Genomic DNA, 57,671 nt, shown 5'->3' with positions numbered 1-57,671 from the left:
ATCAATCCCTTCAATAATAACAGTTTGTCAAGAATAAATATTGATACTGTATTACCTTTACCGATAATGCCAGCCATAAAAGAGTATAATGAAACTGATTCTTGTATTTATGGAATAGACGCTGACATGCAGCATGGTTTGTTTTTCATATATAATAAAAATACTCAAGACATATCCTCTGTGGATTATTATTATGATGATAAGGAAATATCTAATAAATATTCTTCTAAAATAATGCCTTATCTATTTGAAAATCACCTGGTTGTTAATGAGCGTGCAGATGCGGTTTGCGTAGGTATGATTAATGTAAATGCTTTGTATTTATTTGATTTAACAGGAAATTTAAAAAAAGAACTGATTGTTGGAGATAAAATAACTTATCCAGAACCTGATCCGCAATATTTAGATTTTCCCAATGCAAAAAAATATTTTGTATCAATGACTGGTACTAACGATTTCTTGTATTGTTTATATAATGCAGATGCATCTGTATTCTCTAGTGTCTTTAAATTTGATTGGGAAGGAAATCTCTTATCAGTCATGCAAACTGATATGAAACTTGAGAAAATATCAGTTAATCCTACAAATAAATACATATATGGCATTAAAATGTCTGAGGAAGGGGGAAGTGATATTTTTAAATTTGATATGAGGAAATGATGATTAGATAAGAGATTATTAATTGTCAAGAAAAGAAAGGGGCAGGCTAATGATTTGTTAAATCTTGTCGGATTGATATACATTATCTTGCTCCTTAACTTCATAAAAATGAATTGTGGAAAAGATTTTCTGATTGAAGGGAAATTGGATATAAATAATTTATAAAAAATAGAGAAAAATGAAAAAGAAATTAATGGGTATCATTTCTATAGTTGCTGTTGCAGCAGTTGCAGGATATAATATGTATTCTTCGCGATCTGAAATAAGATTATCTGATTTGGCTTTAGCAAATGTAGAAGCTTTTGCACAAAATGAATCGAACCCCAATAAGCAAAAGTGCTATAGAAAGTGGAGAAAGGCATCTTCTCAAGATGCTTTGGCTATATGGGATTGGGTATGTCAAGATTGCGAATCATATTGGCTATTAGAGGCAGGGCAAAGAAATGAATGCTCAAAATAATGATTAATATATGAAGCCACACATTGTTGCATTGTTCCTTATGAGTATTCTTATATGTAGCTGTACTTCTCATAAGAAAGAACTTTTGTCTTTACCAGAACCTGCTGAAATTCATTCGGATAGTATTTTAGTACCTCCAGTAATATTATCTGCTACACGAATGTTTATAGCTCATGATATGTTGGTAATTTATGAACAACAGAAAGATACTTTGTTTTCTTTTTGGAAGTTGCCTCAGTGCCAATATTTATTTAGTGCGGGTTCTAAAGGAGAGGGACCTGATGAATTATTACTGTTAGATCGAGTTTTCGTTGAAACAGCTAATGGTTTTAAAACTTTCGAATTACCTTCAAATAAGATAAAGGATTTGAAAATTGATATCGTAGGTGATGGTAGACTAAAACTATATGCTGATAAACGTTTGGCGATAGACCAAATACCACTCAATCGTTTTACTTTTCTATCTGACAGTTCTTATTGTTTTTTATCTAATAATGAAGAATATGAATATACATTATTAGATAAAGAAAATAACATTCATTCGTTTAGTCCTTACCCTGATCTATTATATGGGAGAAATGAAGAAGCTAAAGCTTACTTATATAATAAGTTGCTTGTAGGTAAACCAGATGGTGAAAAGTTCGCATCTTTTTATGCTTATATTAAAATGATGAAGATTTATGATAAGAATGGAAATATGTTGAAAGAACTACTAATGGAACAACCTACTGACGTAACTAATGATGAAAGTAGATTTGCTTATTATTCAACTTTTCCATATGCTACTGATCAATATATATATGTATTAGCTAATGAATTGGATGGATGGAAATATTTACAAATATGGTCGTGGGAAGGTGTTCCAATTGCGCATTATATTTTAGACCAAAGTGTAGATACTTTTGTTGTTTCAGAGAAATATAAAAAAATATATGCTATCAGTAATGATAGAGATAATGTCATATATACTTATGAATTATATGACATATTTTGATCTATTGCTGATTATTAGAACCTAGAAAAACTAGAGTTACTAAAATTTTAACGATAGTAAATATATTATTCTTAATTGATACTACGGTTCAAACCTATGTAAAATACAATATAATAGTCTTGCAATAGTCAAATTTGAGTTGAAAAAATGATACGTTTAATGTCTTTGTTGTTTATAGCTATATTATTTGTATCTTGTAAAGAATCAGAACAAGATAGAATAGCTCGTTTGGTCAATGTATGGATTGGAAAGACCATTCAATTTCCTAGTCAGATGTGCCTTACTTCTTTTGTCAATGATACGGTTATAACGCAGTGCACAAGAAAACAATCTTCATATACAATTTTGAGCTATGTAGATACAATAGGGTGTACCAGTTGTAGATTACAATTGCCAAAATGGAAAGAAATGGTTGGATATCTAGATTCTATTTATCCTAATAGAGTAAATTTTTTAATGGTCTTTTATCCGAAAGAGAGAACAAAATTGATTAAATACTTAAGAAATGAACGGTTTGATCGTTTTGTATATATTGATGAAATGGACTCTTTAAATCTGATGAATAAATTTTTGCATGAAGAACATTTTTGTACATTTCTTCTTAACAAGGACGATAAAATAGTAGTAATAGGAAATCCTGTTCTTAACTCTAAGGTAAAGGAAATTTATTTAAATGTAATTTCTGGTGAAGTAATGCCCTCGTCAAATATAAATCAACCTTTGACTATCGCATCTTTGTCAAAAGATTCTGTCGATATAGGAAATTTCTCCTGGCGTGAAGAGCAGACTGTTGAGATTGTCGTTTCTAATTGTGGAAAAGTACCGTTAGTGATTAATGATGTAATAACCTCTTGTGGTTGTACTACTGTCGAATACTCAAAACAACCTGTACTAAAAGGTAAAGATTTAACTTTGAGAATAAAATATAAAGCAGAGCATCCCGAGCATTTTGATAAAACTATCATAGTACATTGTAATGCTGAAAAAGCGCCTTTTCGGTTGAAGATCAGTGGTAATGCAAAATAAGTAGCGCATAATATATGGCAAAGTATTGGAGAAATGTTCAATATATTCTTGTGATAATATTGATAATAGGGTTGGGATGGTTAGTCGTAAATAAAGAAAATTTCAAGGAAGAGTCTATATCTTCTTTGGAATTTGCTTTGCGTGTGGCAAAAAATAATCGTAGGGAGCTTGAAAAAGTGCTTTGTTATTATCAAAAGAATTTGGCAGATAGCCTGAAATATAAGGCCGCATGCTTTTTGATAGAAAATATGCCATATTATTCTTATACATACGGAGAGGAATTAGAGGAATATAAAAAATATTATGCATGGCTGAAGGGCAGTCATGGAAAAACACCTGAAGAAGTGGTGGACTCCATAATAAAAACGTTTGGTTCAATTGGAAAGTTAGACATAAAATATGATCTGCAGGAAATTGATTCAGCTTATTTATGTAGTAATATAGAATGGGCTTTTAAAGTTTGGCGTGAACAACCTTGGGGAAAGAACATATCATTCGATATGTTTTGTGAAAATTTGTTGCCTTATCGTATTGGTGATGAGTCTTTAGGCTATTGGCGTGAGATGTATTATGAGAAATATAATCAACTATTGGATTCATTAAAGATGTCTGATTCGCTAGATATAGAAGATCCGGTAGTAGCTGCTAATTATTTAATAAATAAATTGCCTGATAAGTGGCATTATTATACTTCAACGACTCCTTATTCTTTTGGGCATATCGGACCTGAGTATGTACAATACTTATCAGGAACGTGTCGTGAAGTGACTGACTTTGCGGTATATCTATTTCGGGCTTTGGGAATTCCTTGTGCTATTGATTTTGTTCCTGTACGTAGCTATGTTAATGCCGGGCATTTTTGGTTGGTAACATGGAATAAATATGGCGAAACATATATGGCTAATTTCCCGGAGAATTTGGGAATGGTTCGCAAAAATTGGTGGTATCGTTGGGATGATAGTCCCAAAGTGTATAGATATGCTTTTGATATAAACAAAGAATTATATGAGCGAATGGCGCAATATAATGAAAAGGTATATCCATTTTGGAGTTTACCGAAATTTATGGATGTTACTTATGAATATGCTTACTCTTTTGAAAAGGAACTGGTTATTCCATTGGAAAAACTTTATAAGAATAAAAGTAATGGGAGAATAGCTTATTTATGTGTTACTAATAGAGATAACTGGATACCCATTGATTGGACTGAATATGACGCACAGCATCTGGCTTTTCGAAATGTTCGAAATGGTACGCTTATGAGGGTGGCTACTTATGAAAATGGTACTTTGAACTTTTTGACTGATCCTTTTTATGTGGATAAACAGAAGAATGAGCAGCATTATTTCTCTGTCGAAGGAGATACACAAGATGTGGTATTGTATGCTAAATGTAATATAGACGGAGAAAATATGTTCCGTGACCGAATGATAGGGGGTGTTTTTGAAGGCAGTAACCAACTGGATTTTGCAGTAAGCGATACCTTGTTTATCATACAGTGTAAACCTGATCGTTTGAATACGACAGTAAGAAGTTCTTCAAATAAAGAATATCGTTATATCAGATATGTAGGTCCTCCCGGAGGATTATGTAATGTGGCTGAAGTTGCATTTTATGAAAAAAATGATGCTCTTCCATTGTCTGGGAAAATTATAGGAACTCCCGGATGCTATCAACATGACGGGACGCATGAATATACAAATGTGTTTGATGGAAAAACGTGGACTTCTTTTGATTATTTTAAATTTTCCGGGGGATGGGCAGGACTTGATTTGGGTAGAAAGGTGCAGATAGACCGTATTGTATATACTCCGCGCAACAGGGATAATTATATTCGTCCTGGTGATATCTACGAGTTGTATTATTGTGACCGATATTGGAAATCCGCCGGAAGAGTTAAAGCTACAGTTGATTCATTAGTATACAGAGGGATTCCCCAGAATGCACTTTTGTTCTTACGTAACCATACGCGCGGCGTAGATGAGAGAGTCTTTGTTTATGAAAAAGGAGAGCAACTATGGAAATAAGACTTAAAATTAAACTAGTTGTGCTGTGGAGGACAATCATTCTATTGGGAATTATTTTCTTGTTATCTGCTTGTTTCCATTTGGAGAAGGAGGCTATACCTTCTATTGGTATTGTTCCTGATGAACATACGTTATTGGCGATTACACCTGAATTTTCTATAAAAATGGCAGGAGATACATTGAATAAACATTATCTACGATTGAAGTCCGGAAGGATATTTCCAGTGGCAGGGATTTTGCAGGTAGATGGTAGGACCTATCGTTTTATGGGAGGAGACTCTTTACGTATATCCCCTATAGCTTCTCTTGCAAATGACAGCGTCAGTTGGTCAGGAAAATATTCTTATTTGTTTCCTGGAAAAGGGTGGGAGCAAAAGGAATATGATGATTCTTTTTGGGAAGAAGGAAATGCTGCTTTTGGACCTGTAAAAGGAAATTCTAAGATTCGTACCGCTTGGGGGGCGGAAAATATATATGTCCGCAGGCATATTAAGATTGATAATAAAGATGCTTTGGAAGGGCATAAAATTTACGTCTGTTATATTTGCGATGATCAGATAAAACTTTTTTGGAATGGAGATTTTTTATTTGAAAAAGGAATAACATATCAAACGAAATGTGGACGTTTAACAGATGAAGCTATTGCTCATATTGGTAATGGAACAAATGTTTTGGCAGCTTATGGACGTAACACAGGAGGTCCTGCGTTGTTAGATTTTGGTCTGTATATTGAAAATAAAACTTATAGTGAAGCAGATATGGCCCTATTGAAGCAAATAGATGTACAAGCTACTCAAACTCATTATGTATTTCAATGTGGGGATGTAGAACTTCAGATTGATTTTGTTTCACCTTCTTTGTCAGAGAAGTGGAATATGACAGGATGGCCTGTCGGTTTCCTTTCCTATCAAGTTCATGCAGAAGATAAAAAGGAGCATACAGTGGAAATTTTGTTCGATGTGGATATGGAATGGATGTTTGGTAGGAGGAAGATTGATAGTTGGGTTGAACAAGAGTGGCGGTTTGTCAAGTCTGATAGTTTAAATTTAGGTATGACGGCGGATGGAACATCGTTTTCATGCGATGATAGTCATGTTGTTCTGTCTCAAAAGTTGTGTGCAGAAAATGGAAATAAAGGCATATTGTTAATAGGATACGGAGAAGGGCAGAGGATACATTATGTTGGTGAGCTTTTACAACCTCTTTGGAATGACAATGGAAAAGGAGAGGTTAAAGAATTAATGAAGGCTGTCGGAAACAGGTATCAGAAACTTAAGGAAGAATGTAATAATTTGGATAATCTGTGGAATAATAAAGCATTTCAAGTGGGTGATAAGACATTTGCAGAACAGATTCTTCCTTCATATCGTAATTTTATTTCTTCCCATAGGTTTGTGTTATCTTCGGATAATAAGTCATTCTGCTTCGGAGATACTTTGGGTAATGTTAGAGATGCTTATAGGAATTTTCCTGCTTTGTTATTTTTTAATCGTGTTGATTGGATGAAAAGTTTATTAAATCCAATATTTGAATATTGTGAAGATAAACATTGGAAAAGAAAATATCCGCCTTACGATATTGGATTATATCCGGTTGCAAGCAAACAAATAAAAGTGGATAATTGTGCTGAAGAGGCTGCTGCAAATATGTTGATGATGATGGTTGCTATTGTGGAGGCAGAACAAGATTTCAGTTATGCTGAATTGCATTGGAGTCATTTGTGTTTGTGGGCAAATTATCTGGAAGAAAAGATGAAAGGTGAAGTTCTTCCTTCTATTGAGTTATTAGATGCAAATGACAAACGTGTGAAATGTGTGCTGGGATTGATGGCTTATCATAAATTGATTCAACTAAAAGATGCATATGAATAAAGTGAAGAAATTTCTAGCAATAATAGAGAATTCAATATTCATGATATTCTGCATGATAGTAATTTTGTTCTTGGTACAGTTATTCTGTTTCACATCGTTTAAAATTCCATCAGATTCTATGGGACCTGCATTAAAAGATGGAGATAGAATATTGGTTAATAAAATGATAAAAGGAGCCAGATTGTTTAATGTGTTTGCTGCTTTGGATAACAAAGATGTTACTATTTACCGGATGCCGGGATTGGGGCATTTTAAAAGAAATGATGTACTGGTTTTTAATTTTCCTTATCAGATGAATCGGTGGGATAGCATCCGGATGAACGTAATGCAGTATTATGTGAAACGTTGTATAGCTTTGCCTGGGGATACATTGGAAATCAGAGGAGGATTTTATAAAGTGCGTGGATGTCGCGAACAGTTGGGAAATTATGAAGCTCAGCAATATCTTGCCGGACTACAGCAACCGGAAAAACAAGGAATCGTAGTAGGAACATTTCCTTATGATCAAAGGCTAGGATGGAATATTCGAGAGTTCGGGCCATTGCCTATCCCACAAAAGGATCAGATTGTAATAATGAACCATACTACTTATCTTTTATACAGACAACTGATCGCATGGGAGCAAAAGAAAAAAATAGAACTAAAACAAGGACAGGTGTTTATTGGTGATAGTCTTATTCATCAGTATTGCTTTAAAAAGAACTATTATTTTGTATCGGGGGATAATATGGCTAATTCGCAGGATTCCAGATATTGGGGCATGTTGCCAGAAGAATATATTGTAGGTAAAGCTACCTGGGTTTGGTATTCAAAAGAAAGGTATACAGAGAATGTGCGTTGGAAAAGGATAATGAAGAGAATTGGCTAAGATTTAGAAATAAATAATGGATGGAAATATAATAAATTATGGAAAATAGAATATGCTAATATTGTGTCACTCTGATGAAATGTCAGAGAGGCTTATAAGAATTTTCCTATTTTGTTGTTTTTTCAATCGTATTGATTGGATGAAAAGTTTATTGAATCCTGTTTTTTTATTGAAAAATATGTATTTATATTATAGTTATTATTTAAAAATTAGTGTTATGAAAAAAGTAAATGTATTGCTAGCTATTTGTGTTGCTGTTTTTAGTGTGTATTCATGGGCTTATTGTAGCAAAAGCTCGACTAATTCTCTTTTTAGTTTAATGGATATAGTTAATATTGAAGCTTTGGGAACTCCTGAGACCGGAACAGCTACATGCTCTATTAGTTATGACTGTATAAATTCGTCGGGCCAAAGAGACGGTGAAGTTAAGTGTACGGGGACTGAAAAATGTCATCGAGGGATTGATAAGAGTGGCACTATCATAATAAAAGAGAAGCGATGGGTTGAATGTGACGGATTGAAAACATATTGCTAAATAAATAGAAAAATGAGGCTGATTATATTGTGTATTTGTACTCTTTTATTTGTGTTTAATATCATGAGTTGCAAAGAGGAAAGAAACTTAATGGAACTTGAATGTTCTCTATTTTCCTCTTTTAGAACTTATCCTGATTCAACTTTTTTTAAGAGTATTTCATGCTTATATTTTGAGGATGGTAAACTTTATATGTTTGATCCGTCAAGGGCTGATGTCGCTATTCTGGATATTGATAAAGATACTTTCTATACTGTTGGCAAATTTGGAGAAGGCCCTAAAGAAGTGGTATCGCCAACAGGATTTTATGTACAGAAGGATACTATTGGCATCTTAGATGCTGGTTCAATGGCTTTGAAATTTTATGATGGGAAGGGATTCATAGAATCAGTATCGGTTCCAACATGTAATGAATTTCGTTTCTTTATAGAAAATGACACTATTTATGCAACAACAATGACTGATAGTTCATGTTATGTTAAGACTGAAAGAAATTGGGACCGTATAAATAGTGGCGACATACAATTTTGTGGGGAGGTATTTTCTATAACTGAACATACAGATATGAATATATTACGTAATCAACGCCATCTAGTAAAAGGTGAAGATTGTTTGTATGCTATATGTCCAAGTTATCCTGTAATAGAAAAATATGATTTGCATGAAAATAGACTACTTGCTTCATGTGATCTCTCAGATATTAATATTATTAAAAATAATCTATCTTATATAAAGCAGAAAAATATATCTTCTAGAAGCTTTTTTACATATTTATGCGATGCTTATTGGAATAAAGATAAATTATATTTGTTGTGTGCTACTTGGGAAAAAGGATATGAAGTAAATACTATTCTTGTTCTAGACTCGGCTTTAACCCCATCTTATGTTTGTCGTTTGCCTGGTAAAATATATAATACGATTTGTGCTAATGAAAATTATATTTATGCAATGAATTATGAGCAGTGTGCTATGGAAATATATAAGATTAATATGCCTTTTTAGTTTTTTTCTTTGTTTGTTTCCTAATTGTAATAGCAATAAAAAAAATAAAATGGTAGAGCAAAATATTTCATCTTTGTTGAATCAGGATGTTGATAGGCTGAAAGGAAGGCAAATTCTTTCTTTGGATTCTGTAGTGGGGGAGACTGAAAAGTGTGTAATTGTATATATTTTTAATTATTATGACTGTGAGACATGCATAGATAAAGGCTTTGAAATAGTAAACCTCATTGATAATAGTAAAAAAAGAGAATATGTAAAAGTAATTGTAAGTATGTTTCATGAAGTTACGTCTACTCAAAAAAGGAATTCATATAGAGGGTTTATTTATAAAGACAAGAATGATTTAATAAGAAAAGAATTGAGGTATATACCGACTCCTGTTATGATAATTGTTGATAATAATTGTCGAATAAGAGATGCGTGTATATTCGAAATATCACAAGATAAAAAACAATTAGATGACTTTATTAAGAAATGTCTTTCTATTGATGATTAGTTTACATTCTTTTCGAAATGATGGAGGTGATTTTACGATTTATTAACATTGAATTGTACTGACATAGACTCAAAAATGGCACGTTTCTTCAAAACAACGTCCCTTTGATTTTAAAGAAATGTGCCATTCTTGAGTAAACGTCAAAATATTGTATAGGAAGAGAGTTGATTTGTACAGTCGTTCTGCTTTAATAAAAAATTGAGAAATGGCATAGGGATACAAGTTACAGACCCGTCCTCTGTTCTAGTGGAAGGGACTTTAGGTATCATAAAAACCTGATAACGAGCTTCGAACCTGCCGTTTCGATATATGGCTTTGAGGACAAATTATACAAGAGAATGATTTACCTACTCTATATTGAATTATGCCGATGTAATGTGGTACATATTTGTGGATTACAATTATTAGCTAGAAGGAGATAATAGAGGGATTAGATTCAATTAATCTTATATTTTTTATATAGACAACTGATCGCATGGGAACAAAAGAAAAAATAGAACTAAAAGAAGGATAGGTGCTTATTGGTGATAGCCTTATTCATCAATACCGTTTTGAAAAGAACTATTATTTTGTATCTGGTGATAATTTGGCGAATTCACAAGATTCCCGTTATTGGGGAATGTTGTCGGAAGAATATATTGTAGGTAAAGCTACCCGTATTTGGAACTCAAAAGAAAAATATACCGATCAGATACGTTGGGAACGGATTTTAATGAAGATCAAATAAAGATGGGAGATGATAGAAGATGTTATTACAGAATAAATATATCGTTCATTTATTAATGCTGTTTGGAGTCATTGCGCTTTTAAGTGTTGTGACTGTTTCATCTTATACTATTGCGGTTGGAGATATGGCATATCAGAAGCTATATTTGGGGCGTGTGACTATTGTATTTGTAATATGTAGTCTTATTTCTTTATGTTTAGATAAAAAGGGAAATACTTTTTATTTATCAGTCGTTTGGTCTCTTATTATATTAGGTGGGGTTGAAGCTGTTTGGGGATTAAGGCAGATATACGGTTTAGCTGTTTCTAATCATTCATTATATGCGCTTACAGGTTCTTTCTACAATCCGGGGCCTTATTCCGGATACTTAGCAATGGTATTTCCTATTTGTTTGAGTGAATGGTTGAATCTAAAAAAGGTGAAGAAACGTACTTGGATCGAGCAAAGTAAATATTGTGTGGCTTTAGGAGTCTTGCTGTTAATTCTTTGTGTTTTACCGGCAGGTATGAGCCGTTCGGCATGGATGGCTGTTGCAATTTCTGGGATATGGGTATATGCTACATACCGTTCATGGGGAACTAGTTTAAGGAAGATAGGCCGAAAATATAAGAAAAGAGTATTTCCGGCTATTATTGCCGGGGGAATGGTATTGATAATAGTTGGTTATTCTCTTTTTCAATTAAAAGTAGATTCGGCTAATGGACGTCTGTTAATTTGGAAAGTGAGTGTTATGGCTATTGTGGAAAAACCTTTCCTTGGACATGGTACTGGAAACTTTGCATCGGCTTATGGAATGGCTCAGGAAAAATATTTCTCCCAAAAAGAGTTTACATCTACAGAAGAATTAGTAGCTGGAAGTCCTGAATACGCTTTTAATGAATATCTGCAAATAGCTGTAGAATATGGAGTCTTATTTCTATTGGTTGTGTTATTGATTATTGTTTTTTGCCTTTGGATAGGAATAACAGAGAAAAGACTAAGTGCATGTGCTGGTTTGATTTCTGTTTTAGTATTTGCATTTTCATCTTATCCAATGCAAATACCCGGATTTGCTATAGCATTCTATTTTTTATTGGCTGCTTGTGTAGTGGGTTCTTCACGGTTACAAATATTGTTCTTTATTATAATGATTGCTTTATTGGGAAGTTACTATTGGAAATATAATCAGTATAATGCTTGTGAAGAATGGTTTAGGTATAAAATGCACTATAATATAGGCGCATTTCGTTTAGCCAAAGAAGGGTATGAGAAAATTTATCCGGAATTGAATGATAGGGGAGCATTTTTGTTTGAATATGGACATTCTTTACATAAGTTGAAAGAATATAATAGTTCTACAGCAATTTTGAAAGAGGCAATGGCACATAGTTGCGATCCTATGATTTTGAACATAATAGGAAAGAATTATCAGGCTATAGGAAAATATGAAAAGGCTGAAGAGTATTTCATACGATCTACTCATCGGCTTCCGGGAAGAATTTATCCATATTACTTGTTGGCAAAGCTTTATGCGGAACCGGAATATCGACATCCGGAGAAATTAAAACAGGCGGTTCAGATTGTATTGACGAAGGAACCAAAGGTACAATCGACTGCAATAAGGGAGATGAGAGAAGAAGTGAAACTGCTAAAATAAATGGGTGAAGAAAAAAATGACTGTACAAACTTGATTATTAGATATTTTTGTCTAAATTTGGCAAACATGATACAAACTTACATACAGTATACAAGAAATTATATGTGAGATAATTAGAATAAACAAACCAATAAATACGATGAAAAATAATTCTACATGGATTTTATTGTGCCTTGCATGTATGATGACGCTCTCTTGTTCCGACAAGAAGAATACTGCAGATGAATCAGAGAAAGGTGTCTCCACAGTCCTTCCGGATACGAAGAATGAAGTAGCTGTTCAGATATTAAAGAAGCGTGATTTTCATCACGAACTGATGAGTAACGGCAAAATCAGTGCCCGTGGCAAAGCCGATCTGCGTTTTGAAACCGGTGAAGTCATCGCTCATATCTATGTGAAGAATGGCGACCGTGTACAGAAAGGGCAGAAGCTGGCTGATCTGGATAAATTCCGTCTGGAACAGAAGTTATCCCAGTCGGAAGATGCTTTGCTGAAAGCCGAACTGGAATTGAAAGACGTACTGATCGGGCAGGGATATTCTTCTGACGACTTTAGTAAAGTCCCTGCCGAAACAATGAAAATCGCCAAAGTAAAAAGCGGGTATGAACAGTCGAAATCCCAGTATGAACTGGCGAAAAGAGAGATGGAGCATGCTACGTTGATTGCTCCTTTTGACGGTGTGGTAGCCAATTTATTTTCGAAGCCTTATAATCCGGCAAATACTGCTGAAGCATTCTGTACTATTATCGATTCCAAAGGAATGGAAGCTGATTTCACAGTGCTGGAAAATGAGCTCGCTTTTATCAGGATGGGAGATAAAGTGGTAATTACTCCTTATGCCGGAGGAGATGCGTTTGAAGGCAGTGTGTCAGAAATAAATCCATTGGTAGATGCCAACGGCATGGTGAAAGTGAAAGCATTGGTAAATGCGGGAGGAAAACTGTTCAGCGGAATGAATGTAAGGGTAAGTGTCCGCCGTTCGCTGGGAGAGCGGCTGGTTATTCCGAAGAGTGCCGTTGTATTGCGTTCCGGCAAACAAGTGGTATTTACCCTGAAAGACGGCAAGGCAATGTGGAATTATGTGAATACGGGACTGGAGAATGCGACAGAATGTGTCGTCTCCGACAAGTCGCAGAAAGGCATTGAGGATGGTCTGCTGGAAGGAGATACGGTGATTGTCACCGGAAATCTGAATCTGGCGCATGAGGCGGAAGTCTATGTTAAATGAAGAATTAAGAATTAAATAATGAATCTATGATAAAATTCTTAATTCAGCGCCCTATTGCCGTATTGATGGCCTTTACCGCCTGTTTCATCATCGGACTGGTGACGTACTCTACGCTACCTATATCGCTGCTTCCCAATATCGCTATTCCTGAGATTACGGTACAGGTGGCGTCTGCCAATACCTCTGCCCGGGAATTGGAAAACACGATTGTCAAACCTTTGCGGGGGCAGCTGATTCAGGTCTCTACCCTGAAGGATATTCATAGTGAATCGAGAGACGGGGCGGGCATTATCCGCTTGTCATTTGAATATGGAACGAATACGGACCTTGCCTTTATCGAGGTAAATGAGAAGATAGATGCCGCCATGAACTATCTTCCGAAAGAAGCGGAACGCCCGAAGGTAATCAAAGCGAGTGCAACGGATATTCCCGTATTCTATCTGAATCTGACACTGAAGAATGACAGTGCTTACGGAGCTACGGAACAACAATCCTTCCTTGAATTGTGTGAGTTTGCCGAGTCTGTCATCAAGCGCAGGATAGAGCAGCTTGAAGAAGTTGCCATGGTGGACGTGACCGGAATTTTGGAACGACAGGTACAAATTGTGCCCGACAAGGACAAGCTCGCCATGATGGGACTCTCCATTGGAGATATCGAATCGGCTTTATCTTCTAATAATGTGGAACCGGGCAGCATGACAGTGCGAGACGGGTATTATGAATATAATATTAAATTCTCGACATTGCTGCGTACGGCGGAGGATGTGGAAAATATCTATCTGCGTAAGGGCGACCGCATCGTACAGTTAAAAGACTTCTGCAAAGTAAGCGTCGTACCTGTAAAGGAAAAAGGAGTATCCCTGTCCAATGGCAAACGGGCGGTGAGCCTTGCCGTCATCAAACAGGCGGATGAGAACATGGATAAGATGAAGCAGGCGCTGGTAGGCACGATGACCTATTTTCAGTTAGTATACCCGGAGATCGATTTCAGCATCAGCCGTAATCAGACGGAACTGCTGGACTACACCATCTCTAATCTGCAACAGAATCTCTCCCTGGGCTTTCTCTTTATTTGTCTGGTAGCGGTTCTGTTTCTGGGAGATGTAAAGTCTCCTTTGGTTATCGGACTCAGTATGGTGGTGTCCATCGTGATCAGCTTTGTCTTTTTCTACCTTTGCAATATGTCTCTCAATATCATTTCTCTTGCCGGATTGATCCTGGCATTGGGAATGATGATTGACAGTTCGATTATTGTGACTGAGAATATATCGCAATACCGTGAACGGGGATACTCCTTGCGCCGTGCCTGTGTGACGGGAACCAGTGAAGTGGTCACCCCCATGCTGAGCTCTTCTCTGACGACTATTGCTGTCTTTGCCCCGCTGATTTTTATGAGCGGTATTGCAGGCGCTATTTTCTTTGATCAGGCTTTTTCTGTCACTGTAGGACTAATGGTGTCTTATCTCACCGGTATCATGCTGCTTCCCGTACTTTATCTGCTGGTTTACCGGACAGGTGTCCGCACCCGGAAATGGAAGTGGCTTTCTTTCAAAATTAATAACCCGATCAAGGACCACACGCTAGACCGATTCTATGATGCGGGTGTCGACTGGGTATTCCGCCATAAAACGTTCAGTGTACTGTTCTGTGTGATTTCCATTCCGCTTTGCATATTCTTCTTTTTCTTTATAGACAAAGAACGGATGCCCGATATCGAGGAGAATGAACTGATCGCCCGGATAGAATGGAATGAGAATATCCATGTGGATGAAAACAAACGACGGGTGGATGAACTTTTCAAGGAACTGAAAGATGAAGTACTGGAGCAAACAGCCTCTATCGGTAGACAGGACTTCATCCTCAATCGGGAACGGGAACTGTCTTCTTCCGAAGCGGAACTTTATTTCCGTACGGAGACTTCCGACGCTATTGCTCCTTTGGAACAGACGGTATACCGGAAACTGAAGGAACGTTATCCACTCTCTGTCATCTCTTTCTCTCCGCCGGAAACGGTCTTTGAGAAACTCTTTGTGACGGGTGAACCGGATGTGGTGGCGGAATTTTACACCCGTAATAAAGCGGAAGCCCCCAAAGCGGAAGCAATCCGCAGCATGGAACAGGAACTGGGACGAAAAACCGGAATCAATCCGACAGGTATCGCCTTCGAAAACCAGTTGAATCTGAGTATCAGTAAAGAGAAACTCTTGCTCTACCGTGTTTCCTACAACGAACTGTATCGGGTACTGAAAACGGCTTTCCGGGAAAACAGTGTGACGATGCTGCACTCTTATCAGCAATATTTGCCGATCAACATTGCCGGGGATGAAAAGACTGTGAACGAGGTGTTGCAGGAAACACTGGTGCAGACGCAACCGGACAACCGTGGGAATGTCGATTTTATCCCGCTTCGGGAATTGATCAACGTAGCTCCCGCCGAAGACTTGAAAAGTATTACTTCCGGACGTAATGGCGAGTATGTCCCGTTCGACTTTTACGGCGTGCAGGATGCGAACCGGCTGATGCGTGAAGTGAAACAGGTGGCGGAGGAAACAGGGGACTGGGATACGGGCTTCTCCGGCAGTATCTTCTCCAACAAGGAGATGCTGGATGAACTGGTCGTGATTCTGTTGATCTCACTGCTGCTGATGTATTTCATTCTTGCCGCACAGTTCGAGAGTTTTCTGCAGCCGTTGCTGGTACTGGCGGAAATCCCGATTGATGTGGCATTTGCCTTACTCTTGCTTTGGATATGCGGGCATACGCTGAATCTGATGTCTGCCATCGGTCTGATTGTGACCTGTGGTATTGTAATCAATGACTCTATTCTGAAACTGGATGCGATCAATGAACTGCGCAAGGCAGGCGTTCCTTTGCTGGAAGCTATTCACGAAGCAGGCCGCAGGCGTCTGCGTCCGATTATCATGACTTCGCTGACGACCATCTTTGCCATGGTGCCGTTGCTGTTCTCCTCGGATATGGGATCGGAACTGCAAAAGCCGTTGTCTATCGCCATGATAGGCACGATGTCCATCGGTACGGCGGTCAGCCTCTTTATCATACCGCTGCTTTACTGGTTTATCTATCGGGGAAAAAGCGGGAATCACAAACCAAATGAAAAACATGTTGAATTATGAAGAAATCATCCGTTCTTTTTGTATTGATGGCAGCATCGGGGATATGTTTCTCTTCAGTATATGCCCAGAAACGTCTGGTGCTGGACTTGAACCAGACTATCGCTTTAGCTAACGACAGTTCGCTGGAGTCATTCCGCACACAAAATATGTATCTGTCCGGTTATTGGGAATACCGGACGTACCGGGCAAACCGTTTGCCGAGTCTGACAATGGACCTTACCCCGGCACAATATAACCGGGATATCACGAAACGTTATGATTCGGGACAGGACCTGGATGTCTACCGTACGCAACAGTCATATTATGCCTATGGAGGATTAAGTGTCCGTCAAAATCTGGACCTGACCGGAGGTACGTTCTATCTGGAGTCGAACCTTGCCTATATGCGTAATTTCGGGGATAATAGTGCGACGCAGTTTACCAGCGTCCCGATACGGCTCGGTTATTCGCAGAGCCTGGTCGGGTATAATCCTTTCAAATGGGACCGGAAGATCGAACCGCTGAAATACGAGCGTGTGAAAAAGGAATTTCTTTATAATGTGGAAAAGGTTTCGGAAACGGCGACGAATTATTTCTTTTCGCTGGCGATGGCGCAGGCGGAATACAAACTGGCAAAGGAAAACCTCGCATCTACGGATACTTTGTACCGCATCGGACAGCAACGGCACCGGATCGCCGCTATTTCACAGGCGGACCTGTTGACTTTAAAGCTGGATAAAGTGAATGCACAGAATACATTGCAGAATAGGGCAAGCGCCTTGAAACGGGCAATGTTCTCACTGGCATCTTTTCTGAATCTGGATAAGAATACCCAGATCGAACTGGAGCTTCCTTCACGCCCAAGTATGATGGAGATTCCGGTGGATGAGGCTTTGAGATGGGGAAGGAGCAATAATCCGCAGTTGCTGGAACTGAAGCAGAATGTACTGGAAGCGGAGCGGAATGTGGACAGAACAAAGAAGGAATCCCGTTTCAATGCCAGCGTGAATGCCAGTATCGGTTTCAACCAGGTGGCGGAAAGCTTCGGAGATGTGTATCATAAACCGATGCAGCAGGACTTGGTAGCGGTCAGCGTATCGATTCCGCTGCTGGACTGGGGCGTTCGTAAGGGCAAATACAACATGGCACGGAATAATCTGAATGTAGTGAAGATTTCGGCACGTCAGGATGAGATCAGTATTGAGGAGGAAGTCATCATGACGGTGAGTGATTTTAATATCCAGCAGCAGTTGATTGCCAGTGCGGAAGAAGCGCTGGACCTGGCGATACTGGCTTATAATGAGACAAGGCAACGTTTTATTATCGGTAAAGCGGATATTAATAGTCTGACGCTTTCGCTCAACAGGCAGCAGGAGGCGCAGCGCAACTACATTTCTGCCTTGCAGAACTACTGGCTGAATTATTATAAAATACGTCGTCTGACTTTATTCGATTTTGCTACGAAGCTTTCTCTTTCGGATCGTTTCGACTTTAATGGAGGAAGACTGATCAGATAACAGTGAGGAATCGAAGTTAGATTTTGATTGATAAATCAGTACTAACAGAAATTGAGACCGACTTTTTAGTCACCCCCAAGCCATGCGGGGTGTACAGCTTATGAGAGTTAAATTATATAATAATTGATAGTGGAAAAAATAAATTCTCCAATAAAGAAGTCATCAAAGGCTTCCGCTTTTACGCTCATTGTCGCTTTTATCAGCGTGGCGTTGGTCGGGCTGGCACTTGTTCCGTTGCTGCCGGTGAAGCTGAATCCGTCACGGACCTTACCCGGATTTTCTGTATGGTTCGGCATGGGAGGGACTTCGGCGCGTGTCGTGGAGATGACGGCTACCAGCAAACTGGAGGCGATGCTTGCCCGTGTCAAGGGAATACAAAGCATATCTTCGACTTCCGGCAATGGCTGGGGAAGTATAAATGTGAGTCTGGACAAGCATGCAGATGCGGCTGTCGCACGTTTTGAGGCTTCGACCATCATTCGTCAGACTTGGCCGGAATTGCCGGCGGGAGTTAGTTACCCGTACATTCAGATGGCAAGTCCGGAGCAGAAAAGTCAGGGACCTTTTATCGCATTCACGATTAATGCGCCTGCCACTCCCAGTCTGATTCAGAAGTATGCGGAGGAACATATAAAGACACGCCTTGCGCAGCTTCCAGGAATCTATAAGATAAACGTCAGCGGAGCCACACCGATGGAATGGCGTCTGGAGTATGATTATGAGCAGTTGCGTGCGTTGGGGGTGAGTACGGATGAAATTAGTCAGGCAGTCGGTCTGCATTATCAGAAAGAGTTTCTGGGGACTTATGATGTGGAACAGGCGGCTTCGGGCAAGGAATGGATTCGGTTGGTGCTGATGCCCGAACATGATAACCGGGAGTTTGACGCCGGGCAGATACAGGTGAAAGTGAAGGATGGGAGAATCATCCGCTTGGACGAACTGGTGAAGGTCGTCCGTATGGAAGAGCAGCCTCAGAGCTATTACCGGATCAATGGGCTGAATTCGATTTATCTGTCTGTTGTCGCTGAAGAGGCGGCTAATCAGCTGGAACTGAGCAAAAAAGTACAGGCGTGTATGGATGATATCAGACTGTCGCTTCCGGCGGGATACGAGATTCATACCAGTTATGATACTACAGAGTTTATACATGACGAGCTGAACAAGATTTATTTGCGTACGGGAGTGACGGTGGCTATCCTGCTCTTGTTTGTACTGCTGATTACTTTCAGCCCCAAATATCTGTTTTTGATTGTCACCAGTCTGACCGTGAATATGGCAATAGCCGTTATCTTTTACTATGTCTTCGGACTGGAAATGCAGTTATATTCTTTGGCGGGTATCACGGTTTCACTGAACCTGGTGATTGATAATACGATTGTGATGAGTGATCATTATCTTCGATGTAAAAACCGGAAGGCGTTCATGTCTGTATTGGCGGCTACACTGACAACAATGGGAGCGTTGGTCATCATCTTCTTTCTGGACGAGAGGATTCGTCTGAATCTGCAGGATTTTGCCGCAGTGGTGATGATTAATCTGGGAGTTTCATTATTGGTTGCTCTGTTCTTTGTACCTTCTTTGATTGATAAAATCGGGTTGAAACGACGCAGGAAGTCTTCTCTGACCGGAGTGAAGAGAAAATGGAAAATGGGGAATACCCGTTTCTTAGGATGGCTGCGTTCGAAGATGCGAAGGGGGCCGGTCTATTTCAGTCATTTCTACAGGTGGCTGATACAGAGGCTTTGCCGCTGGAGAGTAGCGGTTTGTCTGTTGCTGTTGCTGGCATTCGGATTACCGGTCTTTCTGTTGCCGGAAAAGATGGATGGGGATGGCAAATGGGCAGAGATTTATAATAAGACACTGGGGACTCCTACCTATAAGGAAAAGGTGAAACCGATAGTGGATAAAGCGTTGGGAGGAAGTCTGAGGCTGTTTGTGCAAAAGGTGTATGAAGGGAGCTACTTTACCCGGAATGAGGAGGTGGTGCTTTATGCCAACGCCAATTTACCGAACGGCAGTACGCTTGAACAGATGAATACACTGATCAAGCGAATGGAAACTTATCTGAGCGAGTTCAAGGAGATCAAGCAGTTTCAGACATCGGTAGAAAGCGCCCGCAGGGCATCTATCAGCATTCGTTTCACAAAGGAAAATCAGAAAAGCGGGTTCCCATATACGCTGAAAGCTAACATGATCAGTAAAGCTCTCCAGTTGGGGGGAGGAGATTGGAGTATCTATGGATTACAGGATCAGGGATTCAGTAATAGTGTACGCGAGAACGCGGGATCATTCCGGGTGAAAATGTACGGATATAATTATGATGAACTTTATAACTGGGCTACAAAACTGAAAGAGGTCTTATTGTCTCATCGCCGTATCAGGGAAGTTACGGTCGGTTCCAATTTCTCGTGGTGGAAGGATGATTATCAGGAGTTTTATTTTGAGCTGGATAAACAACGGATGATCGGAGCGGGGATCGGAGCCGGAGAACTGTTTGCTGCTATTCGTCCCATATATGGGCGGAATCAGGAAATCGGTTCCGTTGTTACCGAAGATGGAACGGAAAAAATCAAACTCTCTTCCCGCCAGTCGGATCAGCGGGATATATGGGCCATGCAGTATTATCCTTTCCGTGTAGGCGATAAAGAGTATAAACTGGCGGAACTGGCTAAGGTAGAGAAGGGACAGATGCCGCAGGAAGTGGCGAAGGAGAATCAACAATACCGCTTATGCCTGCAATATGAGTATATCGGTGCGTCGGAACAGGGAAATAAGTTGCTGAAAAAAGACCTGGAAGAGTTTAATGAACTTCTTCCGATGGGATATAAGGCGGAAGCGGAAAGTAATAACTGGTCATGGGGTGGAGGTGCCAACAAACAGTATCGCTTGCTCCTGATTGTGATTGCTATCATTTTCTTTATTACAAGCATTCTGTTCAATTCGTTGAAACAGCCGTTAGCGATCATCTTTGTCATTCCGATCTCTTATATCGGTGTGTTTCTGACGTTCTACTGGTTCAAGTTGAACTTTGACCAAGGTGGTTTCGCTTCGTTCATTCTGCTCTGCGGTATCACAGTGAATGCCAGTATTTATATTTTAAATGAGTACAATGCGATTCGAAAACGCTTTCCCTGCCTTTCTTCTCTTCGTGCTTACGTGAAGGCATGGAATACGAAAGTGATCCCCATTTTTCTGACGGTTGTTTCTACCATCCTTGGCTTTATCCCCTTTATGGTGGGAGCAGAGAAAGAAGGTTTCTGGTTTCCTTTGGCTGCAGGTACTATCGGTGGATTGGTAATGTCCGTGATCGGCGTGTTTATTTTCTTGCCGGTACTGACTTTGAATAAAAAGAAGATGATGGTGAAGAAGCCTTGAAGAAATAAATTAGCTATTAGCATATTTCGATTAGCTAATAGCTAATTTGTTTTTGCTAATAGCTAATCGAAATAAGGTATAGGAGATAATTCACCAGTTATTTCCTGCATTGCTGCTGCCGATCAGCATTTCTACCCGTTGCTTATACAAGTTGGCTCCCTCAGCGATGTTCTTTCCCGCATCTGCGGTTCCCATTCCGTAAACAACAACAGGCGTTTGCCACGACATCCCCGAATGAATGGCACTAACCTGATAAGGACGTAAAAGCTCATCCACTGTGAAGCGGTTTCTGCCTCCGCTACGGTATGCTTCATATTCGGAACCTGTGGTGGTTACTACTGTCAATGGTTTCCCGGCTACTGCCGGAGTCTTGGAAAGGAAGGTGAATACTTCGTCCTGCCATTTTTTGAGCAATGACGGCGCAGCCATCCAATGAAAGGGAAATTGATAAATGAGGGCGGAAGCATCGGAAATGATTTTGCTCCATTCGTCAACATCAAAAGAAGCGCCTTGCTGGTCGTAAAGATTGAATACTGCTACGCCTTCAATATCACTCACAGCATCAATCAGTGCTTTGTTTGCTTGTGATTCCTTCATATTGGGATGCGCCAGGAGAATCACCACTTTTCTTAAATCTTTATTCATAATCAATCGGGTATTTAGGATGAAACAACTACATCTATAATATAAAGGTCTAAAAATAAGAAAAAGTTTTCGAAACTCAATATCTTAATTAAAAATAAAAGAATCTCTCTTTGCTTTTGAATTTGTATTTTTGCAGGCACGTCCGTAAGGCGTTATTTTAGATAATAAATTTATATATGATAGATTTCACCCAATTTCCTTCTCCTTGCTATATTATGGAGGAAGAACTCTTGCGAAAGAACCTGTGTCTGATAAAAAGCGTAGCCGACAGGGCAGGAGTAGAGATTATTCTCGCCTTCAAGTCATTCGCCATGTGGCGTTCATTTCCGATATTCCGCGAATACGTGGAGCATTCCACAGCAAGTTCTGTGTATGAAGCGCGTCTGGCATTGGAAGAATTTGGAAGTAAAGCCCATACTTATTCTCCTGCGTATACGGAACAGGATTTTCCGGAAATCATGCGTTGCAGCAGCCACATCACTTTTAATTCAATGGCACAGTTCCGTCGTTTCTATCCGATGACAGTGGCCGAAGGAAGCGGAATCTCCTGCGGTATCCGTGTGAATCCCGAATATTCGGAAGTAGAAACAGAACTTTATAATCCGTGCGCACCCGGTACCCGTTTCGGAATGACCGCCGACTTATTACCGGATACCTTGCCCAAAGGAATCGAAGGTTTCCATTGTCATTGTCACTGCGAATCTTCTTCTTTCGAGCTGGAACGTACTTTGCAGCATCTGGAAGAGAAATTCTCCCGCTGGTTCCCGCAAATTAAATGGCTGAATCTGGGAGGCGGGCATCTGATGACCCGAAAAGATTATGATACAGAACATCTGATTAAATTATTGCAAGACCTGAAAGCACGATATCCTCATTTGCAGATCATCCTTGAACCCGGTTCTGCTTTTACATGGCAGACAGGAGTCCTGACTTCGGAAGTGGTAGATATCGTTGAGAGTCGCGGTATCAAGACGGCTATTCTGAATGTGAGTTTCACCTGCCACATGCCCGATTGTCTGGAAATGCCTTATCAGCCTGCCGTTCGTGGTGCGGAGACGGGGAATGAAGGAGAATTTATTTATCGTTTGGGAGGTAATTCTTGTTTGAGTGGTGATTATATGGGATTATGGAGTTTCGATCATGAGTTGCAGATCGGAGAACGGATTGTGTTCGAAGATATGATTCACTATACTATGGTCAAGACAAATATGTTTAACGGAATCCATCATCCCGCCATCGCTTTGTGGACAAAAGAAGGGAAAGCGGAAATATACAAGCAATTTTCTTATGAAGACTATCGGGACCGAATGAGTTGATAATCAAAACAATTGTTTGTTTGCGGAAACAAAGTGTGCAGATTCTTGTGAAAAAAAGATGCAGAATGTTTGCAGAATTACGGAAAATCCCTACCTTTGCAACCGAAAACGAAAAAATGCGGAAATAGCTCAGTTGGTAGAGCATAACCTTGCCAAGGTTAGGGTCGCGAGTTCGAGTCTCGTTTTCCGCTCATGTTTCTTTGAAATGTTGGAAATATAATCTTTGCCCAGGTGGCGGAATTGGTAGACGCGCACGTTTCAGGTGCGTGTGTCGAGAGGCATGCAGGTTCGAGTCCTGTTCTGGGCACAAAGATTTTAACTTTAAAATTCTGGAGAGGTGGCGGAATTGGTAGACGCGCTACTTTGAGGGGGTAGTGACAGTTATGTCGTGGGAGTTCGAGTCTCCTTCTCTTCACAGTCATTAAAGTTATTTGCGGAAATAGCTCAGTTGGTAGAGCATAACCTTGCCAAGGTTAGGGTCGCGAGTTCGAGTCTCGTTTTCCGCTCATGTTTCTTTGAAATGTTGGAACTAAATTTTGCCCAGGTGGCGGAATTGGTAGACGCGCACGTTTCAGGTGCGTGTGTCGAGAGGCATGCAGGTTCGAGTCCTGTTCTGGGCACAAGAAATTCAGATTTCTGAATGGAGAAAATTTAGTTTGCGGAAATAGCTCAGTTGGTAGAGCATAACCTTGCCAAGGTTAGGGTCGCGAGTTCGAGTCTCGTTTTCCGCTCAAAGTAGTGAGGTTGTCAGTCGATAAGATTGGCGACCTCTTTTTGTAATTACGAAAGTCGATGTACTTCCCCCAAAAAGAGTGTCATCGACTCACACAGACCTATAATTAATTTAAGAACTTGTGATATGTTAACACAAATCATTAATGCGCGCATCCTCACCCCTCAGGGCTGGTTGAAGGATGGGTCCGTACTTATTCGTGATCATAAAATTCTGGAAGTGACTAACTGCGACCTGGCGGTTATCGGAGCAAAACTGATTGATGCCAAGGGCATGTATATCGTTCCGGGAGGAGTAGAAATTCATGTTCATGGCGGTGGTGGAAGAGACTTTATGGAGGGGACGGAAGACGCCTTCCGGACAGTGATTAAAGCTCACATGCAACACGGAACTACCAGTATTTTCCCCACACTTTCTTCTTCTACTATTCCTATGATCCGTGCAGCCGCAGAAACAACTGAAAAGATGATGGCAGAGCCGGACAGTCCCGTACTCGGCCTGCATCTGGAAGGACATTACTTCAATATGGAGATGGCAGGCGGACAGATTCCGGAGAATATCAAAAATCCTGATCCGGAAGAGTATATCCCTTTGCTGGAAGAAACCCATTGCATCAAACGTTGGGATGCGGCACCGGAACTTCCGGGGGCTATGCAGTTTGGAAAGTATATCACCGCAAAAGGCGTATTGGCATCTGTAGGACATACACAGGCTGAATTTGAAGATATCCAGACTGCGTATGAGGCAGGATATACGCATGCTACCCATTTCTACAATGCTATGCCCGGATTTCACAAACGGAAGGAATATAAGTATGAAGGTACGGTAGAAAGTATTTATTTGATTGATGATATGACAGTGGAAGTCGTGGCCGATGGCATTCATGTGCCTCCTACCATTCTTCGTCTGGTCTATAAGATAAAAGGAGTGGAGCGTACGTGCCTGATCACTGATGCGCTGGCTTGTGCGGCAAGTGACAGTAAGACTGCTTTTGATCCGCGTGTCATTATCGAAGACGGTGTGTGCAAACTGGCAGACCGCTCTGCATTGGCAGGAAGTGTGGCGACGATGGACCGTTTGATCCGTACGATGGTGCAGAATGCTGAAATTCCTTTGGCGGATGCTGTGAGGATGGCTTCCGAGACTCCGGCCCGTATCATGGGAGTGCTCGACCGCAAAGGTACGTTGGAACGTGGCAAGGACGCGGATATTATTGCTTTGGATAGAGATCTGAATGTAAGAGCGGTCTGGGCGATGGGACAATTGGTAGAAGGTACAAACAAGCTGTTTTAACGACTAAAAAAGAAAACGATGTTAACTCAAATAATCAACGGTAGAATACTTACTCCGCAAGGCTGGCTGAAAGACGGCTCTGTATTGATTTGTGATGGAAAAATATTAGAGGTAACCAACAGTGATCTGGCAGTTATCGGTGCAACAGTGATTGATGCCAGAGGAATGACGATCGTACCGGGATTTGTCAGCATGCATGCGCATGGTGGCGGCGGCCATGATTTTACCGAAGCAACGGAGGAGGCTTTCCGTATCGCAGCAACTGCTCATTTGAAGCATGGAGCTACCGGCATATTTCCTACTTTGTCATCTACTTCGTTTGAGAGGATATATCAGGCGGTCGATGTTTGCGAGAAGCTGATGAAGGAACCGGAGTCTCCGATTCTCGGTCTGCATATCGAAGGACCTTATCTGAATCCGAAGATGGCAGGAAGCCAGTATGACGGTTTTCTGAAAACTCCCGATGAAAATGAATATGTGCCGCTGTTGGAACATACTTCCTGTATCAAGCGCTGGGATATCAGTCCCGAATTGCATGGGGCACATGATTTTGCAAAATACACTCGTTCCAAGGGAATTATGACAGCCGTTACTCATACGGAGGCTGAATATGATGAGATTAAGGCAGCGTATGCGGTAGGATTCTCGCATGCTGCTCATTTCTATAATGCGATGCCCGGTTTTCATAAACGTCGCGAATATAAATATGAAGGTACGGTAGAGAGTGTATATCTGACAGATGGAATGACGGTAGAAGTTATTGCAGACGGTATTCACTTGCCTGCTACTATTCTGAAACTGGTTTATAAACTGAAAGGGGTAGAGAATACTTGTCTGGTGACTGATGCGTTGGCTTATGCTGCCAATGAAGGGAACGAGCCGATTGATCCGCGTTATATTATTGAGGACGGAGTATGTAAGATGGCGGATCATTCTGCATTAGCCGGTAGTTTGGCGACTATGGATGTGTTGGTCCGTACGATGGTGAAGAAAGCAAGTATTCCTTTGGAAGATGCCGTGCGTATGGCTTCCGAAACTCCTGCCCGTCTGATTGGTGTGAGCGATCGGAAAGGGGCATTGTCTAAAGGTAAAGATGCTGATATTGTGATACTTGATAAGGAATTGAATGTACGGTGTGTCTGGTCGATGGGAAAAGTTGTTCCGGGGACAGATAGGTTGCTGCATAAATGATAAGCGCTATCTGTTTAATGATATTTTAATTATAGGACATCGCATGGAATTGAAATATCATACCTTCTAGCTGTTCCATGGCTTTATTTTGTATTAATTGTACCTGATGTCCTATTTTAAAATAGAAAGTCCGAACCTTTAAATTGCAAAAAAGCAATTAGGATTCGGACTTTTTCAGTAAGAAAAGTAGTTATGTGAGTGCTCTATATTCTATTTTATCATGAAAATAGAGTCGTTTCTATAAGTTCTTTCAATTGAACCTTATTCATTGTACCGAGTTTCATTATCGGTTTGCCATTCACTGGGCAAAGCAAAAGGTTGGGAATTGTCCGAATCTTGAATGCACTTTCCAGTTCCTCTTCCTGATCGACGTCTACTTTATAAATGTCCAGTCTCCCTTTATATTCTTCTGCTAATTGGTCCAATATGGGTGATAATGCCTTGCAATAACCACACCATGGAGCATGAAAATCGACTAAACAAGGTTTATCCCCTTTATATTCCCAATTATCCGGATAAGACTGATAATCAGCAATTTTCTCAACAAAACTTTCTTTGGTTAAATCTATAATTTTCATATTTCCTGTTTTTAATGATTCATTATTTATTTCTACTTTGCAAAGATAGGGGTATGGTAGAGAAAGAGGGATAGCCATTCTTCCTGTTGTGTTTACAATTTTTCCTTTCCCTAGATATTTTCTAATCAAATTCTAATCTGAAATGAGAGCCTTATAATCGCTTTTATCCAGCCTCTACCGTTGCAGAGTTGTACTTTTGTCGGAAAACAAATTAAGGTAACAAAAAGATTGCGATGAACAGAGCATTTTTATTTTTACTATTTCTTCTATTGGCAGGAAAGATGTGTGCGCAACAGGTTGCAGGCACATTGACACTGAAAGAAGCAGAGCAGCGTTTTTTAGAGCGCAATTTATCGTTGATAGCCGAGCGGTACAATATCGACATGGCACAGGCGCAGGTATTACAAGCCAAATTGTTTGAAAATCCGGTCATTTCGCTGGAACAGAATGTCTACAACCGATTGAACGGGAAGTATTTTGATTTTGGAAAAGAAGGGGAAGCTGTTGTTGAAATAGAACAGGTGATCCATCTTGCCGGTCAGCGGAATAAGCAAGTCCGGCTGGAAAAAATCAATAAGGAAATAGCTGAATACCAGTTTGAGGAAGTAATGCGGACGCTCCGTCAGGAATTGAATGAAAAGTTTGTAGAAGTCTACTTTCTTTCTAAATCCATTGCCATCTATGAAAAGGAAGTAAATTCCCTGCAAGTACTTTTGGGCGGAATGAAAGTTCAGCAGGAAAAGGGAAACATCTCTTTAATGGAAATTTCCCGTCTGGAATCGATGCTCTTCTCCTTGAAGAAAGAGAAGAACGAACGGGAGAGTGATTTACTGACTACCAGGGGAGAACTGAATTTATTACTGAACCTTCCGGAAGATACACAAGTTCAACTCTCATTAGACGAAGAAGTACTGCAACAACTGGACCTGTCGCAATTATCATTTGCAGACCTGAAAGTAATCATCAATGAACGGCCCGACCAAAAGATTGCCCGAAGCACAGTGAATGCCTCCCGTGCAAATCTGAAACTACAGAAGTCAATGGCCTTTCCCGAGTTCTCTGTAAAAGGGAATTATGATCGTGTCGGAAACTTTATCAATGACTATTTCGCGATAGGAGTAAGCCTGTCCGTACCTATCTTCAACCGTAATCAGGGAAATATCAAAGCAGCCCGCTTCAGTATCCAGCAGGCGGGAGTGCAGCAGGAATATGCTGCCAATCGTGCCGATATGGAACTTTTCACCGCTTATACGTCTCTGAAGAAAGCAACTCAACTCTATCAATCCACTAATATGGACCTGGAACGTAACTTCGAGAAATTGATCACAGGAGTCAATGAGAATTTCACCAGAAAGAATATCAGCCTGCTGGAATTTATCGACTATTATGACAGCTATAAAGAAACCTGTATCCAACTATACGAGATAAAGAAAAACGTATTTCTCGCTATGGAAAACCTGAATACAGTTGTCGGACAAAATGTATTGAACTACTAATAAACCGACCAATATGAAACGATTAAAGATCACAATCCATAAATTATCAAAGACTATGAACTGGAATAAATTTCTTCCTTGTATATTGTTTGGCAGCCTTTTGGGAGCATGCTCCGGAAAAGGAGAACAACCCAAAGTAGAACCGACTACACTATGCCTGACGGACAGCCTGCTGAGAATCGTATCCGTCGATACCGTGCACGTCTGTGAAGTGGTAGATGAACTGACATTGAATGGACGGGTCACTTTCAATCAGGATCAGGTGGCAAATGTGTATCCGATGTTCGGAGGAACCGTGACGGAACTGCGTGCCGAAATAGGAGACTTTGTTCACAAAGGAGAAGTGCTGGCAGTGATCCGTAGCGGGGAAGTGGCAGATTATGAGAAACAATTGAAAGAAGCTGAACAACAACTTTTGCTGGCCCGGCGGAACATGGATGCCACACAGGATATGTACACTTCCGGCATGGCATCGGATAAAGATGTACTTCAGGCCAAGCAGGAACTGGCAAGTGCGGAAGCGGAAGAAAGACGAATCAAAGAAATATTCTCCATTTATCACTTCTCCGGAAATGCTTTTTATCAGCTTAAATCTCCCGTATCAGGCTTTATTGTGGAAAAGCAGATCAGCAGGGATATGCAGCTGCGCCCCGACCAGGGGGATGCGCTGTTTACGATTTCCGGTCTGTCCGATGTATGGGTGATGGCGGATGTGTATGAAAGTGATATTAGTAAGGTTTCCGAGGGAGCTGATGTCCGTATCTCGACTTTGGCATATCCGGAAAGGACATTTACAGGTACGATCGACAAGGTCTATCATCTGCTGGACAGTGAAAGCAAGACAATGAGCGTACGCATCAAACTGAAAAACGAGGATTACCTGCTGAAGCCGGGTATGTTTACAAACGTGAGCGTAAAATGTAAAGCGGAAGATACTTCCATGCCTCGTATCGACTCCCATGCGCTGGTGTTCGAGGGAGGAAAGAATTATGTGGTCACAGTAGAGCCTGACCAGCGTCTGAAGATAAAGGAAGTAGACGTTTACAAACAGTTGAGCAAGGAATGTTATGTCCGTTCCGGTCTTTCCGAAGGAGACAGGGTACTGAATAATAATGTATTGTTAGTGTATAATGCTTTGAATGCGGATTAAAAATCAGAGAATAGTATGCATAAATTCATAGATAATATAGTAGCCTTCTCGCTGAAGAATAAGTTCTTTATATTCTTCTGTACGGTGATTGCCGTTATAGCCGGAGCCGTCTCATTCAAACATACGCCGATAGATGCCTTTCCGGATGTAACGAATACAAAAGTGACGATCATCACGCAATGGGCGGGCCGTAGTGCGGAAGAGGTGGAGAAATTTATCACGATTCCCATTGAGATAGCCATGAATCCCGTACAGAAAAAAACGGATATTCGTTCGACCACTCTTTTCGGACTTTCTGTGATCAATGTAATGTTCGAAGATCGTGTTGATGACTTTACAGCCCGTCAGCAAGTCTACAATTTGCTGAATGATGCCGATCTGCCCGAAGGCGTGACTCCCGAAGTACAGCCTTTGTACGGACCTACCGGAGAAATCTATCGCTACACCCTGCGCAGTGACAGACGTAGTGTACGCGATTTGAAAACGATTCAGGACTGGGTGATCGAACGAAATCTCCGTTCGGTATCAGGTGTAGCTGATATCGTCAGTTTCGGTGGCGAGGTGAAGACATTCGAAGTGAGCGTGAATCCTCATCAGTTGATTAATTACGGAATTACCTCTCTCGAACTTTATGACGCGATAGCCAAGAGTAATATCAATGTAGGAGGAGATGTCATCACGAAAAGTTCTCAGGCATACGTAGTCCGGGGAATCGGTTTGATAAACGACCTGGATGAATTGCGAAACATCGTAGTGAAGAACATCAACGGGACGCCGATTCTCGTAAAGAACCTGGCAGATGTTCACGAATCCTGCCTGCCCCGCCTCGGACAAGTGGGACGAATGGATGAGAACGATGTCGTTCAGGGAATTGTGGTGATGCGTAAAGGGGAGAACCCCGGTGAAGTCATTGCAAATCTGAAAGATAAGATAGAAGAATTGAATCAGAATGTACTTCCTGAAGATGTACGGATAATACCGTTCTACGACCGTGAGGACTTGGTGAACCTGGCGGTAAAAACGGTGACCCATAATCTGATTGAAGGAATATTGTTGGTTACGTTTATTGTGTTAATCTTCATGGCAGATTGGCGGACAACCGTGATTGTTGCGGTGATTATTCCATTAGCTTTGTTATTCGCATTTATTTGTTTACGCGTGATGGGGATGTCTGCCAATCTGCTTTCTATGGGGGCCATTGACTTTGGTATTATTATCGATGGGGCAGTGGTGATGGTGGAAGGTGTGTTTGTCGCTTTGGACAAGAAGGCGAAAGAGGTGGGAATGCCCGCATTCAATGTGATGTCCAAGATGGGACTGATCCGTCACACCGCCAAGGATAAGGCAAAAGCGGTATTTTTCTCCAAACTGATCATCATTACCGCTTTGATTCCTATCTTCTCTTTTCAGAAAGTGGAAGGAAAAATGTTCTCACCTTTGGCATATACATTGGGTTTTGCCTTGCTGGGTGCACTTATTTTCACATTAACGCTGGTTCCCGTCATGTCGTCCATGCTGTTGAAAAAGAATGTACGCGAAAAGAACAACCGTTTTGTTCATTTCATCAATCAAAAATGTACGGCTCTTTTTGATACCTTCTATGCTCATCGCAAGCTGACTATCGGACTGGCAACCGTGGTTGCAGGAGTCGGTTTATGGCTTTTCTCCTTCCTAGGGACGGAGTTTCTTCCTCAGCTCAACGAAGGTTCGATTTACATCCGTGCTACGCTGCCGCAAAGTATATCGCTGGATGAATCCGTAACACTGGCAAATAAGATGAGAAAGAAACTATTGACTTTCCCCGAAGTGAGGCAGGTGCTGTCTCAAACCGGACGTCCCAACGACGGAACGGATGCAACCGGATTTTATAATATTGAGTTTCACGTAGATATTTATCCGGAGAAAGACTGGGAAAGCAAGCTGACCAAACTGCAGCTTATCGACAAGATGCAGGACGATTTATCCATTTATCCCGGCATTGACTTTAACTTTTCGCAGCCGATTACGGATAATGTGGAAGAAGCGGCCTCTGGTGTAAAAGGTTCTATTGCGGTGAAAGTGTTCGGTAAGGATTTGTACGAATCGGAAAAACTGGCCGTCCAGATTGATAAGATCTTAAATACCGTGCAGGGAATTGAAGACTTGGGAGTGATTCGCAATATCGGCCAGCCGGAACTTCGTATCGAACTGAACGAACGTCAGTTGGCACGTTATGGAGTGGCTAAGGAAGATGTTCAGTCTATCATTGAAATGGCTATTGGCGGGAAGTCAGCTTCGCTGTTGTATGAGGACGAACGGAAATTTAATATCATGGTGAGGTATAGTGAAGAGTTCCGTCAGAATGAAGAGGAGATAGGTAAGATACTGGTTCCGGCGATGGACGGAACGATGGTGCCTATTAAGGAACTGGCAGATATCACTACGATTACAGGACCATTATTGATCTTCCGTGACAACCATGCCCGTTTCTGTGCTGTCAAGTTCTCGGTGAGAGGACGGGATATGGGTACGGCAGTTGCCGAAGCGCAGAAAAAGGTAAATGCTTCCGTCCATTTACCGGCGGGATATTCTTTGAAATGGACGGGTGATTTTGAGAATCAGCAGCGTGCTTCGAAACGTCTGGCGCAGGTAGTACCTATTAGCATTGCCATTATTTTCATTATTCTGTTTATTCTCTTCTCTAATGCAAGAGATGCAGGACTGGTATTGCTGAATGTACCGTTTGCTGCCGTGGGAGGTATCGCAGCCCTTCTGATAACGGGTTTCAATTTCTCTATATCGGCGGGTATCGGTTTTATCGCCTTGTTCGGTATCTGCATACAGAATGGCGTTATTATGATTTCCGATATCAAGGCAAATCTGAAACTGGGTTCGCCCTTACAGGAGGCCACTAAAGAAGGAGTCCGATCACGTATCCGCCCTGTGATAATGACGGCGGCTATGGCGGCTATCGGTCTGTTGCCTGCGGCTATGAGTCATGGTATCGGTTCGGAATCACAGCGTCCGCTGGCGATTGTCATTATCGGCGGATTGATAGGAGCGACTTTCTTCGCCTTGTTCATCTTCCCGCTGATTGTGGAAGTAGTGTATGAACGAATGCTATATGATAAAAACGGAAAATTATTGCAAAGACGTATCTAATTCATTTTCTATTCTTTCTATGAAAGAAACGGCATAGATTAAATTTTAATTTCGTTTTCAGTAGGTAGAAGTGAGGAAGGGACAAAAGTCGGTTGAATCAGAAGATCACCCGTACTTTTGTTCCTTTTTCTATTTCCGAAGATATTTCCAGTCTGGCGTTGTAGGCAGATACTATTTTCAGCGTCAGACTGAGGCCGATGCCCTGACCTGCATAGTCATGTGTGTTGCTGCCCCGATAGAAAGACTGGAATATATGTTCTATTTCTTCCGGAGGAATGCCGATGCCCTGATCTTTTATTTCAAGAACGAGGTGTTGATCTTTACGGCTGAGTGTAATGTCTACTTCCTTTTCTGAATATTTGCAGGCGTTATCGATGATATTCTTTAAAGCTATTTTGAGCAGATAAGGATTGGCCTTTACAGTGGCAGACTTACCTGTTTCTTCATGATGGAACCGGATTCGTTCGTTCGTTTTTATTAAGTCATTCAGCATATTCGGCAGAGACACTGCTTCCATATTGCTTTTTAAGAGCTCTTCATCCTGACGTGAAAGGAAAAGAAGATGGCGGATCAGATTGGAGATTCGCTTGCTTTCGGATGAGATTCGTTGCAGGGCTTCGATATATTCTCCGGTACTTCTTTCTTTCAGCAGACTGATTTCGCATTCTCCCTGTATGGCGGTTATGGGGTTGTTCAGTTCATGCGAAGCATGGCTGACAAAGGACTTTTCAGCTTTGAAAGCACTGTCCAGACGGTCGAGCATGCTATTCAGTGTTTTGATCATGTCTTCCAGTTCATCGTTGTTTCCGGTCGTCTTTAACCGGCGGTTCAGGCTGTTGGCTCGTATCCTCTTCAGTTCCTTCAGTATATGCTGCAGGGGGATAAGAATACGGCCGGAATAGATTTTCCCGACTAAATAAATCAGGATGGAACTGAATAAAACCAGAAAGATGGAGAGAAGCAAGAGGTGTTCTTTGATTTCTGCACCGTACACATTCCGGGACATGACGAGGACGATGAAATTCCCTTCATTATCGGGATAATAAAGGGCGGCTCCCAACTGGTCTTTGTATTTAAAAGAAAAAGGGATGCTGTCTTCACCGGCTATCAGGAGTGCCTGCTGATGCTGGGTCAGATATTTGTTCAGTGTGTCACGGACTTCGGAGAGACTGTCCATATTTAAAAGAATCTCATGAGCTTCGGGCAGGAGTTCGTCATATTTGCGCTGGATAATCTGGTAACTCTGTTCGTCTATTTCGTCTTTCTCCCAGTGCTTTTGTGCGGTCAGATATGCTTTTTCACGAAGGTAGGAGGCATAGAGTTTATTGATAAACTGTGTGCTGAAAAGATAGAATACGGCAATAATGATGATAGTTGTCAGTACACTGAGCAACGTATAGAAGAGAGCTATTTTAGAACCTATTTTCATACACGGATTTATTTGATGGATGTTCAGGCATTCATGATATATCCTAATCCTACTACCGTATGAATCAGTTTCTTGTCGAAGTCACGGTCTATCTTTACCCGTAGATAATTGACGTATACGTCTACGATGTTGGTATTCGTATCAAAGTTCTTGTCCCATACGTCTTTGAGCAGCGTAATGCGCGACAAGGCTACCCCCTGGTGAGTCATGAAATATTCGAGCAGGCGGTATTCTTTTACGGTGAGATCGATATCCGCATCACCTCTTTTTGCCCGTCTGGTGTTACAGTCCAATACCAGATTGTCGCAAGTCAGTTGATTGGTTACAGCCTCCTTGTTTCGTCGCAGCAGCGCCTTGATACGTGCTTCCAGTTCCTGAAAACTGAAAGGCTTGACGAGATAATCGTCTGCTCCTGCATCCAGTCCTTTTACAATGTCTTCCGTAGTGCCTAAAGCCGTCAGCATAATGACCGGTGTCTGGTAACCGAACATCTGCCGATAGAGATGGCAAAGTTCGAGCCCGTTTATTTTCGGCATGATAATATCCAGGATTAAAAGATCGAAAGGTTCTTCCTGAAGGATTTTCCAACCCGTATTTCCGTCATGACAGACTGTTACCGAATGTCCGAACTCTTTCAGTCCCCGTTCGATAAAGGAGGCGATATTGACTTCATCTTCTGCTAATAGTATTTTTGCCATAAATCTACATTGTTTAGATGCAAAGATACTTTTTCTTTGCATCTGAAGAAAGAAAAACGGCATACATTTAAGTGTTTCTCCTTTCTGAACTGTATTATATATAAACAGACGATTATACTATGAAAGTAAAACATTTAGTTGGAGCTTTTCTGTGTGTGCTGGGATGCTATGCTTGTAGTAGCCCGAAAACAGAGGTCCAGTCACCGGACGGACATATCAAGATGACATTGACGGTAGACGAAAACGGCAAACCGTTTTATAATGTGTCGGTGGATGACTCCCTCTTGATAGAAAATTCAGCCATGGGCTTTACGGCGGCTAACGGCATCATTCTGGCAGAAGGTTTTCAGGTGAAGAACACGACTTTCAGCAGTGAAGACGAAACTTGGACACAGCCGTGGGGAGAAAACAAAAAGAACCGGAATCATTATAACGAAATGGCAGTCAGCCTGACAAATGAAGATCAGGTACAACTGACACTCCGTTTCCGTGTATTTGATGATGGAATCGGTTTCCGCTATGAATACACGGTGCCGACTGTAGATTCTTTATTGATTACCGACGAACTGACTACTTTCCGTTTCCATCGTGACGGAACTTCGTGGTCGATTCCCGCCAGTGCCGAAACATATGAACTACTCTATCAACAACAACCGATTTCCGAAGTGGAAACGGCTAATACACCTTTCACATTCAAGACTGCGGATGGAGTTTACGGAAGTATACACGAAGCCGCTTTGTATGATTTTCCGGAAATGACTCTGAAGCAAATCGGCCATTATACATTGAAAGCGGAACTTGCCCCGTGGCCTGACGGCATTAAGGCGCGTAAGGGAAATTACTTCACGACCTCATGGCGCACCATACAGATCGCACCGGAAGCTGTCGGTTTGATCAACTCTTCACTCATTCTGAATCTGAATGATCCTTGCGTACTGGAAACTACGGACTGGATTCGTCCGCTGAAATATGTAGGAGTGTGGTGGGGGATGCACCTCGGCGTAGAGACCTGGAAGATGGACGAACGTCACGGAGCTACTACTGCCAATGCAAAGAAATACATAGATTTTGCCGCGGCCAATCATATCGAAGCTGTCCTGTTCGAAGGTTGGAACGAAGGTTGGGAGAGTTGGGGCGGTATGCAGAGCTTTGATTTCACCAAGCCATATGCGGATTTCGATATTGATGAAATCGTACGTTATGCCAAAGAGAAAGGTGTTGAAATCATGGGACATCATGAGACCGGAGGGAATATTCCTAACTATGAACGTCAGATGGATCATGCCATGCAATGGTATACCGATCATGGTATCCACCTCCTGAAGACGGGATATGCAGGCGCATTTCCGGATGGGTATCTGCATCATAGCCAATACGGTGTCAATCACTATCAACGGGTAGTGGAAACTGCCGCCCGTCATCAAATGACTCTGGATGCACACGAACCGATCAAAGATACCGGTATCCGTCGTACATGGCCGAATATGATGACACGCGAGGGGGCAAGAGGCATGGAATGGAATGCGTGGAGTGAAGGCAATCCTCCTTCTCATCACGTGATGTTACCGTTCACCCGCCTGCTGTCCGGTCCGATGGATTATACGCCGGGAACTTTTGATATTCTGTTCTTGAAAACGAAGGATTCTCCGCGCCGACAGAAGTGGAACGATCAGGATAAAGGCAATAGCCGTGTGAATACGACGCTGGCTAAACAACTGGCTAATTGGGTAATCCTGTATTCTCCTTTGCAGATGGCTTCGGATATGATCGAGCATTATGAAGGACATCCGGCATTCCAGTTCTTCCGTGATTTTGATCCGGATTGTGATGAATCGAAAGCACTGGCAGGTGAACCGGGAGAGTTCATTGCAGTGGTACGTAAAGCAAAAGGCAATTATTTCCTGGGAGCAGCTACTAATGAAAGCCCCCGTACTTTAGAAGTAAAATTGGACTTCCTGGAACCAGGCAAGCAGTATAAGGCTGTCATCTATGCGGATGGCGAAAAGGCTGACTGGAAAACGAATCCTACCGATTATAAGATTACGGAACAGATTGTAACATCTGAAAATACGTTGAGTATACGGATGGCTCCCGGAGGCGGGCAGGCTGTTTCGTTTATAAAAAGTAATAGGTAGTAAGTAATAGGTAATAGGTAATAAGTAATAGGTGAGGGTAATAAGTGAGGTTGTTAAAGTAGAGAGATTGTCGGAGGATGACAAGATAAAATTAAGTTGGTTAGGTTAGACTGAAAAAACGGTGGACAGGGTTTTGATACCTGTTCACCGTTTTTGTTTTTATTGAGTATGGTTTTGAAAGGATGTGTTATCCTTTTGCTTCCTGATACATAAAGCGTTTGATTGATTTCTTCGCAGTCTTTTCAAATTCCTCGAAATGGATTTTGACTTTGCTTATCTGAGAATAATTGGGAAGCTGCTGATTCAGTTCAACACGATTGGCTTCCATAACTTTTATGATATCGGCCTGTTGCAAGCCATGGGCAAAAGCATCGTCAAAGTCCGGATAAATCAGTGCGACCAACTTGTCGTGCTGCAAAACGATCAGTGACTCGGCAACATAAGGCATATTATTCAGTTTGCTTTCTATCTCTTCCGGATAGATATTCTGTCCGCTGGAAGTCAGAAGCAGATTCTTGCTACGACCGCGAACTGTCACATATCCTTCGTCGTCGATTGTCCCTAAATCACCCGTGTGAAGCCATCCGTTGGCATCAATAATTTGTGCCGTCGCTTCCGGATTTTTATAATATCCCAGCATCATATTCATTCCCCTGCATACGATTTCTCCGGCATGTGTTTTAGGGTCGGGCGAGTCGATGCGGACTTCCATTCGGGTGGTTGCCTTGCCGCAGGAAGCCAGTTTCAGTGTTTCCCAACGGCTGGAGCAAATAATCGGGCCACATTCGGTCATACCGTAAGCGATGGTGTAGGGAAAGCCTATCTTTTTGAGGAACGCTTCTACTTCGGCATTGAAAGGAGCACCACCGATAATGATTTCATCGAAGTTCCCACCGAAGATTTCCATAGCAGCCTGCCGCGCCAACGATTTGATTTTATCGTTTACAATGGGCACTTTAAGCAATAGTTTACCGATTTTGCTGTCCACTCTCGGAAGAATATCTTTTTTGATAATTTTCTCTACGATCAAAGGTACACAGGAGATCACTCTTGGCTTTATTTCTGCAAAAGACTGCGCAATAATCTTCGGAGACGGCATACGTGTCAGGAAGTAAATGTGCGCTCCGGCAGAGAAACCATATAAGAAATCGTATACCATGCCGAATACATGACCCATCGGAAGCATGGAAACGATGTGATCGCCCGCTTTCACGGGAAGCATCTCGAAACAGTATGCCACGTTCGACCAAATACTGCGGTAGGGGAGCATGACTCCTTTGGAATATCCGGTAGTGCCGGAGGTATAATTGATGATAGCCAGTTCTTCCGGACGGTCCTTCCGGTAACAGATATGTTCGGGGCGGAAATTCTTCGGATAACGCTGACCGTAAATAGCGTTCCGGTGTTCGAAGGCGTAAGTCAGTTTCTCGTTGCGCGATACCAATGCAGTGAAATCGGTGAGTGAAGCGATACCTTCCAGTAGCGGCATTGCGTCTTCATTCAGATTTTCCCATGCCTGATCGCCGACAAAGAGTAATTTGGCTTCGGAGTGATTGACGATATTATGAATATTATCCGCTTTGAACTCATGCAGAATAGGAACGATGACGGCTCCGTAAGTGATAGTGGCTAAGAAGGTGACTCCCCAATGGGCACTGTTCCGGCCGCAGACTGCTATTTTATCTCCTGGCTGGATACCGGCACTTTCCAATACAATGTGAAACTTGGCTATCTTGCGCGCTACATCCTTATATTGAAGCGTGATTCCTTTGTAGTCTGTCAATGCATCTTTATCCCAGTTTTTAATGATGCTCTGTTCAATATAATCAATGAACTGATGTTCTTGTTCCATTCGATTTTTGCACATTTGATTTAAAATTGCGCAAAAATAACATTTCATTAACGGAAACCGAAGTTTACAATTAAGTTTTACGGTTAATTAACGGGGGAGGAAAAGCTGACTAAAAAGTCGGTAGTACCTTAAATGGGGCTGACTAAAAAGTCGGTAGTATCTTAACTCTCCTCCTTCGGGAAGGAGGAGTCCCCGTAGGGGGAGGTGGTAGGTGAACACATAACTCTGTTGTTTACAATAGAATAGGAATAAACCTTATTTTACCTACCACCCCGGCTTTCAGCCACCTCTCCTTTCCGAAAGGAGGGGAATTGGAGATACTATTGACTTTTTAGTCAGTCCCTATAAACATCAGGATTCGCTGTTGGCTTCCTCGTCCTCTTTGGGCTTTTCGGAGATGAGCAGCAATTTATCGTTCACATGCAGTTTCAGCGTTCCGTTCGGTATCAGGAACTCATCCCCACGTTTCACAATCATTACCAGCGTGCCTTTGGGGAGATTCATATCTTTCAGCGTATCTGCCTCTTCCAGCATTTCCTGTGTGATAGTCATATCTTTGAGGTCTGTATCAATCTCTTCCGGAAGTTCCACTCCGAAATCATTCCCCGTCTTTTCCAGCGGTTTGGACAGATGTAACAGGCGGGCAACGAAAGAAACCGTTGTTCCCTGCACTACCAGTGAAACGATTGTGATGAAGAATACGACATTAAAGATAATATTCGATCCTTCGACTCCTGCAACCACCGGATAAGTGGCGAAGATAATGGGAACTGCTCCACGCAATCCTACCCAGGAGACGAACAGCCGCGATTTCATTGTAATCTTCCGGAACGGAAGCAAACAGAGGAATACACTCAACGGGCGACCGATCACAATCATGAAGACACCGATCAATAGTGCTACTGCTGCAACTTCCAGCATTTCATGAGGATTAACGAGAAGTCCGAGGCAGAGGAACATGATGATCTGGAACAACCAGGTAAGTCCGTCCATGAACGTATAAATGTCTTTGCGGTGCATGATCTTGTTGTTTCCTACCATAATACCTGCGATATATACGGCAAGGTAACCATTTCCTTTCAGTAAATCAGTGATAGAGAAGGTGAAGAAAACAAACGCCAGCAACAAGATAGGATACAACGCCTGATTGTCGATGTTGAGCTTGTTCAGCATACGGATAGCCAGTTTTCCGAGCACGTATCCGGCAGCCGCGCCGACTATAAACTGAATGATGAAAGAAGCGGCGATAGCCCCGACTCCCATACCTGCCGATTGGATAAACTGTATCAGGACAATGGTGAGCATGTATGCCATCGGGTCGTTACTTCCACTTTCCAGCTCCAGCATGGGGCGGAGGTTGTGTTTCAGATTCATCTTCTGCGAACGCAGGATGGCGAACACCGAAGCCGAGTCCGTAGAGGACATGGTAGATGCCAGTAGCAATGACGTGGTGATAGGCAGATAGATATTCGTCCAGCTCATTCCGGACAGCCACCAGATAAATAATCCGGTGAAAAGAGCGGTTAGTAGAACTCCGACGGTAGAAAGCACGATACCTGGACCTAAAATGGGTTTGATTTCTCTGAATTTCGTATCCATACCTCCCGAAAACAGGATGATGCTTAAAGCAACCATACCGATGAATTGCGCATCTTTTGCGTCATGAAACTGGAGTCCGAGTCCGTCACTTCCGAACAACATTCCTACTACGAGGAACAGTAATAAGGTGGGCACTCCGAAGCGATATCCTGTTTTTCCGACAACGATGCTAACGAAAAGTAAGATAGAACCAATTAGTAGGGTGTTTTCTGCTGTAAATATCATAGGCAATATATTATTAAGTTATTAAATGTGTCGTAATAGGTCTCACCGTGCGAAGTTACACATTATTTAAAACAAATAAAGAGTCTTTTTGGATGTATTTTTGTGAAAAAAGGTAGTTAAATTGTCTAAAAAGATTAATTTTGCACTCAATTAATCTACATCATACTTATGGATTCAAACAATCTTACTCCTTTACGGAAAGGAGTGGTAGGAGTACAATTCTTGTTTGTAGCTTTCGGAGCTACGGTGCTCGTGCCGCTTTTAGTGGGGCTTGACCCTTCCACCGCCTTGTTCACAGCCGGCATTGGTACACTCATTTTTCATGCGGTTACCCGAGGGAAAGTGCCTATCTTTTTAGGAAGTAGTTTTGCGTTTATTGCCCCGATAATAAAAGCGACAGAACTTTACGGATTAGCGGGCACTCTGTCCGGAATGGTGGGCGTCGCATTGGTTTATTTTGTAATGAGCGCGTTGGTCAAATGGCAAGGGGTGAGGGTGATTGAACGTCTGTTTCCTCCGGTGGTTATTGGCCCGGTTATTATTCTGATCGGTTTGTCACTCGCGGGGACAGGAGTAAATATGGCGAAGGAGAACTGGGTGCTGGCCTTGTTGTCGCTGGTTACGGCAGTCGTTGTCTCGATGAAAGCGAAAGGACTTTTGAAGTTGATTCCTATCTTTTGCGGTATCATTGTCGGTTATCTGGCGGCATGGCTTTTCTATGATCTGGATTTGTCCGGTGTGAGGGATGCGGCATGGATCGGGCTGCCGCAGTTCGTGTTTCCCAAGTTCTCATGGGAGCCGATACTGTTTATGATTCCGGTAGCTATTGCTCCGGTGATAGAGCATATCGGAGATGTATACGTAGTCAATACAGTTACAGGAAAAGACTTCGTGAAAGATCCCGGTCTGCATCGTACGTTGTTGGGCGATGGGCTGGCTTGCTGCTTTGCCGGATTGGTCGGCGGTCCTCCGGTGACGACTTATTCGGAGGTGACGGGTGCGATGTCATTAACGAAAATCACCAATCCGCAAGTCATCCGGATTGCTGCCATATCCGCTATCTTATTCTCCGTTGTCGGTAAAATCAGTGCGTTGTTGAAATCCATTCCGAGTGCGGTATTGGGGGGAATTATGCTTTTGCTGTTCGGAACCATCGCTTGTGCCGGAATAGGTAATCTGGTGAATAACTGTATTGATCTGAGCCGTACAAGAAACATCATCATTGTCTCTCTGACATTGACTGTCGGCATTGGCGGAGCTGTTCTCACGTGGGGAGACTTTTCATTATCCGGCATCGGACTGGCCGCTTTGGTCGGAGTACTTCTTAATTTGATATTACCGAAGGACGATTGACTCTGTTCTTGAAATGGTCAGGACTGTGTCAAGGTTAATAGTAACTAAACTAGGACCGACTTTTAATCAGCCCCAGTTTAGTTACTATTAACACCCCTCCTTTTTATATTTAATAGTTAAGGCTTAGCATGTATATACGTCTTGTGTTTATGACAAGAACTTCATAATATCTTCGTCTGCGGTACTGATGCCACCGATTCCGAATTGTTCGATCAATACGTTTTTTACGTTTGGTGAAAGGAAGGCCGGAAGAGTAGGTCCCAGATGAATATTCTTCACTCCCAGTGCCAGCAATGCCAGCAATACGATCACCGCTTTCTGTTCGTACCATGCGATGTTATATACGATAGGAAGTTTATTGACGTCGTCCAATCCGAATACTTCTTTCAGTTTCAGTGCGATGACAGCCAGTGAGTAACTGTCGTTACATTGCCCTGCATCCAATACGCGGGGAATGCCGTTAATGTCCCCTAAAGCCAGTTTGTTGTATCTGTATTTAGCGCAACCGGCAGTCAGTATGACTGTATCTTTCGGAAGTTTCTCGGCAAATTCGGTATAATATTCACGACTTTTCATACGTCCGTCACATCCTGCCATAACGAAGAACTTGCGGATCGCTCCGCTTTTCACGGCTTCTACTACCTTATCCGCCAAAGCCACTACCTGTGCATGGGCAAAACCTCCGATCAACGTTCCGCTTTCGATGGCCGTCGGCGGTTGACATTGCTTGGCATGTGCAATCAGTGCGGAGAAATCTTTCGGTTTTCCGTCTTTGCGTTCGGGGATGTAATGTGCTCCCTCCAGTCCGCAGGCTCCGGTGATGTAGATACGGTCTTTGTAAGAAGCGTTGGCACGCGGAGGAACGATGCAGTTACTGGTAAACAGGATCGGTCCGTTGAAACTTTCAAACTCTTCTTTCTGTTTCCACCAGGCATTTCCGTAGTTTCCTGCCAGATGCTTGTATTTTTTCAGTTGGGGGTAATAATGTGCGGGGAGCATTTCACTGTGAGTGTAAATGTCTATACCTGTTCCTTCGGTCTGTTCCAGCAATTCTTCGAGGTCTTTCAGATCATGGCCGCTGATAAGGATACCGGGATTATTGCGGACACCTAGATTCACTTCCGATATTTCCGGATTTCCGTAGCTGTTTGTATTGGCGGCATCCAGTTGTGCCATGGCGGAAACTCCGTGCTTGCCTGTTGCCAGAGTAAGCTGAACCAATTCTTCCATCGTAATATCATTGCGGGTGAGCTCGGCCAGTGCACTTTGCATAAAGGCGAAGATTTCCGGCGACTGGTATCCAAGGTTATGCGCATGCTCAACGTAAGCCGCCATACCTTTCAGTCCGTAGTGTACCAGTTCTTTCAGCGAACGGATATCTTCGTCGGGTGTGCGAAGTACTCCTACTGTCCTGGCTTTCTCTTCAAACTCATCTTCATTCCCATCCCAAAGACATTCGTCGGGAGCATTTGCAATGGTTACTTTGCTGGCGAGTTCGTTTTTCAGTTGTAGTCCTTCTTTTATTTTTCTGATGATGGCCGCTTTGTCAAAATTGGCGTTAGTGATGGTGATGAACAGGGCATCGTAGATAAATTTGTCTGCTTCTTCAGAAGGATGTCCTTCCCGGCGCAGATGTTCGTTGTACACGGCGATTCCTCGTACTACAAAGAGCAGCAGGTCTTGCAGGTTAGCCACTTCGGATGTTTTTCCGCATACTCCTTTTAAGGTACAGCCTGTACCCATTGCGGTCTCTTGACATTGATAACAGAACATACTCATAACTTTTACGTTTTAATTAGTCTTATTTGATTATGAACGCAAAAGTAGGGGGAAAGTTTGAGGTAAGTTTGTAACCAATGTTACATTGGGCGAAAAAAAAAATCGGATGCTATGAGCTAAATAAAATTAGCTATAATCATATTCCGATTAGCTATAATGAAAACAAGATTAGCTATAATGAAACCGGAGTGAACTCTTGGTCATTGAATCAGCCGGATCAGCCATTCTTTCTGTAAGATAGTAATCTGTTTCCGGTCGGCTATGATCATACCGTCTTCCTGCATGTGCGACAGTTCACGTGCCAGAGAAGGACGGGAGACACCGAAGTAATCGCTCAGTTCCTGTTGCGAGCGGTCGAGGGTGATCTGTAGCTGTTGCTGCTGTTTGTATAACCGTAGCAGATAAGATGCTATCTTTTGCCGGATAGTCTTGAAGGACATAAAGAAAAGCTTATCCGATAGGGTACGGGCATAATTGGCGGATAGATTCATATAATTCTCCAGAAACTGCTCGTTCCTACGAAAAAGCTCCAGTACGCTGGCTTTGGGGATTTCGATTACTTCCGTCGGTTCGTTGGCGGTCACTTCTACCGGAAAGCGATTCTCTTCTCCGAAAAGGAAAAGAGGGGCAAGGGCCCTTGGTGCGGCAATGTCTTCTACTTTGATGAGTCTTCCGGAATAGTCAATCATTTCACCACGGACACTTCCTTTGGTCAGTATCACGAGACGGTTGCACACATCTCCCTGTCGTGCCAGTATTTCTCCTTTTCTATAAGAACGGGTGTGGAAACTGATCTCTTCCAGATTGGCGGATAACTTCTCCGGAGTAATCCCCCGGAATAATGGGTTATTGGTGAGTGCAGGTGTCATAGGCTGGTCTGTTATTTGAATTTTAATATGAATTTCGTTTCCTTGTTGTCCGGTAACAGCGTGAGGCTTCCACCCGAAAGCCGCATGATCTGACGCGAAATACTTAGTCCGATTCCGCTGCCTCCTTCTTTGGTAGTGAAGAAAGGGATAAAAATGTGCTCCACTATTTCCGGTGGAATGACGGGACCGTTATTCTTAATCTCAATCAGCACTTCTTCCGTTTCGTTGCAATAAACCTGAATGTCGATTTGTCCGTCCGGCTGATCACCGATTGCCTGAATCGCATTTTTCAGAAGATTAATGACTACTTGCGAAATCAGATTTTCATCTGCATGCAGGATCAGGTCGGCAGGATCGATCTTTGTATGGAACGTGATGTGGTCACAAGGATTCTGATGGCGGGCAAGTTCCACCATTCGTTCGATGAATGCTTTCAAGTAAAACAATGAAGGTTCCGGAGTCGGTATCCGTGTGAATTTGCGGTAGGATTCTACGAAAGCAAGCAGCCCTTTTCCCGTGGCACTGATGGTTTGCAGTCCGTGGCTGATCTCTTCGTCTTTGTCCTCCACCATCGAGAGAAGCGTATCGCTGAGCGAAGTGATGGGAGTCACGGAGTTCATGATCTCATGAGTCAGTACTCGGGTCAGGCGAATCCATGAATCTATCTCCTTTTCGTCCAGCTCAATATTAATATCATTCAGTGCAAGGATGCGCAGATGTTCTTTGTGTACATTGATTTCTGACACGCGAATAGACAGATTGACCGTTCCCCGTTCATTGTGAAACACCACTTGCAGCTTATCTCCGGAACAACAACTTTCTATCTTCTCCATCAGTGTAGCATCTACTTTACTCAACTGGCGGACATGGGTAAATACATTCAGTCCCAAAAGCCGGAGTGCTTCTTTATTTTTCTGATAGACCGCTCCGTTATCATTGAGCACCAGCAGTCCCGTGCTGACAAAGTCAAGAATCAGTTCGTAGTACTTTTCCTGTTGGGCAGTCTCCGCTTTTACATTATATAAAATGTGGCCCACCCGATTGAGTGCCCGATTGATCTGTTTACTCTCGGGAGTACCGGACTCTTCGGGGAAACGGAAGGCACTGTCATTATTCTCCAACGCATCGATCATGAAGAGCACCTGCTTGATGTGCAGGCGATAAAGCCGGACTTGCCAGATGATACTTAAGATCAGCAGACAGGCACTGACGCTGAACCAGACATAAGACTGATGCACGCCCAAACAGATAGTCGCCAGACAGCAAATGACCGTCAGTGATACCCTGAACCAATATTGGTTGGCTACTTGTTGTAGAATCCGGTTCATAATCCGAATTTTTTCATCTTGTTATAGAGAGTCTGTCGGGTAATTCCCAGTTGCGCAGCTACTGCCGAAAGATTTCCTGCACAGGCATCCAGCGCTTTCCGTATCATTTGTACTTCCATCTCTTCCAAGGTGGAAATATTCTTCTCGGAAGTTTCTGTCTTTCGGGAGGATAACTGGAACAATTCCGCAGGGATTTGCACCCCGTCGTTAATGATGACCACCTTTTCGATTGCGTGCTCCAATTCGCGGATATTGCCGTACCAGGGATGCGCGGTAAGCTTTTCCTTCGCTGCCGGACTGAATTTCATCGGTTCCTTATCATATTGCTTGCAGAAGCGGATGATAAATCTTTCGGCAAGAGGGACAATATCTTCTTTCCGTTCCCTCAAAGGAGGGATTTCTATATGAATGGTGTTGATACGGTAGAGTAAGTCTTCCCGAAACTCTTCCCGGTCTGCCATTTCCTGCAAATTCCGGTTGGTGGCGCATATCAGACGGATGTCAATAGGAATCGGAGTGTTACTTCCCACTCGCACGATACTTCTTCGTTGGATAGCCGTCAATAGTTTGGCTTGCAGGTGATAGGGGAGGTTTCCTATTTCATCCAGAAACAATGTGCTGTGATCGGCAGCCTCAAATTTTCCTGTCCGGTCGGTATGCGCATCGGTAAAAGAACCTTTCACATGCCCGAAGAGTTCGCTTTCAAATAAAGATTCGGTGATTGCTCCCATGTCCACAGCAATCATTTCCTGTTGCCTGCGGTTGGAAAGAGCGTGAATTTCACGGGCAAGCATTTCTTTTCCTGTTCCGTTTTCACCGGTAATCAGGATATTGGCGTCTGTGGAGGCTACCTTTTCGATCAGCATTCGGAGTTGTTGCATAGACTTGCTTTCTCCCCAATAGAGTGCCGGAGTGTTGACCGGTTCCTTTTTGTTTCCCGTCTTTCGTTCTTGCTGTGCGGATGAGACGGCAGCCTGTAGTGTTTCTACCAGTTTCTGATTGTTCCAGGGCTTGACGATAAAGTCCGATGCACCTTCTTTGATTCCCCGGATGGCGAGATCGATATCCGCATAAGCAGTAAAAAGTACGACAGGAAGCTCCCGTCGTACTTTCTTTATTTCGTGCAGCCAGAACAATCCTTCATTGCCGGTATTGATGCCCGAAGTGAAATTCATATCTAATAGTACCACTTCCGGCGTTTCCTCCCGTATCGCAGTGGCCAGTGTGACCGGTGACGACAGCGTGATGACTTTCGAAAAGTAGTTTTTTAAAAGGATTTGTACCGCAGTCAGCACCCCTTTATTATCGTCTACAATGATGATGGTTCCTGATTTACTCATGTCCGAATTGGTTTGTACGCTACAAACTTACGAAAAAGTAATTCATAATTCAAAATTCGGATTTGAATTTATAGCCATTGGAACTTTAATCCGAATGATAAACTCAGATAATCACGGGGACGGAGGTAGCTATTTGTTACACCACTGATCAGATAAAGATCGCATGTACTTATCTCGTAGAAGAAAGTCACGGACTTTGCCAGAAATCGGCGGTTAGGGTCAATATCATAGGTCAGCCGTTGTCCCATGAAAACATGGATACGCACCTTGCTTGAAAAACCATAGTATCCTTTCGGATAACGTTCCGGTTCGCTGACCCAGAACTGATTGCCGAATACGGTATTCAGATATAGTCCGCAGGAAAGCGGCTCGGTAGAGAATCCTTTCCCCAGGTTGATGCTCCAGGGCATATAGTTCTGTTTCAGTGTCATGGTCACTTTTGCCTTCTTGGACGAATACTTCGGGATAAATCCGAGCAACAGGTCAGTTTCCCACTGATTTCGTTTTCCGTAATCCCATCCGGTACCGAAGGAGAGTAATCCCATATTTCCGGCATATTGTATTTTAGAGTGGGTCGGAATGATGCGTTCCCAGTTTTTGCGGAAGCGATGTACACGTCTGTCGTAGCCGGTGCGAAGAACCGGTTCGGCAATATAAGGAAGTACTGTGTCTGCTTTGACTATTGTGAATGCAGAATCACCCTCATGAAAGGCTATGATAGAATCTGCCTTAATTGCCAGTTTCAGCGAGTCGGGTTTATAGTTCCTGATAATTGTATCTGGCTTGCAAGTAGCCGAAAGCAGGCTGGGGAAGAGTAGAAGCATAGTCAGTACTCCTGCGCGGATCATATATTTAGTATTCAACCAGTTCATATTCGTATTTTTCCGGGGTTATAGTAAATACCAGATAACTGCGACTTTTCATGCAGTCGCTGGCAATATAATGCACATCGTCATCAAAAAGGATTCTGTCATCGAATCCGTGATTATGGGCGGCCGTGCAGAACTGTAGTCCCGGATATTGGGTGATGTAGTACTGGAACGGCTTCGCCACATTATCATTGAACACATCTGCAAAAGGATGTGCATGCATGCTGACTACGGTTTTTTCAAACTCATCTGCCCTGTCCGTCAGTTCCTGTTCCATAAAACCGAAATTGGGAATAGGCTCCGAATAATCATATTCCAGCGCATTGGTATTAAGGCAGACGAATTTCACATTGCCCGCAATGAATGAGAAGTTGGTAGGTCCGAAAACAGCCTGATAAGTTTCTGCTCCGGTACCCAGACAGTCATGATTCCCGATAAGGACGACATAAGGCACTTTCAGTCCGTTCATGATGTCCCGCTGCCAAAGAAACTCTTTGGTCAGCCCGAAGTCACTCATATCTCCTCCGTGAATGACGAAATCGATATCATCTCTCTTATTGACCTCTTTTACAAAGTCTTCTGTCTCATCATACCATCGCTGCGAATCGCCCATCGTGATAAAACGGATGGTTGTCTTTCCTTTGCACTTAGCTTCTATTTGTTCAATGTTATGAGCATTTACGTCTGTCTCTCCACTGATACGTACATCGTAGGGGTGGTAGTCTATCAGATCGCATCCGGCCAGAAGCAGGCAGACCAGGAGAGTGTATAAATTCTTGTTTACCATAAATAGAATAATTTATTTAATTGAAAACTTGATGCGAAGATAGAGTTTTCAGTTGAGATATGGGCGATTGCTTGGGCGAAATAAGAAAAATGGAACAATAAATAGGCATTAATGCATACTTTCCACTGAGAAAGGAAATACGATTGTCTTTGTCTAATAATTAGACGCATGTGTCTAATTATTAGACAGTAGATGATAGGACAGATAACTATAAATGATTGAGAATGAGTATTCTCACTATTGTGGCACGTTATCTGCACTGCATCATAAAAAAACAGGAATATATTATATAATCATGAGACAAATCTATTATGTCATTCGAACTTTGCTGCGGGGGCGTAGTTCCAATGTTGTCAAGGTCATTTCTTTAGGGCTTGGGCTGACAATGAGTATTTTATTATTTGCTCGCGTGGCTTTTGAGCAGAGCTTTGATAAATGCTTTAAGGATTATGAAAACTTATATCAAGTCTTTTCCATCTTTACGATGAATGGCGAACAACTCGAACCGCAAGATCAAAATTGCGGACCGGTAGCGGGTGCAATTCTTGAAAACTTTCCCAAAGAAGTGGAGGCGGCTACCAGTTACTGCCTTTGGGTGAATGATCCTCTCTATCATGGTAGTGTCCGTTTTGAAGTCAGAAAGCTGGCGGCAGATTCCCTCTTTTTCCAGACGATGGGAATCGAGGTCTTAAGCGGAACTCCGGTGAAAGATTTAGCCCAAAAAGATGTAGTTTACCTGAGTGACCGTTTGGCACGAAAGATGTTCGACACAGAGAATCCGATAGGCAAGGTTATCTCATACAGTAAAGAGATAGAACTTACGGTAAAAGGCACCTATGCTGATATACCGGAGAATGCGACGGTAAGGCCTGAAGCGGTGATTTCTCTGCCGTCGATATGGAGCCGTAAATGGGGAAATTACTCATGGAGAGGCGGCGACAGCTGGCTGGCGTTCATCCGTTTTCGTCCCGGAGCCGATAAGTCGGTAGTGAATGCCCGGATAGACGCAATGATACAGAAGTATCGTCCTGCGGAAGATCAAAAAGTGGTTGGATATACCGCTTTTGTAAAGCCCATCCGTGATGTATACCGTGACAATAAAGATGTAAGGCGGATGCGGAACATCATGACTATTCTGGGTATTACTATTCTTTTCATCGCTTCATTGAATTATGTGTTGATTTCTGTTTCATCACTTTCCTATCGGGCGAAAGCGGTCGGTGTGCATAAATGCAATGGGGCAGGAAACATGACCATATTGAGTATGTTTCTTTGGGAAACAGCGATTATCATTCTGTTTGCCCTGATCCTGATGGGATTGATCTTATTGAATTTTCAGGATTTCTTTGAAGATACGGCAGCTGTCAAGTTAAGCGCTTTGTTCAGCTTGGATCGTATTTGGGTACCTTTATTAACGGTGGCTGTACTTTTCGTTGTGGGTGGGGTATTGCCGGGACGACTGTTTGCAAGGATACCCGTTACTCAGGTATTCCGCCGATACACGGAAGGTAAAAAGGGCTGGAAACGACCGTTGCTGTTTATCCAGTTTGCCGGTGTAGCATTTATTTGCGGACTGATGTATGTGGTGATGATGCAATATTATTATATCTTGAATAAAGATTTGGGTTATAATCCAAAGCGTGTAGTGGTGGCCAATGCCAGCTTCGGTGAGGAAGAAAAAGGAAATTATGCCTTGAATGTTTTCCGGAATATGCCTTATGTGGAATCCGTGTCCAGTGCCACTTATCATCCTGTCTACGGATATAGTGGAACGATTATTAATGATGAAAGCGGACAGTCACTATTTTCATCCCGTTATTGCAGTGTTCCGGATGATTATCCGAAGATGATGGGGATGGTTCTGAAGGAGGGACGTATGCCCCGTGGTGACGATGAGACAGTCGTCAATGAGACTTTTGCCGAGTGGATGCATTGGGGAAACAATATACTGAATCGTACGGTTTATAATTCGGGATACGTATGTAAGGTAGTGGGCGTGATGAAAGATTATCGCATCGGAAGTTTTACCAGCCCGCAACAACCGTTGCTGCTTATGCACACCAAGAGGTTTGGTGATTGTATCCATGTCCGGTTGAAAGAACCTTTTGCCGAGAATCTTCTCAAACTGAATAAGGAGATGGAGAGTGCATTTCCTGATAAGACTATCGAATTTCGGTCGATGCAACAGATGATCAAAGAGAATTATAACTCTGTTCGTGTTTTCAGTAATGCTACGATGCTGGCGGCAATAACAATGTTTTTTGTGATGTTGATGGGATTGATAGGCTACACTACGGATGAGGTCCGCCGTCGTTCCAAGGAGATAGCCATACGCAAGGTGAATGGTTCTGAAGCAACCGGAATCTTGGAACTGCTGGTGAAAGATGTGCTTTATGTAGCTGTTGTTGCAGTTTTAATCGGAGTGGTAGCAGCATGGTACGTCAATGGTATGTGGATGGATTTGTTTGCCGAACATGTTCCGCTCAGTTGGGCTGCCTATCTTCTGATAGCAATTGCAAATCTGGCAGTCATTGTGGCATGCGTACTTTGGAAATCATGGAAGATTGCCAATGAAAACCCGGTCAATAGTATAAAGAGCGAATAAAGAAGAAATAAAAAGTATAACAACATAATAAATGAACAAGATGATACAGATTGAAAACATTAGTAAAGTATTCCGTACTACCGAAGTAGAGACAGTTGCATTAAATCACGTGAACCTTGAAGTAAAGGAAGGAGAGTTTGTTGCCATTATGGGACCTTCGGGCTGTGGCAAGTCCACCTTACTGAATATTCTTGGTTTATTGGATAACCCAACCGAAGGTTCTTACCGATTACTGGGAGAAGAAGTTGCCGGACTGAAAGAAAAGGAACGTACCGGCGTCCGCAAAGGCAAACTGGGCTTTGTATTTCAGAGTTTTAACCTGATAGACGAACTGAATGTCTTTGAGAATGTAGAACTTCCGCTGACCTATCTTGGTATCAAATCTTCCGAACGCCGCCTCATGGTAGAAGACATCCTGAAAAGGATGAATATCAGTCACCGTGCCAAACACTTCCCGCAACAACTTTCCGGCGGTCAGCAACAACGTGTGGCAATTGCCCGTGCGGTAGTGACTAATCCAAAGCTTATCCTTGCCGATGAGCCTACCGGTAATCTGGATTCCAAGAATGGAGCGGAAGTAATGAACCTGCTGACAGAACTGAACAAGGAGGGAACCACCATTATCATGGTAACGCACTCACAGCACGATGCGAGTTTCGCACATCGTACCGTACATCTGTTTGACGGTAGTGTAGTGGCAAGTGTAACGGCATAAACCGGAACGACAATGAGACAAATCTATTATAGCATCCGAACCTTACTGCGCGAACGCGGCACAAATATCATCAGGATAATTTCTCTTTCGCTGGGACTTACTATTGGTATTTTACTCTTTTCGCAGATTGCGTTTGAATTGAGTTATGAACGTTGCTATCCGGAACCGGAACGACTGGCTATTGCACGTTGCCTGACCACTAACCTTAGCACGGGGGAGACAATGGGAGACGACGGCAACAATTATGATTACACACTTTTTGATGTGGTTGCATCTACTTTGGCGCAGGATATGCCCGAAGAAATAGAGTTTGCCAGTTGTGTCCTCACCGGACAAGGGATGAGTATATATTACGAAGACAAATTATTATCGGATGTTAACTATATATACGCTGATACTTGTTTCTTCCAGACTTTTGGTATCCCTGTCTTAAAAGGGAACCCGAAAGATATGATCATGCCGGGAAGTGTGTTTGTGTCAGAGCATTTTGCCCGTGAAACGTTTGGAGATGCGGACCCTATCGGTAAAATTCTTAAAGCAGACAGGCAAAATGATTTTACTATTCGTGGTGTATACAAGGATATGCCGGAGAATACGGTGCTCACTCACGACTTTGTTGTCTCCATCCATCGGGATGGAGGATATCAGGGAGGATATGGCTGGAAGGGAAATGATGTCTTTTACACGTTTCTTCGCCTGCGTAATGCTGCGGATATTGACAAGGTGAATGACAACATCCAACGGGTAATCGAGAAATACACTCCTGCCCAGTATGATGACTGGAAAATGAATTTCAGTGTCATCCCATTGGTGAAGTATCATTTGATATCTTCCGATGTGCAGAAGCGTTTGATCATATATGGCTTTCTGGGATTCGCTATCTTCTTTGTGGCCATCATGAATTATATGCTGATATCTATTGCCACCCTAAGCCGTCGTGCCAAAGGAGTAGGAGTACATAAATGCAGTGGTGCCAGTTCCGGAAATATCTTCGGCATGTTTTTGGCAGAAACAGGAATCCTTGTTATCTTTTCCGTACTTCTTAGCCTTCTGCTGATAGTCAACGCACATGAAATAATCGAAGATTTGCTTTCTGTCCGTCTGTCCTCACTTTTTGCGTGGGAGACACTATGGGTGCCTTTGCTTACGATTGTGATACTTTTCCTTTTGGCAGGTGGCATACCGGGACGGCTGTTTTCGCGTATACCAGTCACGCAGGTGTTCCGTCGTTACTCTGATGGTAAAACGGGTTGGAAACGTTCGTTATTGTTTATACAGTTCACAGGTGTCTCCTTTGTTTTGGGACTGCTGCTGGTAACGCTCCTGCAATACAACCATCTGATGAGCCGCGATATGGGAATAAACGTTCCGGGACTGGTTCAGGCAGGAACCTGGTTGCCGAAAGAAACGGTAGAGCATGTCACCGATGAACTGCGTCGCCAGCCTATGGTAGAGGGAGTGGCTGTTGCCACAAGCGGAGTAATCGGACAGTACTGGACACGCGGACTGATGAGTAATGACGGTAAAAGAATCGCTACACTTAACTTTAATTATTGCAGTTATAACTATCCCGAAGTAATGGGAATAAAGATTATCGAAGGCAGCACTCTTAAGAAACAGGACGATTTATTGGTGAATGAAGAGTTGGTACGTCTGATGAAATGGACAGATGGGGCGGTAGGAAAGAAACTGAATGATATACAGGGTACGATTGTCGGTGTCTTCCGGGATGTCCGCAACTATAGCTTCTTTTCAACTCAGGCACCTATTGTCTTGATAGGATCGGAGAATGCCAATCATGTATTTGATGTCCGTCTGAAAGAGCCGTATGATGAAAATCTGAAACGTCTGAACGAGTTTGCCGATAAGACATTTCCGAATGTAGCCTTGCATTTCAGTTCTGTAGACGGTATGATAAAGGATATATACAAGAGTGTATATCGTTTCCGTAATTCAGTCTGGATCACTTCAAGCTTTATTCTGCTGATTGTAATAATGGGATTGATCGGATATGTGAATGATGAAACGCAACGTCGAAGCAAAGAAATAGCCATCCGGAAAGTGAATGGAGCCGAAGCCTCTCATATTTTGCGTCTGTTGATACGCGAGATTCTGTATGTCTCCGCTTCCTCCATATTGATTGGTACCATTGTTTCCTATTTCGTTGGAAAGGCATGGCTTGACCAGTTTGCCGAACAGATTTATATGAACCCGTTATTGTTTGTGGGTACGGCGCTGTTTGTCTTATTGCTGATCGTAGTTTGCGTTGTGTTGAAAGCGTGGCACATCGCCAATGAGAATCCGGTGAAAAGTATAAAGAGCGAATAAGAATATTATTATCTTTTAGGCACGGATTAACGCGGCTTTTATGAGATGCATTCATTGCAGAAGTAATCTTAATCCGTGTATTCGTGCCTAAATATTTTTCATACTGATATATCTTTTAGCATAGCGTCCTTTTTGCTTTATTCCGCCACTTTATCTGCTATCGGATGTTCTTTCGATACTTTCTTTATATAAATCATCAGACTGATAACTGCCGTAATAAATGCTAAAGAGTCCGATACCGGCAGACTGATCCATATTCCCTTCAGTCCCCACCAATGCGGGAATAACAACAGGCAAGGAAGCAAATAAAGCAACTGCCGCGTCAACGAAAGGAAAATACTTATTTTTACTTTGCCTATACTTTGGAAGAAGTTACCGATTACAATCTGTGCTCCTACAAACGGGAACATAAGTACAGTCAACCGAAGACCGTCCACCGCAAGTCCGATTAACTCATCACTATCCGTGAAGACTGCCGATACTGCATGAGGGAAAAACTCGCAAATCAGAAAGCCACTGCTTGTAATCACTACACCGGAAATAATTCCCAGCTTTAGCGTCTGTTTCACCCGGTCTATCTTCTGTGCTCCGAAGTTGTAGCCTACAATCGGCTGCATGCCCATCGTCAGTCCCAATACGATCATGACATAAAGCGTCAGCAACCGGTTGATGATTCCGTAAGCACCGATAGCCATGTCGCCTCCATGTTCCTGCAAACTATTATTAATCACGATAACGATGGCACAAGCACAGACATTCATCAGGAAAGGAGACATGCCGATAGCGAAAATACTCTCTACAATCCTTCCTTTCATTTTCCAGACCTTTCCCTCAAAATGCACCGTACTGTCTTTCTTGCAGAAGTGGCTCACCACCCATACCATTCCGATCAGCTGTGAGATGACCGTTGCTGTAGCCGCTCCCCGCATTCCCCATTCAAAGTGAAAGATAAAGATAGGAGCGAGGATGATATTTGCTACTACCGTTACCATAGAAGTAAGCATCGCTTTCTTCGGATATCCGGTGGCACGCATCACATTATTCAGGCCGATCATCGTGTATGTGATGGGAGTTCCCAATAAAATCACCTGCATAAAACTCCGTGCATAAGGCAGTGTGTCGGGACTGGCACCAAAGAAAGTCAGTATATCATCAAGAAAGATAAAAGACAGGATACCGAAAAAGAAAGAATTTGTGATACAGAGCATCAGCGTATGTGACAGAATCTCCGTAGCCCCTTTCATATCTTTCTGTCCCAGGCGAATAGAAGCGATGGTAGAACCACCCGCCGAAACGAGTGTACAGAAAGCAACGACCAGATTCATCAAAGGAAAGCTCACCGCCAGTCCGGCAATAGCCATCGCACCCACACCGTGACCGATGAAGATGCTGTCGATGATATTATAGATAGACGTGATTGTCATCCCGATGATAGCGGGAATGGAGTATTGCAACAGTAGCTTACCGATGCTTTCTTTTCCTAATATGTGCGGATCGTTTTTGCTCATGCGCTCGTATGGATTGTTGGATGAAAACGAATGTTACGTTTTTTTAAGTGGGGCAAAGGTACGAATTATTTGCCTGATTCGATGATTATTCGGAACTTTGCACAATTCAATACACAAGGTTTAACGTTTTAGGTAAAAAGAAAGATTACGTATGGATACAACAAAGACAATTGCGGCACTGTTCGATTTTGATGGTGTCATCATGGATACGGAAACACAGTACACTGTTTTCTGGGATGAACAAGGACGTAAATATCTGAATGAAGAAGACTTCGGCCGTCGCATCAAGGGACAGACGCTGACCCAGATTTACGAGAAATATTTCTCGGACCTCCCCGAAGCTCAACAAGAGATTACGGCCGGACTCAATATTTATGAGAAAAGCATGTCCTATGAGTACATCCCCGGTGTAGAAGCTTTTATTGCCGATCTTCGTAAACACGGAGCAAAAATAGCCGTTGTAACCAGCTCCAACGAAGAGAAGATGCAAAACGTCTATAACGCCCATCCCGAATTTAAAGGAATGGTAGACCGCATCCTGACCGGAGAAATGTTTGCCCGTTCTAAACCCGCTCCCGACTGTTTCCTGCTCGGTATGGAAATATTCGGTGCTACTCCCGAAAACTCGTACGTGTTCGAAGACTCCTTCCACGGTCTGCAAGCCGGAATGACTTCCGGTGCCACTGTTATCGGTCTTGCCACTACCAATACAAGAGAGGCCATCACCGGAAAAGCACATTATATAATAGATGACTTTTCGGAAATGACCTTTGAACACTTATTGGCCTTGCACCGTTAGTTCTTTCTTATTATCTTCTTAATTTGTCTTTTTGGCCGCCTTCTCATTAACTTGGGGAGGTGTTTGAAAGGATTTTTTCTTTTTCTTTCTCACTTATGAAAGAAATGTTATAACTTTGCCGCAATTTTTGATGGCGTTGACGCCTTATTTAATTTCTAGTTTTAATTTAAAATTTAAGAAACATGGCTGGTTATATATCAGATGACACAAGAAAGGTGACTACTCATCGCCTGGTTGAAATGAAGCAAAGAGGCGAAAGAATATCTATGCTTACTTCTTATGATTACACAATGGCACAGATCGTAGATGGTGCGGGAATGGACGTAATTTTGGTAGGCGACTCCGCTTCGAACGTGATGGCGGGTAATGTGACTA

41 protein-coding genes, 6 tRNA genes and 1 pseudogene (2 of these 48 only partly in view) are annotated in these 57,671 nt (G+C 42.4%); 35 read left to right on the top strand and 13 right to left on the bottom strand.

Annotated features, from left to right (window positions below):
- From NBH01_RS04505 to NBH01_RS04430, 16 genes and pseudogenes are all read left to right on the top strand, one after another.
- Positions 1–660: the 3' portion of a hypothetical protein gene (locus NBH01_RS04505; RefSeq protein ID WP_065421888.1), read on the top strand. Its footprint begins 375 nt before the window's first position; only the last 660 of its 1,035 coding nucleotides appear in the window; its start codon lies off the left edge, out of view; the stop codon is at positions 658–660.
- A 178-nt stretch (positions 661–838) separates the two neighbouring features.
- Positions 839–1,120 (top strand): NVEALA domain-containing protein, encoded by a 282-nt coding sequence (locus NBH01_RS04500; protein WP_048693319.1) that lies wholly within the window; start codon positions 839–841, stop codon positions 1,118–1,120.
- A 10-nt stretch (positions 1,121–1,130) separates the two neighbouring features.
- Entirely contained in the window at positions 1,131–2,114 is a 984-nt protein-coding gene (locus NBH01_RS04495; RefSeq protein WP_048693316.1) for a BF3164 family lipoprotein, read from the top strand.
- Positions 2,115–2,261: 147 nt separating this feature from the next.
- Complete coding sequence (locus NBH01_RS04490; protein WP_048693313.1) at positions 2,262–3,140, top strand: DUF1573 domain-containing protein; 879 nt, start codon at positions 2,262–2,264, stop codon at positions 3,138–3,140.
- Positions 3,141–3,154: 14 nt separating this feature from the next.
- Positions 3,155–5,167, top strand: a complete 2,013-nt coding sequence (locus NBH01_RS04485) for a transglutaminase domain-containing protein (RefSeq protein WP_234141054.1) — start codon at positions 3,155–3,157, stop codon at positions 5,165–5,167.
- Positions 5,158–7,038, top strand: a complete 1,881-nt coding sequence (locus NBH01_RS04480) for a DUF5127 domain-containing protein (RefSeq protein WP_195591705.1) — start codon at positions 5,158–5,160, stop codon at positions 7,036–7,038. Before NBH01_RS04485 ends, NBH01_RS04480 begins: the two co-directional genes overlap by 10 nt.
- On the top strand, positions 7,031–7,906 hold the full coding sequence (lepB, locus tag NBH01_RS04475) for a signal peptidase I (protein ID WP_048693306.1): 876 nt from the start codon (positions 7,031–7,033) through the stop codon (positions 7,904–7,906). Before NBH01_RS04480 ends, lepB begins: the two co-directional genes overlap by 8 nt.
- 217 nt (positions 7,907–8,123) lie before the next feature.
- Positions 8,124–8,441, top strand: coding sequence for a hypothetical protein (locus tag NBH01_RS04470; protein WP_129654790.1), 318 nt, complete (start codon positions 8,124–8,126; stop codon positions 8,439–8,441).
- Positions 8,442–8,504: 63 nt separating this feature from the next.
- Positions 8,505–9,443, top strand: coding sequence for a 6-bladed beta-propeller (locus tag NBH01_RS04465; protein WP_161800178.1), 939 nt, complete (start codon positions 8,505–8,507; stop codon positions 9,441–9,443).
- Between the two features lie 49 nt (positions 9,444–9,492).
- A complete protein-coding gene (locus NBH01_RS04460; RefSeq protein ID WP_048693297.1) occupies positions 9,493–9,939 on the top strand; it encodes a hypothetical protein in 447 nt (148 codons plus the stop codon).
- Positions 9,940–10,388: 449 nt separating this feature from the next.
- Positions 10,389–10,666, top strand: a pseudogene (locus NBH01_RS04455) (S26 family signal peptidase); the annotation flags it as partial.
- Positions 10,667–10,685: 19 nt separating this feature from the next.
- On the top strand, positions 10,686–12,302 hold the full coding sequence (locus tag NBH01_RS04450) for an O-antigen ligase family protein (protein WP_074855494.1): 1,617 nt from the start codon (positions 10,686–10,688) through the stop codon (positions 12,300–12,302).
- 139 nt (positions 12,303–12,441) lie between these two features.
- Entirely contained in the window at positions 12,442–13,530 is a 1,089-nt protein-coding gene (locus NBH01_RS04445; RefSeq protein WP_250700009.1) for an efflux RND transporter periplasmic adaptor subunit, read from the top strand.
- 26 nt (positions 13,531–13,556) lie between these two features.
- Complete coding sequence (locus NBH01_RS04440) at positions 13,557–16,664, top strand: efflux RND transporter permease subunit (protein WP_074855500.1); 3,108 nt, start codon at positions 13,557–13,559, stop codon at positions 16,662–16,664.
- Positions 16,661–18,160, top strand: a complete 1,500-nt coding sequence (locus NBH01_RS04435; protein WP_072066782.1) for a TolC family protein — start codon at positions 16,661–16,663, stop codon at positions 18,158–18,160. The genes NBH01_RS04440 and NBH01_RS04435 overlap by 4 nt, the downstream gene beginning before the upstream one ends.
- Before the next feature lie 129 nt (positions 18,161–18,289).
- On the top strand, positions 18,290–21,535 hold the full coding sequence (locus NBH01_RS04430) for an efflux RND transporter permease subunit (RefSeq protein WP_225679085.1): 3,246 nt from the start codon (positions 18,290–18,292) through the stop codon (positions 21,533–21,535).
- Between the two features lie 90 nt (positions 21,536–21,625).
- Here the strand turns inward: NBH01_RS04430 and NBH01_RS04425 are convergent, their stop codons facing one another.
- Positions 21,626–22,180: an NAD(P)H-dependent oxidoreductase gene (locus tag NBH01_RS04425; RefSeq protein ID WP_008761351.1), complete on the bottom strand. Its 555-nt coding sequence runs from the start codon at positions 22,178–22,180 to the stop codon at positions 21,626–21,628.
- Between the two features lie 176 nt (positions 22,181–22,356).
- On the opposite strand from NBH01_RS04425, the gene nspC reads away from it, so the two are divergent.
- The 9 genes from nspC to nagA (NBH01_RS04380) all read left to right on the top strand — a co-directional run bounded on the left by nspC (position 22,357) and on the right by nagA (NBH01_RS04380) (position 26,713).
- Positions 22,357–23,496, top strand: coding sequence for a carboxynorspermidine decarboxylase (gene nspC, locus NBH01_RS04420; protein WP_195440899.1), 1,140 nt, complete (start codon positions 22,357–22,359; stop codon positions 23,494–23,496).
- 118 nt (positions 23,497–23,614) lie between these two features.
- Positions 23,615–23,687: transfer RNA gene (locus tag NBH01_RS04415), tRNA-Gly, on the top strand.
- Between the two features lie 34 nt (positions 23,688–23,721).
- Positions 23,722–23,803: transfer RNA gene (locus NBH01_RS04410), tRNA-Leu, on the top strand.
- Positions 23,804–23,827: 24 nt separating this feature from the next.
- Positions 23,828–23,911: transfer RNA gene (locus NBH01_RS04405), tRNA-Leu, on the top strand.
- An 18-nt stretch (positions 23,912–23,929) separates the two neighbouring features.
- A tRNA-Gly gene (locus NBH01_RS04400) sits at positions 23,930–24,002 on the top strand.
- A gap of 32 nt (positions 24,003–24,034) precedes the next feature.
- A tRNA-Leu gene (locus NBH01_RS04395) sits at positions 24,035–24,116 on the top strand.
- Between the two features lie 38 nt (positions 24,117–24,154).
- Positions 24,155–24,227: transfer RNA gene (locus NBH01_RS04390), tRNA-Gly, on the top strand.
- Positions 24,228–24,355: 128 nt separating this feature from the next.
- Positions 24,356–25,522 carry an N-acetylglucosamine-6-phosphate deacetylase gene (nagA, locus tag NBH01_RS04385; RefSeq protein WP_250700008.1) on the top strand — a complete coding sequence of 389 codons (1,167 nt, stop codon included), beginning with the start codon at positions 24,356–24,358 and terminating at the stop codon, positions 25,520–25,522.
- Positions 25,523–25,540: 18 nt separating this feature from the next.
- Positions 25,541–26,713 (top strand): N-acetylglucosamine-6-phosphate deacetylase, encoded by a 1,173-nt coding sequence (nagA, locus tag NBH01_RS04380; protein WP_011107394.1) that lies wholly within the window; start codon positions 25,541–25,543, stop codon positions 26,711–26,713.
- Between the two features lie 218 nt (positions 26,714–26,931).
- Here the strand turns inward: nagA (NBH01_RS04380) and NBH01_RS04375 are convergent, their stop codons facing one another.
- Positions 26,932–27,291 carry a thioredoxin family protein gene (locus tag NBH01_RS04375; protein WP_016267408.1) on the bottom strand — a complete coding sequence of 120 codons (360 nt, stop codon included), beginning with the start codon at positions 27,289–27,291 and terminating at the stop codon, positions 26,932–26,934.
- A gap of 233 nt (positions 27,292–27,524) precedes the next feature.
- Here NBH01_RS04375 and NBH01_RS04370 point away from each other — a divergent pair, with 233 nt between their 5' ends.
- Genes NBH01_RS04370 through NBH01_RS04360 form a run of 3 tightly spaced genes read left to right on the top strand, consistent with a single transcriptional unit; the run spans position 27,525 to position 33,078 of the window.
- Positions 27,525–28,787, top strand: a complete 1,263-nt coding sequence (locus NBH01_RS04370) for a TolC family protein (protein ID WP_225679083.1) — start codon at positions 27,525–27,527, stop codon at positions 28,785–28,787.
- Between the two features lie 55 nt (positions 28,788–28,842).
- Entirely contained in the window at positions 28,843–29,937 is a 1,095-nt protein-coding gene (locus tag NBH01_RS04365; RefSeq protein WP_016267410.1) for an efflux RND transporter periplasmic adaptor subunit, read from the top strand.
- A 15-nt stretch (positions 29,938–29,952) separates the two neighbouring features.
- The gene (locus NBH01_RS04360) at positions 29,953–33,078 is read left to right on the top strand and encodes an efflux RND transporter permease subunit (RefSeq protein WP_225679081.1); all 3,126 of its coding nucleotides are present in this window, start codon (positions 29,953–29,955) and stop codon (positions 33,076–33,078) included.
- Between the two features lie 97 nt (positions 33,079–33,175).
- Here NBH01_RS04360 and NBH01_RS04355 read toward each other — a convergent pair whose 3' ends face one another.
- Complete coding sequence (locus tag NBH01_RS04355; protein ID WP_225679079.1) at positions 33,176–34,507, bottom strand: sensor histidine kinase; 1,332 nt, start codon at positions 34,505–34,507, stop codon at positions 33,176–33,178.
- 23 nt (positions 34,508–34,530) lie between these two features.
- The gene (locus tag NBH01_RS04350; RefSeq protein ID WP_061473174.1) at positions 34,531–35,205 is read right to left on the bottom strand and encodes a response regulator transcription factor; all 675 of its coding nucleotides are present in this window, start codon (positions 35,203–35,205) and stop codon (positions 34,531–34,533) included.
- Between the two features lie 119 nt (positions 35,206–35,324).
- Between NBH01_RS04350 and NBH01_RS04345 the strand changes: the two genes are divergently transcribed.
- A complete protein-coding gene (locus tag NBH01_RS04345) occupies positions 35,325–37,340 on the top strand; it encodes a glycoside hydrolase family 97 protein (protein ID WP_117981345.1) in 2,016 nt (671 codons plus the stop codon).
- 187 nt (positions 37,341–37,527) lie between these two features.
- Here the strand turns inward: NBH01_RS04345 and NBH01_RS04340 are convergent, their stop codons facing one another.
- Complete coding sequence (locus tag NBH01_RS04340) at positions 37,528–39,192, bottom strand: long-chain fatty acid--CoA ligase (protein WP_011107399.1); 1,665 nt, start codon at positions 39,190–39,192, stop codon at positions 37,528–37,530.
- A 351-nt stretch (positions 39,193–39,543) separates the two neighbouring features.
- Positions 39,544–41,016: a potassium/proton antiporter gene (locus NBH01_RS04335; RefSeq protein ID WP_008761361.1), complete on the bottom strand. Its 1,473-nt coding sequence runs from the start codon at positions 41,014–41,016 to the stop codon at positions 39,544–39,546.
- A gap of 168 nt (positions 41,017–41,184) precedes the next feature.
- On the opposite strand from NBH01_RS04335, the gene NBH01_RS04330 reads away from it, so the two are divergent.
- A complete protein-coding gene (locus NBH01_RS04330) occupies positions 41,185–42,369 on the top strand; it encodes a uracil-xanthine permease family protein (RefSeq protein ID WP_008765567.1) in 1,185 nt (394 codons plus the stop codon).
- Positions 42,370–42,516: 147 nt separating this feature from the next.
- Here the strand turns inward: NBH01_RS04330 and hcp are convergent, their stop codons facing one another.
- The 6 genes from hcp to NBH01_RS04300 form a co-directional block, all read right to left on the bottom strand.
- On the bottom strand, positions 42,517–44,148 hold the full coding sequence (gene hcp / locus NBH01_RS04325; protein WP_008761363.1) for a hydroxylamine reductase: 1,632 nt from the start codon (positions 44,146–44,148) through the stop codon (positions 42,517–42,519).
- A 200-nt stretch (positions 44,149–44,348) separates the two neighbouring features.
- Complete coding sequence (locus tag NBH01_RS04320; protein WP_008765568.1) at positions 44,349–45,017, bottom strand: Crp/Fnr family transcriptional regulator; 669 nt, start codon at positions 45,015–45,017, stop codon at positions 44,349–44,351.
- 11 nt (positions 45,018–45,028) lie between these two features.
- Positions 45,029–46,345 (bottom strand): sensor histidine kinase, encoded by a 1,317-nt coding sequence (locus NBH01_RS04315; protein WP_008761365.1) that lies wholly within the window; start codon positions 46,343–46,345, stop codon positions 45,029–45,031.
- On the bottom strand, positions 46,342–47,685 hold the full coding sequence (locus NBH01_RS04310; protein ID WP_236093062.1) for a sigma-54-dependent transcriptional regulator: 1,344 nt from the start codon (positions 47,683–47,685) through the stop codon (positions 46,342–46,344). Before NBH01_RS04310 ends, NBH01_RS04315 begins: the two co-directional genes overlap by 4 nt.
- 68 nt (positions 47,686–47,753) lie before the next feature.
- The gene (locus NBH01_RS04305) at positions 47,754–48,557 is read right to left on the bottom strand and encodes a hypothetical protein (RefSeq protein WP_008761367.1); all 804 of its coding nucleotides are present in this window, start codon (positions 48,555–48,557) and stop codon (positions 47,754–47,756) included.
- Positions 48,538–49,341, bottom strand: a complete 804-nt coding sequence (locus NBH01_RS04300) for a metallophosphoesterase family protein (RefSeq protein WP_250700007.1) — start codon at positions 49,339–49,341, stop codon at positions 48,538–48,540. Before NBH01_RS04300 ends, NBH01_RS04305 begins: the two co-directional genes overlap by 20 nt.
- 295 nt (positions 49,342–49,636) lie before the next feature.
- Between NBH01_RS04300 and NBH01_RS04295 the strand changes: the two genes are divergently transcribed.
- From NBH01_RS04295 to NBH01_RS04285, 3 genes are read left to right on the top strand one after another with little or no spacing between them, the layout of a single operon-like run.
- A complete protein-coding gene (locus NBH01_RS04295; protein ID WP_032850355.1) occupies positions 49,637–51,946 on the top strand; it encodes an ABC transporter permease in 2,310 nt (769 codons plus the stop codon).
- 40 nt (positions 51,947–51,986) lie between these two features.
- A complete protein-coding gene (locus NBH01_RS04290) occupies positions 51,987–52,661 on the top strand; it encodes an ABC transporter ATP-binding protein (RefSeq protein WP_250700011.1) in 675 nt (224 codons plus the stop codon).
- A gap of 12 nt (positions 52,662–52,673) precedes the next feature.
- A complete protein-coding gene (locus tag NBH01_RS04285) occupies positions 52,674–54,989 on the top strand; it encodes an ABC transporter permease (protein ID WP_117859911.1) in 2,316 nt (771 codons plus the stop codon).
- Between the two features lie 137 nt (positions 54,990–55,126).
- On the opposite strand, the gene NBH01_RS04280 is transcribed toward NBH01_RS04285, so the two are convergent.
- Positions 55,127–56,497 (bottom strand): MATE family efflux transporter, encoded by a 1,371-nt coding sequence (locus tag NBH01_RS04280; RefSeq protein ID WP_008761372.1) that lies wholly within the window; start codon positions 56,495–56,497, stop codon positions 55,127–55,129.
- A 151-nt stretch (positions 56,498–56,648) separates the two neighbouring features.
- On the opposite strand from NBH01_RS04280, the gene NBH01_RS04275 reads away from it, so the two are divergent.
- Complete coding sequence (locus NBH01_RS04275) at positions 56,649–57,296, top strand: HAD family hydrolase (protein ID WP_008761373.1); 648 nt, start codon at positions 56,649–56,651, stop codon at positions 57,294–57,296.
- Between the two features lie 182 nt (positions 57,297–57,478).
- Positions 57,479–57,671, top strand: the start of a protein-coding gene (gene panB, locus NBH01_RS04270) for a 3-methyl-2-oxobutanoate hydroxymethyltransferase (RefSeq protein ID WP_008761374.1). Its footprint extends 629 nt past the window's final position; 193 of the gene's 822 nt are visible here — the first part of the coding sequence; the start codon lies at positions 57,479–57,481; its stop codon lies off the right edge, out of view.

This window comes from Bacteroides sp. B1-V-101 (assembly GCF_023656585.1).
Taxonomy (GTDB): domain Bacteria; phylum Bacteroidota; class Bacteroidia; order Bacteroidales; family Bacteroidaceae; genus Bacteroides; species Bacteroides thetaiotaomicron.
The sequence above is the reverse complement of the archived record's forward strand: the minus strand, read 5'-3'. Positions and strand labels throughout refer to the sequence as shown.

Coding starts and splice junctions, on each gene's coding strand:
- NBH01_RS04500 (WP_048693319.1), top strand. CDS start 839: ATGAAAAAGAAATTAATGGGTATCATTTCTATAGTTGCTGTTGCAGCA.
- NBH01_RS04495 (WP_048693316.1), top strand. CDS start 1,131: ATGAAGCCACACATTGTTGCATTGTTCCTTATGAGTATTCTTATATGT.
- NBH01_RS04490 (WP_048693313.1), top strand. CDS start 2,262: ATGATACGTTTAATGTCTTTGTTGTTTATAGCTATATTATTTGTATCT.
- NBH01_RS04485 (WP_234141054.1), top strand. CDS start 3,155: ATGGCAAAGTATTGGAGAAATGTTCAATATATTCTTGTGATAATATTG.
- NBH01_RS04480 (WP_195591705.1), top strand. CDS start 5,158: ATGGAAATAAGACTTAAAATTAAACTAGTTGTGCTGTGGAGGACAATC.
- lepB (WP_048693306.1), top strand. CDS start 7,031: ATGAATAAAGTGAAGAAATTTCTAGCAATAATAGAGAATTCAATATTC.
- NBH01_RS04470 (WP_129654790.1), top strand. CDS start 8,124: ATGAAAAAAGTAAATGTATTGCTAGCTATTTGTGTTGCTGTTTTTAGT.
- NBH01_RS04465 (WP_161800178.1), top strand. CDS start 8,505: ATGAGTTGCAAAGAGGAAAGAAACTTAATGGAACTTGAATGTTCTCTA.
- NBH01_RS04460 (WP_048693297.1), top strand. CDS start 9,493: ATGGTAGAGCAAAATATTTCATCTTTGTTGAATCAGGATGTTGATAGG.
- NBH01_RS04450 (WP_074855494.1), top strand. CDS start 10,686: ATGTTATTACAGAATAAATATATCGTTCATTTATTAATGCTGTTTGGA.
- NBH01_RS04445 (WP_250700009.1), top strand. CDS start 12,442: ATGAAAAATAATTCTACATGGATTTTATTGTGCCTTGCATGTATGATG.
- NBH01_RS04440 (WP_074855500.1), top strand. CDS start 13,557: ATGATAAAATTCTTAATTCAGCGCCCTATTGCCGTATTGATGGCCTTT.
- NBH01_RS04435 (WP_072066782.1), top strand. CDS start 16,661: ATGAAGAAATCATCCGTTCTTTTTGTATTGATGGCAGCATCGGGGATA.
- NBH01_RS04425 (WP_008761351.1), bottom strand. CDS start 22,180: ATGAATAAAGATTTAAGAAAAGTGGTGATTCTCCTGGCGCATCCCAAT.
- nspC (WP_195440899.1), top strand. CDS start 22,357: ATGATAGATTTCACCCAATTTCCTTCTCCTTGCTATATTATGGAGGAA.
- nagA (WP_250700008.1), top strand. CDS start 24,356: ATGTTAACACAAATCATTAATGCGCGCATCCTCACCCCTCAGGGCTGG.
- nagA (WP_011107394.1), top strand. CDS start 25,541: ATGTTAACTCAAATAATCAACGGTAGAATACTTACTCCGCAAGGCTGG.
- NBH01_RS04375 (WP_016267408.1), bottom strand. CDS start 27,291: ATGAAAATTATAGATTTAACCAAAGAAAGTTTTGTTGAGAAAATTGCT.
- NBH01_RS04370 (WP_225679083.1), top strand. CDS start 27,525: ATGAACAGAGCATTTTTATTTTTACTATTTCTTCTATTGGCAGGAAAG.
- NBH01_RS04365 (WP_016267410.1), top strand. CDS start 28,843: ATGAACTGGAATAAATTTCTTCCTTGTATATTGTTTGGCAGCCTTTTG.
- NBH01_RS04360 (WP_225679081.1), top strand. CDS start 29,953: ATGCATAAATTCATAGATAATATAGTAGCCTTCTCGCTGAAGAATAAG.
- NBH01_RS04355 (WP_225679079.1), bottom strand. CDS start 34,507: ATGAAAATAGGTTCTAAAATAGCTCTCTTCTATACGTTGCTCAGTGTA.
- NBH01_RS04350 (WP_061473174.1), bottom strand. CDS start 35,205: ATGGCAAAAATACTATTAGCAGAAGATGAAGTCAATATCGCCTCCTTT.
- NBH01_RS04345 (WP_117981345.1), top strand. CDS start 35,325: ATGAAAGTAAAACATTTAGTTGGAGCTTTTCTGTGTGTGCTGGGATGC.
- NBH01_RS04340 (WP_011107399.1), bottom strand. CDS start 39,192: ATGGAACAAGAACATCAGTTCATTGATTATATTGAACAGAGCATCATT.
- NBH01_RS04335 (WP_008761361.1), bottom strand. CDS start 41,016: ATGATATTTACAGCAGAAAACACCCTACTAATTGGTTCTATCTTACTT.
- NBH01_RS04330 (WP_008765567.1), top strand. CDS start 41,185: ATGGATTCAAACAATCTTACTCCTTTACGGAAAGGAGTGGTAGGAGTA.
- hcp (WP_008761363.1), bottom strand. CDS start 44,148: ATGAGTATGTTCTGTTATCAATGTCAAGAGACCGCAATGGGTACAGGC.
- NBH01_RS04320 (WP_008765568.1), bottom strand. CDS start 45,017: ATGACACCTGCACTCACCAATAACCCATTATTCCGGGGGATTACTCCG.
- NBH01_RS04315 (WP_008761365.1), bottom strand. CDS start 46,345: ATGAACCGGATTCTACAACAAGTAGCCAACCAATATTGGTTCAGGGTA.
- NBH01_RS04310 (WP_236093062.1), bottom strand. CDS start 47,685: ATGAGTAAATCAGGAACCATCATCATTGTAGACGATAATAAAGGGGTG.
- NBH01_RS04305 (WP_008761367.1), bottom strand. CDS start 48,557: ATGAACTGGTTGAATACTAAATATATGATCCGCGCAGGAGTACTGACT.
- NBH01_RS04300 (WP_250700007.1), bottom strand. CDS start 49,341: ATGGTAAACAAGAATTTATACACTCTCCTGGTCTGCCTGCTTCTGGCC.
- NBH01_RS04295 (WP_032850355.1), top strand. CDS start 49,637: ATGAGACAAATCTATTATGTCATTCGAACTTTGCTGCGGGGGCGTAGT.
- NBH01_RS04290 (WP_250700011.1), top strand. CDS start 51,987: ATGATACAGATTGAAAACATTAGTAAAGTATTCCGTACTACCGAAGTA.
- NBH01_RS04285 (WP_117859911.1), top strand. CDS start 52,674: ATGAGACAAATCTATTATAGCATCCGAACCTTACTGCGCGAACGCGGC.
- NBH01_RS04280 (WP_008761372.1), bottom strand. CDS start 56,497: ATGAGCAAAAACGATCCGCACATATTAGGAAAAGAAAGCATCGGTAAG.
- NBH01_RS04275 (WP_008761373.1), top strand. CDS start 56,649: ATGGATACAACAAAGACAATTGCGGCACTGTTCGATTTTGATGGTGTC.